This is a genomic window from uncultured Alistipes sp. (assembly GCF_963931675.1).
Lineage (GTDB): Bacteria > Bacteroidota > Bacteroidia > Bacteroidales > Rikenellaceae > Alistipes.
Window position 1 is genome coordinate 1 of record NZ_OZ007039.1, and the last position, 57,671, is coordinate 57,671.

At 50.0% G+C, this 57,671-nt stretch carries 47 protein-coding genes and 2 pseudogenes (1 of these 49 running past the window's edge); 23 read left to right on the forward strand and 26 right to left on the reverse strand.

The annotated features are described in order from the left end of the window. The first annotated feature begins 113 nt into the window (after positions 1 to 113). Positions 114 to 896 (forward strand): ParA family protein, encoded by a 783-nt coding sequence (locus ABGT65_RS00005; protein WP_346699144.1) that lies wholly within the window; start codon positions 114 to 116, stop codon positions 894 to 896. 2 nt (positions 897 to 898) lie between these two features. Beyond that, complete coding sequence (locus ABGT65_RS00010) at positions 899 to 1,261, forward strand: hypothetical protein (RefSeq protein ID WP_346699146.1); 363 nt, start codon at positions 899 to 901, stop codon at positions 1,259 to 1,261. A gap of 225 nt (positions 1,262 to 1,486) precedes the next feature. Here the strand turns inward: ABGT65_RS00010 and ABGT65_RS00015 are convergent, their stop codons facing one another. From ABGT65_RS00015 to ABGT65_RS00050, 8 genes are all read right to left on the reverse strand, one after another. Next, positions 1,487 to 2,446, reverse strand: a complete 960-nt coding sequence (locus ABGT65_RS00015) for a hypothetical protein (RefSeq protein WP_302726957.1) — start codon at positions 2,444 to 2,446, stop codon at positions 1,487 to 1,489. A 158-nt stretch (positions 2,447 to 2,604) separates the two neighbouring features. Then, positions 2,605 to 4,008, reverse strand: a complete 1,404-nt coding sequence (locus tag ABGT65_RS00020; protein ID WP_346694575.1) for a mobilization protein — start codon at positions 4,006 to 4,008, stop codon at positions 2,605 to 2,607. A 224-nt stretch (positions 4,009 to 4,232) separates the two neighbouring features. Beyond that, entirely contained in the window at positions 4,233 to 5,192 is a 960-nt protein-coding gene (locus ABGT65_RS00025) for a toprim domain-containing protein (protein ID WP_346694573.1), read from the reverse strand. A 216-nt stretch (positions 5,193 to 5,408) separates the two neighbouring features. Further along, on the reverse strand, positions 5,409 to 6,485 hold the full coding sequence (locus tag ABGT65_RS00030; RefSeq protein WP_122330702.1) for an AAA family ATPase: 1,077 nt from the start codon (positions 6,483 to 6,485) through the stop codon (positions 5,409 to 5,411). A gap of 14 nt (positions 6,486 to 6,499) precedes the next feature. Continuing rightward, the gene (locus tag ABGT65_RS00035) at positions 6,500 to 6,808 is read right to left on the reverse strand and encodes a DUF3853 family protein (RefSeq protein ID WP_007842330.1); all 309 of its coding nucleotides are present in this window, start codon (positions 6,806 to 6,808) and stop codon (positions 6,500 to 6,502) included. Positions 6,809 to 7,031: 223 nt separating this feature from the next. Beyond that, entirely contained in the window at positions 7,032 to 8,051 is a 1,020-nt protein-coding gene (locus ABGT65_RS00040) for a hypothetical protein (RefSeq protein ID WP_072545214.1), read from the reverse strand. Positions 8,052 to 8,058: 7 nt separating this feature from the next. Further along, the gene (locus ABGT65_RS00045) at positions 8,059 to 9,357 is read right to left on the reverse strand and encodes a PDDEXK nuclease domain-containing protein (RefSeq protein ID WP_346696565.1); all 1,299 of its coding nucleotides are present in this window, start codon (positions 9,355 to 9,357) and stop codon (positions 8,059 to 8,061) included. 69 nt (positions 9,358 to 9,426) lie between these two features. Next, positions 9,427 to 10,707 (reverse strand): phage integrase SAM-like domain-containing protein, encoded by a 1,281-nt coding sequence (locus ABGT65_RS00050; RefSeq protein ID WP_346696567.1) that lies wholly within the window; start codon positions 10,705 to 10,707, stop codon positions 9,427 to 9,429. A 128-nt stretch (positions 10,708 to 10,835) separates the two neighbouring features. On the opposite strand from ABGT65_RS00050, the gene ABGT65_RS00055 reads away from it, so the two are divergent. The 19 genes and pseudogenes from ABGT65_RS00055 (at position 10,836) to ABGT65_RS00145 (ending at position 28,634) form a co-directional block, all read left to right on the forward strand. After that, on the forward strand, positions 10,836 to 11,045 hold the full coding sequence (locus ABGT65_RS00055) for a DUF3408 domain-containing protein (RefSeq protein WP_346699150.1): 210 nt from the start codon (positions 10,836 to 10,838) through the stop codon (positions 11,043 to 11,045). Positions 11,046 to 11,063: 18 nt separating this feature from the next. Beyond that, a complete protein-coding gene (locus ABGT65_RS00060) occupies positions 11,064 to 11,438 on the forward strand; it encodes a DUF3408 domain-containing protein (protein ID WP_346699152.1) in 375 nt (124 codons plus the stop codon). Positions 11,439 to 11,728: 290 nt separating this feature from the next. Further along, positions 11,729 to 11,971, forward strand: a complete 243-nt coding sequence (locus ABGT65_RS00065; RefSeq protein WP_346699153.1) for a hypothetical protein — start codon at positions 11,729 to 11,731, stop codon at positions 11,969 to 11,971. Positions 11,972 to 12,131: 160 nt separating this feature from the next. Further along, the gene (locus ABGT65_RS00070) at positions 12,132 to 12,428 is read left to right on the forward strand and encodes a DUF4134 domain-containing protein (protein WP_087309038.1); all 297 of its coding nucleotides are present in this window, start codon (positions 12,132 to 12,134) and stop codon (positions 12,426 to 12,428) included. Between the two features lies 1 nt (position 12,429). Continuing rightward, a complete protein-coding gene (locus ABGT65_RS00075; RefSeq protein ID WP_346699155.1) occupies positions 12,430 to 12,759 on the forward strand; it encodes a DUF4133 domain-containing protein in 330 nt (109 codons plus the stop codon). A gap of 4 nt (positions 12,760 to 12,763) precedes the next feature. Beyond that, a complete protein-coding gene (locus ABGT65_RS00080) occupies positions 12,764 to 15,163 on the forward strand; it encodes a TraG family conjugative transposon ATPase (RefSeq protein WP_346699157.1) in 2,400 nt (799 codons plus the stop codon). Positions 15,164 to 15,710: 547 nt separating this feature from the next. Beyond that, positions 15,711 to 17,534, forward strand: a complete 1,824-nt coding sequence (locus ABGT65_RS00085) for a reverse transcriptase domain-containing protein (protein WP_346699159.1) — start codon at positions 15,711 to 15,713, stop codon at positions 17,532 to 17,534. 225 nt (positions 17,535 to 17,759) lie between these two features. Further along, positions 17,760 to 18,140, forward strand: coding sequence for a hypothetical protein (locus ABGT65_RS00090; protein ID WP_346699161.1), 381 nt, complete (start codon positions 17,760 to 17,762; stop codon positions 18,138 to 18,140). Next, positions 18,137 to 18,589, forward strand: coding sequence for a hypothetical protein (locus ABGT65_RS00095; protein ID WP_346699162.1), 453 nt, complete (start codon positions 18,137 to 18,139; stop codon positions 18,587 to 18,589). The genes ABGT65_RS00090 and ABGT65_RS00095 overlap by 4 nt, the downstream gene beginning before the upstream one ends. A gap of 125 nt (positions 18,590 to 18,714) precedes the next feature. Continuing rightward, positions 18,715 to 18,912 (forward strand): annotated as a pseudogene (locus ABGT65_RS00100) (DUF4141 domain-containing protein); the annotation flags it as partial. A 631-nt stretch (positions 18,913 to 19,543) separates the two neighbouring features. Further along, positions 19,544 to 21,223, forward strand: coding sequence for a group II intron reverse transcriptase/maturase (gene ltrA, locus ABGT65_RS00105; protein ID WP_346699164.1), 1,680 nt, complete (start codon positions 19,544 to 19,546; stop codon positions 21,221 to 21,223). Continuing rightward, positions 21,207 to 21,749, forward strand: coding sequence for a conjugal transfer protein TraI (locus ABGT65_RS00110; RefSeq protein WP_346699166.1), 543 nt, complete (start codon positions 21,207 to 21,209; stop codon positions 21,747 to 21,749). Before ltrA ends, ABGT65_RS00110 begins: the two co-directional genes overlap by 17 nt. 2 nt (positions 21,750 to 21,751) lie before the next feature. Continuing rightward, positions 21,752 to 22,807, forward strand: coding sequence for a conjugative transposon protein TraJ (gene traJ / locus ABGT65_RS00115; RefSeq protein WP_346699167.1), 1,056 nt, complete (start codon positions 21,752 to 21,754; stop codon positions 22,805 to 22,807). Positions 22,808 to 22,922: 115 nt separating this feature from the next. Then, entirely contained in the window at positions 22,923 to 24,002 is a 1,080-nt protein-coding gene (locus ABGT65_RS00120) for an IS110 family transposase (protein ID WP_087309029.1), read from the forward strand. A gap of 380 nt (positions 24,003 to 24,382) precedes the next feature. Beyond that, entirely contained in the window at positions 24,383 to 25,006 is a 624-nt protein-coding gene (gene traK, locus ABGT65_RS00125) for a conjugative transposon protein TraK (RefSeq protein WP_346699169.1), read from the forward strand. Further along, positions 24,996 to 25,214, forward strand: a complete 219-nt coding sequence (locus ABGT65_RS00130; RefSeq protein ID WP_346699171.1) for a hypothetical protein — start codon at positions 24,996 to 24,998, stop codon at positions 25,212 to 25,214. Before traK ends, ABGT65_RS00130 begins: the two co-directional genes overlap by 11 nt. Positions 25,215 to 25,216: 2 nt before the next feature. After that, complete coding sequence (gene traM / locus ABGT65_RS00135; RefSeq protein WP_346699173.1) at positions 25,217 to 26,419, forward strand: conjugative transposon protein TraM; 1,203 nt, start codon at positions 25,217 to 25,219, stop codon at positions 26,417 to 26,419. 8 nt (positions 26,420 to 26,427) lie between these two features. Next, positions 26,428 to 27,318 carry a conjugative transposon protein TraN gene (gene traN, locus ABGT65_RS00140; RefSeq protein ID WP_346699175.1) on the forward strand — a complete coding sequence of 297 codons (891 nt, stop codon included), beginning with the start codon at positions 26,428 to 26,430 and terminating at the stop codon, positions 27,316 to 27,318. 248 nt (positions 27,319 to 27,566) lie between these two features. Further along, positions 27,567 to 28,634, forward strand: coding sequence for a Fic family protein (locus ABGT65_RS00145; protein WP_346699176.1), 1,068 nt, complete (start codon positions 27,567 to 27,569; stop codon positions 28,632 to 28,634). Positions 28,635 to 28,714: 80 nt separating this feature from the next. Here the strand turns inward: ABGT65_RS00145 and ABGT65_RS00150 are convergent, their stop codons facing one another. The 5 genes and pseudogenes from ABGT65_RS00150 to ABGT65_RS00170 form a co-directional block, all read right to left on the reverse strand. After that, positions 28,715 to 29,854: an IS481 family transposase gene (locus ABGT65_RS00150; protein ID WP_346699178.1), complete on the reverse strand. Its 1,140-nt coding sequence runs from the start codon at positions 29,852 to 29,854 to the stop codon at positions 28,715 to 28,717. Positions 29,855 to 30,007: 153 nt separating this feature from the next. After that, a pseudogene (locus ABGT65_RS00155) lies at positions 30,008 to 30,907 on the reverse strand (IS5 family transposase). Between the two features lie 90 nt (positions 30,908 to 30,997). Then, positions 30,998 to 31,606, reverse strand: a complete 609-nt coding sequence (locus tag ABGT65_RS00160; protein ID WP_346699179.1) for a hypothetical protein — start codon at positions 31,604 to 31,606, stop codon at positions 30,998 to 31,000. A 64-nt stretch (positions 31,607 to 31,670) separates the two neighbouring features. Continuing rightward, on the reverse strand, positions 31,671 to 32,663 hold the full coding sequence (locus ABGT65_RS00165) for a zincin-like metallopeptidase domain-containing protein (RefSeq protein ID WP_346699181.1): 993 nt from the start codon (positions 32,661 to 32,663) through the stop codon (positions 31,671 to 31,673). Between the two features lie 76 nt (positions 32,664 to 32,739). Next, positions 32,740 to 34,665, reverse strand: coding sequence for a ParB/RepB/Spo0J family partition protein (locus ABGT65_RS00170; protein ID WP_346699183.1), 1,926 nt, complete (start codon positions 34,663 to 34,665; stop codon positions 32,740 to 32,742). Between the two features lie 577 nt (positions 34,666 to 35,242). Between ABGT65_RS00170 and ABGT65_RS00175 the strand changes: the two genes are divergently transcribed. Beyond that, positions 35,243 to 38,308 (forward strand): P-loop NTPase fold protein, encoded by a 3,066-nt coding sequence (locus ABGT65_RS00175; protein ID WP_346699185.1) that lies wholly within the window; start codon positions 35,243 to 35,245, stop codon positions 38,306 to 38,308. Here ABGT65_RS00175 and ABGT65_RS00180 read toward each other — a convergent pair. The 5 genes from ABGT65_RS00180 to ABGT65_RS00200 form a co-directional block, all read right to left on the reverse strand. Next, a complete protein-coding gene (locus tag ABGT65_RS00180; RefSeq protein WP_032528339.1) occupies positions 38,297 to 39,400 on the reverse strand; it encodes an IS4-like element ISBf13 family transposase in 1,104 nt (367 codons plus the stop codon). The two genes, ABGT65_RS00175 and ABGT65_RS00180, sit on opposite strands and share 12 nt — an antisense overlap. Positions 39,401 to 39,849: 449 nt before the next feature. Further along, positions 39,850 to 41,013: an IS256 family transposase gene (locus ABGT65_RS00185; RefSeq protein WP_346699187.1), complete on the reverse strand. Its 1,164-nt coding sequence runs from the start codon at positions 41,011 to 41,013 to the stop codon at positions 39,850 to 39,852. Between the two features lie 462 nt (positions 41,014 to 41,475). Further along, a complete protein-coding gene (locus ABGT65_RS00190) occupies positions 41,476 to 41,697 on the reverse strand; it encodes a hypothetical protein (RefSeq protein ID WP_346699189.1) in 222 nt (73 codons plus the stop codon). Between the two features lie 223 nt (positions 41,698 to 41,920). Beyond that, a complete protein-coding gene (locus ABGT65_RS00195; protein WP_346699190.1) occupies positions 41,921 to 42,283 on the reverse strand; it encodes a hypothetical protein in 363 nt (120 codons plus the stop codon). Positions 42,284 to 42,295: 12 nt separating this feature from the next. Then, entirely contained in the window at positions 42,296 to 42,592 is a 297-nt protein-coding gene (locus ABGT65_RS00200; RefSeq protein ID WP_278817728.1) for a helix-turn-helix domain-containing protein, read from the reverse strand. Between the two features lie 286 nt (positions 42,593 to 42,878). Here ABGT65_RS00200 and ABGT65_RS00205 point away from each other — a divergent pair, with 286 nt between their 5' ends. Then, complete coding sequence (locus ABGT65_RS00205; protein ID WP_346699192.1) at positions 42,879 to 43,526, forward strand: HigA family addiction module antitoxin; 648 nt, start codon at positions 42,879 to 42,881, stop codon at positions 43,524 to 43,526. Between the two features lie 541 nt (positions 43,527 to 44,067). Here the strand turns inward: ABGT65_RS00205 and ABGT65_RS00210 are convergent. The 8 genes from ABGT65_RS00210 to ABGT65_RS00245 all read right to left on the reverse strand — a co-directional run. Next, a complete protein-coding gene (locus ABGT65_RS00210) occupies positions 44,068 to 45,063 on the reverse strand; it encodes a transposase (RefSeq protein WP_149873922.1) in 996 nt (331 codons plus the stop codon). A gap of 607 nt (positions 45,064 to 45,670) precedes the next feature. Then, positions 45,671 to 47,353, reverse strand: a complete 1,683-nt coding sequence (locus ABGT65_RS00215) for a sialidase family protein (RefSeq protein WP_346699194.1) — start codon at positions 47,351 to 47,353, stop codon at positions 45,671 to 45,673. 2 nt (positions 47,354 to 47,355) lie between these two features. Next, positions 47,356 to 50,679, reverse strand: a complete 3,324-nt coding sequence (locus tag ABGT65_RS00220) for a DUF5107 domain-containing protein (RefSeq protein ID WP_346699196.1) — start codon at positions 50,677 to 50,679, stop codon at positions 47,356 to 47,358. A gap of 30 nt (positions 50,680 to 50,709) precedes the next feature. Beyond that, on the reverse strand, positions 50,710 to 52,590 hold the full coding sequence (locus tag ABGT65_RS00225) for a hypothetical protein (RefSeq protein ID WP_346699198.1): 1,881 nt from the start codon (positions 52,588 to 52,590) through the stop codon (positions 50,710 to 50,712). Positions 52,591 to 52,611: 21 nt separating this feature from the next. Then, entirely contained in the window at positions 52,612 to 54,384 is a 1,773-nt protein-coding gene (locus ABGT65_RS00230; protein WP_346699200.1) for a hypothetical protein, read from the reverse strand. A gap of 139 nt (positions 54,385 to 54,523) precedes the next feature. Beyond that, positions 54,524 to 55,624 carry a cellulase family glycosylhydrolase gene (locus tag ABGT65_RS00235; protein ID WP_346699201.1) on the reverse strand — a complete coding sequence of 367 codons (1,101 nt, stop codon included), beginning with the start codon at positions 55,622 to 55,624 and terminating at the stop codon, positions 54,524 to 54,526. A gap of 15 nt (positions 55,625 to 55,639) precedes the next feature. Next, a complete protein-coding gene (locus tag ABGT65_RS00240) occupies positions 55,640 to 57,226 on the reverse strand; it encodes a RagB/SusD family nutrient uptake outer membrane protein (RefSeq protein WP_346699202.1) in 1,587 nt (528 codons plus the stop codon). Then, a protein-coding gene (locus ABGT65_RS00245; RefSeq protein WP_346699204.1) for a TonB-dependent receptor crosses the window boundary here: on the reverse strand, positions 57,135 to 57,671 show its 3' portion. The gene runs 2,481 nt beyond the window's last position; 537 of the gene's 3,018 nt are visible here — the last part of the coding sequence; its start codon lies off the right edge, out of view; the stop codon is at positions 57,135 to 57,137. Before ABGT65_RS00245 ends, ABGT65_RS00240 begins: the two co-directional genes overlap by 92 nt.

A 57,671-nucleotide genomic window follows, 5' to 3' on the forward strand; every position in this document is an offset into this window, starting at 1 on the left:
ACAGATTTCCGGAATTCTGGAAATATCCATTCAAAAGGAGATTCATGCACATTCATGGATATAGAGATGAAAATCCAACACGACAAATCATCAACCACTCAAATCTTCAAACGATGAAAACTTCCAATCAACAAACATCCGGTTCCTGGAACATCTCCATCTGCAATCAGAAGGGAGGTGTCGGCAAGTCGGCTCTTACGACGCTTCTTGCCAGCTATCTGCACTACATCTGCAAACGCAAGGTGCTGGTCGTCGACTGCGACTATCCCCAATGGTCGATCTACACGCAACGCACCCGCGAGTTGGAGATCCTCGATTCGAATGATTATTACAAGCTGCTGATGACGCGGCAGTTCAAAGTCTCGGGACAAAAGCTCTGGCCTGTTGTCCGTACCACCCCGGACAAAGCAGTCGATGAGGCTGAGCGTTTCAAATCGGAGAAGGAATATGCGCCGCAGATCGCACTCTACGATCTGCCCGGGACGGTCAACACCGAAGGTGTCATTGAGACATTCTCGAAGATGGACTGCCTGTTCCTTCCGATGAAGGCCGACAAGATTGTCATGGAGAGCGCACTCTCCTTTGCCCGTATCCTCTCGCGGCAACTTGTCGAAGATCCGGCAATCCGGCTCAAGCGCATCTTCCTTTTCTGGACGATGGTCGACCGTCGTGAAAAGACGTCGCTCTACGACTTGTATGATGACATTATCCGCCAACTTGGACTGCCACTGATGGAGACCCGTCTTCCATACCGATCAAAATTCAACAAAGAACTGTTGCCCGACAGCACGGGCGTAGGACGCTCGACCCTGCTGGCCCCGGAAAAGGCATTTACCGCCGATTCCCGGATTGGAGATCTGGCCCATGAAATACTCACCCTGCTTCAATCCCTGTAGATATGGCCAAGCGACAGAAAATGGAGATCGACGAGGGTCTGATCCGAAAGATGATTGCAGGCGAGGCCTCTCCCCGCGAAAAGAGTACCCAGGAAGATGCCTCTACAAAAGAGCCCCCGGAGCTTCCCGACCCTGCGGAGCCGGTTCCCGAACCGGAGACAGCGACGGCAGATGCTCCAGCCGCGGATGAATTGCCGCAGAGTTTCGCAGCTGAGAATCGCCGTCGGCGCACCATGCCCCTTCCCGACTACGAGCAGACATTCCTGCAACCCGTGAACTACGACCTCAGAGCCTCCCTCTCCGCAACAAAGGGTGTAAATCAAGTAATTACAAGATTTACACCCTTTTTTACACCCAAAAATTGAAGCAGAGTGCTTTTGCAATGCAATTCTACCTTAAGGTATTGTTGTTTTGAAAAATGTTTCTCTGATGATGCTAAAATTTTCCTTTCTATTACGCTCTATCTCCAAAGTAAGGCTCTCTGCTTGTCAGATATATGTTTCTAATTTGCCGCTTAATACGGACATGATGCATGAATCGATAACCCCTCTATCTACAGCGATTACCTTATCTACTAATATTAATCTTGCTTATTTTCTTACTTTCAGGTAGAGGTCTTTGTTTGGCTTGCCATGCTCATCAAGAGAATAATGTAATACAAAATTGCATTGGTGCATAAATTTAGCTCCAATATAGTTGGCATTCACCACGCGGCTATTAACTACCTCACAAGAATCAACCCGTGTTCCGGCAACCGTAACGGGAATCTTGAAAACGGTGAGCGTATCGGTCAATTTCCCTCCGTGCTGTTTGATTTTTTCTTCGTAAGGAAAGTGCGTTTTCAGCCGGTCTGCAAGTGCGTTGTTTATCTCCAATACTCCTGTATAACCCAAATCGAGCGTAAAGCGTACTTCTTCATTCAATCCATTCATATAAACCGGAATGGAATCCTCGCGCAATCCTTGAGGGAGATAGGTCATTCCTGCGGTCTCCTTCGCCAGCAGATCTTTGTTATTGGAATGGAAAAGCGTCATCGTGCCCGCTTCCGTGTCGAATTTCCACGTGCCAATAGCCAACATTTCCGTTCCGAACACGCCTTCATCTATCACATCATATATCACGTTATCTTTGCGAATGCCGTTGAACATCGGTTCTTGGATGCTTGCCTCACCAAAAGCAATAGAAGTGAATGTGTACAATTCCGGAGAATTTTTCTCTTGATACGCATTGGTGCTTTTAATCGGCAGATTCCCCCAGTATTCGCCACCGTAGGCTTGGATGGAATCTTCGCGCATAAGGCTTGTCGCTTGCGTGTCGATACGGAGCGGAACTTTGTGCGTGCCGTTGAGGGTACAATCAATCAGAAACCAACCCTCTTTGCTGTACTGAATCGGATATTGATAGCACGCGTTTCCCGGCAGGGCTGAACGGTATGCAAGCGTATGCGAACTATAACGGATGAAAGGATAAATAAACCAAGCGGCTCCGGCAGCAATCAAGACTATCACTATCGCTGCGATAATCAAATTACGTTTTGTCTTTTTCTTCATTGTATTATTTATATATGTTCATTAAAAATAAGTAACTATAAGTTTAGTGAATATAGTAATTTGTTACATTATATATTACAAAATATTGTTATTCATAACCTCAAACAAATACGGCAACAAAAATACTACTTTTTCATATGATACAATATAAGCAACTATTAAAACTTCAATCCTCTGCTTTTTCTTGCCTCTTCATCGGATTGTCGCAAACCTCGTCTTAACTTTTCCCATTGTTCCTTGAACCATTCGCTTATTGGCTGCCTGTTTATTGTCAGCACCAATTTATTATCATCAATTGAACTTTTCTCAACTCTGAAAATATTGTTTTTGATGTCAAACCTCCGCCTGTGTTCATCAGAATAAATTTTGCCACTACATTGTATGGCTTCTTTCTTTGTCAAAAGTCTGTCAATCATATCTTTAGTAAATCCGATGGCAGCGCACAATTTTTCCATTCTCAGCATCTCTTTAAGCATCGGAAACCACTTGAAAGCCTTTTCAAGCAGGATATTCAGCCGTGATATTTCCTTGTCTCTGGCTTCAAGCTCCCGATTATGTATTCCTTGAAGATTGCGTATCTGCTTGCCATGCTGCTCTTGCATGAGTTGCATTTGAACTTTCAAGTCATCAATTCCTTTGTCCCTCTTGGCAATTTCCCGATGCAGTTCTTCATTGGACTGTTCCAGTTTCTTCATTTTCCCGCTGCCGAAAAGAGAACCCACTCCGCTTACTATGACCGTAGCGGCATCGGTGGCTGCACCTTTGAGCTTGTCCGTGCGTATCTCCGATTTCACTTGACGGAGTTCCTGTTCGGCAAGATTTATCTGTTCTTCTTTGTGCCGCTTTGCAGCATCCATGCGTTGCAGTTCGGCTTTCTGCTTCTCAATGATAAAATCGTTCCGTTCCAGATGTTCCTTGCCTGTTACAGCCTTTGACTGTCCACGCTCCATCAGCAGAATGTTGGATGCCAAACTCTGCATCTCAGTCATATCCTCATCATTGAGTTTACGGCTCTTGCCTGTATCGTGGTTCATCCAGTCGAATACGATATGGGCATGGTAATTCGGTTTGAACCACCTTTCGCCTACTTGGAAACTCTCCCTGTCCTCCGGGTCAGGCTGTCCGTTCAGCCAATGCCCTTCGTCCTTGTGCAGGAAGATTTGCAGCGGTGTGATACCCCAACGTCTTTGACACTCTTTACCGAATTTACACACGTCTGCCAATGTCGTATCCGCTCTGATGAGCAATACTCCCTCACGGATTGGTGAGCATCCAGCTACTTTTATAATCTTCCCATTCTTTCCCTTGCGTTCACGCTCCTTTTCTTGCATCGCTCGTCCGGTCTTTTCTTTGACCATCCGTTTGATGTTTTCATAGTGCACCTGCAGATCAGGACTGCCAAAGTTCGGGTTTATCCACTGCTCGTTATCGGCAGTAAGTTCGGGCACGATGTAGATTTGAGATTTGCCGATATTGCGCATATACTCGGCAGTTCTCCGGTTATGAGCCCCGCTTGATGTAACTCTGCAGGGCTTGATATGTATGCTTGACTTTGTTGCCATATTCTTAAATTTTGATTCGGATTGTTGATAAAATATTCTGTTGTCTGCTCATTGCCGCACAGGGTTCTTAGGGGTGTAACCCATAAGCGGAGATTGCAAAGAGAGGGTCACTCTTTGCTCGGGGTTCTCAGGGGAGAAACGCCCTGAGTGGGTCATTAGGGCAAAGCCCTAATCCCCTCGGGAGAGCCCACAACTACGTAAGCGAAGCGTGTAGTTATAGTGGGCTATAACCGGAAGCCTTTCGGTTTCTTGGATAGCGTATCATTCCTCTTTTTGACAGATTGCGATTGCTCTTTCCTATCGGCTATTCGTTTCTGTAAATATTCGTTCAGATCTTTACATCCACTGTAGATTTGCGAGGCGTCACGTATATACCGAGTAGCATCATACTCCTTTCGGATTTGCTGTACTGCTTCCATTCCTGCACGGTCATTGTCAAAGAAACAGTGGATGCGCTCATAGCTTCCCAACGTATAGAGTGCCTTGGGAACATTGGCTACGGAATTAAGAACCATGTAATCCTGTCTGTCGAAGTCGGGTGATTGCGGACAGCTTTCCAGCTTTAAGGAAAGAAAGGAAAGGTAATCCATAAATCCCTCAAAAACGTAACATCTACTCCTTGGCTTTCCTGACTGTCTGATATGGGATATTTCTTTCGGTGCGATACATCCCTTGAAATATCGGTTGCGAATTTCATATCCGCCCGATATGTTCGGAAAGGCAATGGCGAAATACCGTTTGCCGTTGTGGGTGAAACGGGCTTCCTTACATTCTCTTTTCGCCAGTGCCGTGTTTATCCCTCTTTCCTGTAGGTAGGCAAGCAGGGCAGGAGAAGCCAGCTGTACAATGTCCAATTGCTGAAAACTCGGTTCGGAAAATGATTGCTTGCCAAAAGAGAAAGATATGGGACGTATGTGTGGTGTCTGCTCCTCAATTTTCTGTAGAAGATAAGGCACATAATCGGAACAGTAGAGTTCCTCTGCCAGTGCGATGATATTTCCACCTTTACCGATTGCAAAATCATACCATTGGTTGCGTTCGGTATTTACTTTGAACGAGGGTTTTGTCTCTTCCCGTAACGGGGATTTATACCACAAGTTGATACCTTGCTGTTTGACGGGAGAATGTCCCAAGCTGTACAGAAAATCCGCTATCCTGATTTGTTTTGCTGTCTGTATATCCATAATAAGATGAGTATTTGAATAATGGTTGGAATATTTATTTCTCTTTTCGCCCGTACCTTTTTATGAAGTACGGTCTGTATAATCACTTCACTTTATTTTCGTATATATAGGATACGGTAATAAAGTGAAGCGGTTTTACATTTTCTGCAATCGCTTCGCTTTATCCTTAATATATAGACCAGCCGAATAAAGTGAAGTGGTTACAGGTTAGACGGTCTAATAGTGAAAGTCCGGCTTGAACGTGTATTTCCTGCCGTTCTCCTGTACTATCATCCGTTTGTTCCGGAGCATGGTAATAAGTGATACCGCCTTTTGATGGTTCAGTTTTACACCTACCGACATATATGCCTTGACTAAGGCGGTTTCCAGATCCTTGTAGCCGTATTCCTCTTTCAGCCCGAAAGCCGCTTCCAATGCTATACGGTGCTGCTGTTCGGTAATATGCCTGTAAGGGTCGAACTTTTCCTCTTCCGGTCTTCCGGGTTTCTTCGCTTCTGGTCTGTACCCCTCTATGAGTTCAGGCAATGCATTGTCGTTGATACGGAATGCGAAAGGCTCAAAATCCATTGCACGGATGTGCATGGCTGAAACATTGCTTATGTCTCCGTTGCCCTTATCCTTTTCCACAAGAAGCACGGTTTCCGCCTTGTTGTTCAGCTCCGTACCGATATGACCTCTTGCGTTTTCATCGCCTTTGTTCTGGTGGAGTATCGTATGGATATGTATCTGCCTGTCATCCGTCCACTGCATCAGCTTGGATATGATGCGTGTCGATTCTCCCGGACTGTTGATGTCATATACCATATCACGGATGCCGTCTATGACTACAAGCCCTATGTCCGGTGTATTATAGATAGCCTGTTCGACAATCCTGATACGCTGTTCGGGTGTGTATTTCCTCAAAGCGAGAAACTCCAAATGTTCATAGTCCCTGTCATCAGAAAGACCAGCCAGTCGTAAAATACGTTTCATAACTTTCAGACAGTGATAAGGGCTTTGTTCCGTGTCCACATAAAGAATCTTTCTTTTTTCTTCCGGTAGTTCCGCAACATACCGCAGTACCGTACCGTTTTTCAATGCGGCGGCTACGATAGCCGATACATTGAAAGTCTTTTTACTCTTGGCTTTGCCGATGGATGCACTGAAATTGCCCAGTGTACCAATGACCGAACCTTGCACTTTTAGAATCTCAGGTGCTTTCTCGTAGATTTTCGACAGGCTCAGGCGTGAAGCTTGCCAAAGGATTATTGCCTGTTCTGCCGAAATCTCCTTTATTTCTTTCATATAGTCCATAAGCATACCTCCCATTATTTCCGTCCTCCTGTTTTCTTCCCGGCAAGTTCAAGAGCCAATTCTGCATCTACGATAATCTTGCGCCCTATCTGGGTAATAGCCTTGTCTATCTTACCGCTTTTCTTTATGCGGTTGGCAGTGGGCAGACTGCACCCGAACAGTTTGGCTATACCGAGTATTCCGTACACATACTTCTTTTCCGTGTCTGTAACGGGTTGCGGCAATGCTTCGGCCTGACCTGAAGCGTGCTTACTCAGGAATATGAATTCTTCTCCTGTCATCTGCCAGACGGGTTTTGATAATAATTCTTGGATATTTGTCATCGTCCAATCTATTTAGTCGTTAAACAATCAGCCCTGCGCACTGGCTGCTATTTCTGTTCTCGAACGATGCAAAATTAGGTAGGGTTATGAGTGGTAAGGATGGGGATGATATAAACCGAATATCATTGTATCTTATTGAATGTCAGAAAATAAAAATACCACTCAAAAATTATTTTGAGTGGTAAAAGTGGAACTTTCGTAAAGTATCAGGATATATCACGGATTATCTGAATATATGTTCCATTTCCTTGGCGAATTTCTGGTTGCTGTCACTTGGAAAATCAGAAACCGGCTCCTTGTATTTGGATTTGTAGTAGCTGTCGTCAATATCCAGCAATTCCAGTATTCCGGCCTTCCATTTGTCCTTGTCCTGCTTGGAGAGTTTCTCGCCCATCAGGAATATCAGATAGCATACACGGATTTTCTCTCTCGGTTTGATTCTCAACTTGCAGTTGCAGGGTTGCAGGTTCATATTGGCATAGAAATCCAGTGCGGAAATTTCCTCGAACTGTTCTCCAACACATACCTCATGAATGAGCGAAAGCAATTTCATGCTGAAATATTCTTGTTGTCCGTCCGTCGTTTCCTGCTGGCTGATGGGGTTGCCCGGCTCGTCCTGTCGTTTCCCGTCAGGAATGTATTTTTTCAATATGTCCAGAAAAAGGCGGCTTTGGCGGTATATGTCCGTACAACGGTTCTTCATATATTGGAACGCCTCTTTCCTTGCAGCCTTTTGCTGGTCATAGAGTTCGTTCAGTATGGCTCTTTCCTTGTCATATTCAGCCTTGCAGCGTTCATATTCTTTCTCCGCCTGCTTTTCCTCTTCGGCGGTATGTTCCCTATAGCCAATGGAATCATACTTGTTGTTGGCTTCATTCAGCGGCTTGCTCAGACTTCTTGTAACATCCAGTTGGGCTTTAATTTCAGGGGAATACCTTTCCATGTGCTGATAGCAAACACGTTCTATCACACTGTCACTTATGGGGTGCGTTTCATAAGACTGTATGCTCTTTTCTATTTCGGTTCTCAGGCTGCTGAGTATCAAGGTGTATTGTTCTTTTTGCCTGTCAAGCACCAGTTCAAGGATAGCGGCTTCAAAAGACTTTGTGTCACTATACTGCCGATAGAAATCCGAAATGAATTTCTGCCTGTCAAAAGAGAAAACGTGATTGTCTATATAGTCCCTGTATATTCTGTTGAGTTCTCCGTACCGGGGGATTATCGTCTGTATCTTGTCTGCCATAGGTGTCTTACTTTTGTTTGTTCTTTTCATTGTCAAGAAGCATCGTCAGTTCTTCTTCCACCTGTTCTATGCTCGGCAATGCCGATTTCAGGTTCTCTGGTACGGCCTTGCTGAGTTGGTAGTCACTGATGCCGATAGGCTGGTCATAGCCTGTCAGTGCATACTGCGCAACAATCTCATCCTTGCCCTTGCACAGCAGCAGCCCGATGGTCTTGTTGTCATTTTCTCCCCTCAGTTTGTCGTCCACCACATTGATGTAGAAATTCAACTGTCCGGCGTATTCCGGTTTGAACGGGGTGGCTTTCAGTTCCACAACCACGTATGCATGGAGCTTGATATTGTACAGAATCAGGTCGGCATAGAAATCGCTGTCGCCAATCTGGAAATGCTTCTGCCTTGCGACAAAGGCGAATCCGTTGCCCATTTCCAAAAGATAACGGGTAACGTGCTTCACCAGTTGTTCCTCTATGTCCCTTTCGTCCGCACGTTCTTTGGCTCCCGCCAAGTCAAAGATATACGGGTCTTTCAACAGGTAGTTGGCAAGGTCGCTTTGGGGCGCAGGAAGCGTGGCGGTAAAATTATTGACCTTGTGGCTGTTGACTTGCCGTTCAAACAATTTGCTTTCAATCTGCATTTTAAGAGTATTGCTGCTCCAGCCCATTTCCACGGATTGCTTCATATACCAGTAATCGACACCCAACGGAAGGGAACTGTTCAGCAGAATCACATGGCTTGCCCAATTGATTTTTGCAACAGGTGATGCCAGGAACAGTTTTTCTATGTCCTCAATCGCTATTTGGTAAGCGGCAGCGACTGTTTGGGCTACATCCTGAATTTGTGCAAGAGGTTCTTGCACAATTGCAACTTCCTTGTTGTCTGAGGATTGAATTTGCGCAAGAGGCTCTTGCGTAAATGACACATTGTTCAGGCTTTGAAGTTCATCCGTGATTTTCTGCACACTTGGAGCAAGTAATTTCACATCGGTTTCTATGAAACTCCGTAATGCGCCCAATGGATAGGAGCGTGCGAACTGGCACATATAAGCCAAGTTCCTGACCGAATACCCTTTCTTTTCGGGATAATTGAACCGTATCGCCTGCGCCAGTCTCTTGATGACCTTGCCGCCCCAACCTTGCAGTTTCTGGTGGTATAAAATGTAATTACCCATCTTCCAGTAATGGAACAGCATCTGCGCATTGGCGGCACTGATGAGCCGGACTTGCGCCTGCTCTATTTCCGAGCCGATGGCATTGACGAAAGCCTCGAAACTTCTTTTTTCTATATTGTTGTTATCGTTGTTGCTCATTGTTGTATGTATTGAAAGTTACAAAGATAAGCCCAATAACAGGCATACCGTGAAACTTGCTGATTGTTTTTATAGTTGGTTGAATTTATTCATTGCATTTGCCTTAATGTCATCTGCGATGTCAATGTAAGGTTTCATGGCTTTATAATCGCTGTGTCCTGTCCATTTCATTACGACCTGTGCCGGAATACCGAGAGCCAGTGCATTACAGATGAATGTCCTTCTTCCTGCGTGTGTGCTAAGCAATGCATATTTCGGTGTAACTTCATCTATACGTTCATTCCCTTTATAGTAGGTTTCTCGTATAGGTTCGTTGATCTCTGCAAGTTCACCCAGTTCCTTCAGGTAATCGTTCATTTTCTGATTACTGATAACGGGCAGTGCCATGTGGTTTTCAAAATGGATGTCCTTGTATTTTTCAAGTATGGCTTTACTGTACTTGTTCAGTTCAATACTCAGACTGTCTGCCGTTTTAACGGTGGTAACTTCTATGTGGTCGGACTTGACATCACTTCGTTTTAGGTTACGAACATCTGAATAACGCAGACTGGTAAAGCAACAGAACAGAAAAACATCCCGGACACGTTCCAGATATTGTTTGTCTTTGGGTATCTGATAGTCTTTCAGTCTATTCAATTCGTCCCATGTCAGAAAGATTACTTTCTTTGAGGTGGTCTTCAATTTCGGTTTAAATGTATCGTATGCAATGTTTTGATTATATCCCTTTTTGAAGCTCCATCGCAGGAACCATTTGAGAAATCCTATCTGTTTGCCGATGGTACTGTTTCTCATGTCTTTTTTGTCACGCAGGAAGTTTACATACTCGTTTAGTCCGAACTCATCGAAATACTCAAAAGTCACATTTTCTTTGAACTCTTTCAGGTGATTTTTTACGGCTGCAAATTTTTCGTATGTGGATTCAGTCCAGTTATTCTGATTGCCACATTCCTTAACGAACTCATCGAATACCTCCCAAAAACTTATCTTTACGTCTTCCTGGTCTTCACTTGTATCTTTCATCCGCAGGTTGAATGCGTCCTTTAATTGTTGAGTAGTGGGCATAGTTTCCTGTACCTCAAATTCTTTGAATACGTTTTGAATTTCGGTATAGTATTTCAGGAGATCGGCATTGATTTCGGATGCACTTTGCTTTAATTTGTTGGTACATCCGTTCTTTACTCGCTGCTTGTCAGCATCCCACTTGGCTACATCAATGCGGTAACCCGTTGTAAATTCAATACGCTGGCTTGCGTATATGACGCGCATACGGATGGGAACATTCTCCACGATTGGCACACCGTTCTTTTTCCGGCTTTCCAATGCAAAAATGATGTTTCGTTTGATATTCATAATTGGGTGCGTTTGAAATTCTACACCCAAATATACACCCAATATTTGGAATGGCAAAAGATATTCAGAAAGATTTAGATTTACTACACACTCCAAATAGTGAGTGATTATCAATAGTTTGCAATTTTATGATATTTCTTGAACATGTAGGTTCGAGAGCCTCCCTCTATGTGAGTCGTGCCACCAAACTCAAGATTCTGGAGATTGTCAAAAAGATCGGCAACGAACGTCTTACGGCCACCTCTTTCGTGGACAACATCCTGCGCCACCATATCACCACCTTCCGGGACGAAATCAACCGGATCTACAAAACCCGCAATAAGGAAACCATTGTTTAACCTAAAAATTTTACAGTTATGTTTTACAACCCATCTTATCTTGTACTTGCGATCATTTTCCTCGGAATTGCTCTTGCTATCCAAATGGGGTATTTCTGGCGAACGAAGCGAAAAGCCCGGATTCCCGATTCCAATCAGGAAGACTCCGACCAGCCAAAGGCCGCAACCGAGTTTGAGCGGATTTTCATGACGCCGCTCACCATTCGGGCACGGAGCGCCATTTACGTCAGTGGAGCCACCAAGCAGAAGATTCTGGAGATTGTCCGGAAGGTCGGTGGCGAACGAATGACCGTCACCTCCTATGCGGAACACATCCTGCGGCAACACCTTGCCCAGTACAAGGAGGAGATCAACCGCATCTACGAGGAACGCGGCAAGAAAGATCTGTTTTGAAAATGGACTTCCCGAGTTCCCTTCTCAAGAGAATTGCACGATGGCATTGGCGGTGGCTTCCGCAGCGGTGGAGAAAGTCCGCAGAATCCCGGGCTGACGGGCCGGACAGCAAGGTCGATTCGGAGCAGGCCGCCGAGCCCCGCCGGGGAGAACCGCCCTCACTGATAATCCCGAAACATTACGCGGTTACCGGCCATCTGCGGCCTCGGAAGGCCATTCCGTCACCTGCGGAATCAAAACCCGAAGATGCTGCTACATTTGTTCCGCCCCCGGCCGAAAAGCCGGCCTCGATGCAGGGCTGGGGCGAGCTGGTCCTCCAGGGTCCGATCCGCGAGAACGGCGAGACCGTAGAGCCGCGGGAGCCCCGGCCGCCCTTGCGGCTTCCGTCCCTGCAGGACAACGGCGAGCTGCACGATCCGGAGGTCCAGGCGCTGCTCCGGAGCGCCGAAGCGGGCGAGCGTGTCCTTGCGCCGGATGTTACGGAGGAGGAGCGCCGCGAGATTGAGAATTTTGACCTGCGAAACTATGTCTGACCCTCAAAAAAACGAATGCACGATGAACTGGAATCGGGATTACGGCTGACGCCCGAATGATTTGCTGCAGGAAGCAACGGTTTGCTTCCGTCCCGGTCGCAGACTGCCTCAAAAGGCGGGCTGCGGCCTTTTTCACACCCATTACCAAACTGCAAAACCGATGAAAAAAAGCGCAATCTTCTTGATTCTGATGCTCCCCGCATCGCTTGCCTCCTTCGCACAGGGCAACGGCATGGCCGGAATCAGCGAGGCGACCAACATGGTCACCTCCTATTTCGATCCGCTCACCAAACTGATCTTCGCCGTGGCTGCCGTGCTTGGACTGGTGGGCGGCGTCCGCGTCTACTCGAAGTTCAACAGCGGCGATCCCGACGCCTCGAAGTCCGCCACGGCACTCTTCCTCTCATGCGTCTTTCTGGTTATCGTCGGCACCGTCTTACGCTCCTTCTTCCTCTGATATGGCACAGTACACCATCCACAAGGGCGTCGACCGACAGGTCGAATTCCAGGGGCTGACCTCGCACTATCTGATTCTCTTTGTTGCCGGGCTGCTGGGCATCTTCCTGCTCTTTGTCATCCTCTACGCCGGAGGGGTTCCGCAGGGCATCTGCATCCTCTTCGCCGTCACGGGCGGCAGCGGCCTCACCTGGGCGACCTTCTATCTGAACCGCCGCTTCGGGCCCCACGGTCTGATGAAGCTCCTCGCCCAGCGGCAGCATCCGCGCCGCATCATCCACCGCCGGAGTGTGCGCCGCCTGCTCGAACGTCGAACCTTACCCAAACGATGATGCCATGCGAGGAACCCTAAAAACTTCGACCCTCGAGTCGAAATTCCCGCTGCTGGCCGTCGAGGGGAACTGCATTCTCTCAAAGTTCGCCGACGTGACGGCCGCCTTCCGCGTGACGCTCCCGGAGCTCTTCACCCTGACGGCCGAAGAGTACGAAGCGCTGCACACCACCTGGGTCAAGGCACTGAAGGTCCTCCCGGACCACACCATCGTCCACAAGCAGGACCTCTTCATCGAGGAGCGTTACGAAACACCCGATCCCGAGGCCGAGCGCACGTTTCTCTCCCGGGCCTATGAACGCCACTTCAACGAGCGACCCTTTCTGCGCCACACCTGCCACCTCTTCATCACGAAGAGCACCCCCGAACGGCTGCGGCAGACAAGTGCTTCGTCCGTGCTGTGCCGGGGCTTCATCATCCCGCAGGAGATCCGCGACGGGGAGGCTGTGACCCGTTTTCTGGAGAGTGTCGCCCAGATGGAGCGCATCCTGAACGATTCGGGGCTGCTGCGGGTCGACCGCCTCACGGAGGCGGAGATCGTCGGCACGGATTCCGATGCGGGGCTGCTGGCCCGTTACTTCGCGCTCTCGGACGAGCGGCAGGCTATAGTCAACGAGGATATACGTCTTGATCCGGGCATGATGCGCATCGGCGACAAGCTGCTCTCGATGCACACGCTCTCCGATCTGGATCTCCTGCCGCAGAGCGTTGCGACGGACTTCCGCTACGAGCGTCTCTCGACCGACCGCTCGGAGTGCCGGCTCTCGTTCGCGGCCCCCGCGGGGCTGCTGCTCGGATGCTCGCACATCTACAACCAGTATCTCTTTCTGGACAACCACGACGAGACCCTCAAGCGGCTCGAAGCCCGGGCCCGCAACATGAACTCGCTGGCGAACTATTCGCGCGGCAACACCCTGAACAAGGAGTGGATTGACCTCTACCTGAACGAAGCCCATTCGCAGGGGCTGCGCTCCGTGCGGTGCCACTGCAACGTCGTGGTCTGGGCCGAGAGCGAGGCGGAGCTCAAACGGCTGCGCAACGACGTGGGGTCGCAGCTCGCCACAATGGGCTGCACGCCCCACCACAATACGGTGGACGTGCCGGTGCTCTTCTGGGCCGCCATCCCCGGCAACGAGGCCGACTTCCCCGCCGAGGAGAGCTTTCTGACCTTCCTCGAGCAGGGGGTCTGCCTCTTCAACGGCGAGACGAACTACCGCTCGTCGCTCTCGCCCTTCGGCATCAAGATGGCCGACCGGCTCACGGGGGTTCCGCTCCATCTCGACATCTCGGATCTTCCGATGAAGCGCGGCATCACCACCAACCGCAACAAGTTCATCCTGGGTCCCTCGGGCAGCGGAAAGTCCTTCTTCACGAACCACATGGTCCGCCAGTATTACGAACAGGGGGCGCATATCCTGCTCGTCGATACAGGAAACTCCTACGAGGGGCTCTGCTCGCTGATTCACCGCACGACGCGGGGACGCGACGGCATCTACTTCACCTACACTGAACAGGAGCCCATCGCCTTCAACCCCTTCTACGTCGAGGACGGGGTCTACGACATCGAGAAGCGCGAGTCGATCAAGACTCTGCTGCTGACGCTCTGGAAGCGCGAATCCGAGGAGCCGACACGCGCGGAGGAGGTGGCTCTGTCGAACGCCGTGAACCTCTACCTCTCGAAGCTCAAGACGGACGATTCGATCCAGCCCTCGTTCAACACCTTCTACGAGTTTCTCACCTCGGACTACCGTCGGCTGCTGGAGCAGAAGCACGTCCGCGAGAAGGATTTCGACCTTGCGAACCTGCTCAACGTGCTGGAGCCCTACTACCGGGGCGGCGAGTACGACTACCTGCTCAACTCCGACCGGCAACTGGACCTGCTCTCGAAGCGATTCATCGTCTTCGAGCTGGACAACATCTCTTCGAATAAAACGCTGCTTCCCGTGGTGACGATCATCATCATGGAGGTCTTCATCAACAAGATGCGGCGGCTGAAGGGCATCCGCAAGATGATCCTGATCGAAGAGTGCTGGAAGGCCCTCACCTCGGCCAACATGTCGACCTACATCCGCTATCTCTACAAGACGGTGCGCAAGTATTTCGGCGAGGCAGTCGTCGTCACGCAGGAGGTCGACGACATCATCTCCTCGCCGATTGTCAAGGAGTCGATCATCAACAATGCCGACTGCAAGATCCTCCTCGACCAGCGCAAGTACATGAACAAGTTCGACCAGATCCAGACGCTGCTCGGCCTTTCGGAGAAGGAGCGGGCGCAGATCCTCTCGATCAACCAGGCGAACGATCCCCGCCGCACCTACAAGGAGGTTTGGATCGGACTCGGAGGCGTGCAGTCGGCGGTCTATGCCACGGAGGTCTCGTCCGAGGAGTATCTCGTGCGCCCGTAAGGGGATTTGACAAATGTCACTGTGGCAAGTGGCTGGGAGTGAGTTTATAAGCCCATTAACAACCGACTTATCTGAAAGGGAAACTGGACAGGGAGTGGAGCATGTCGGTAAAGCCATAAGTCAGCCAACTATCAGGCTGCGACTGAATGGCAAGTTAAAAAGATAGATATAAGGATAAAGCCTGCATTGGTTGAACGATAGTCCGAGCAGTCGTATCCTTGGGCGGTGACGGAAGATAGTTATATACGTCACACTGCGGTACTACACCGATGACAGATAGCGGATGTAGCATAAACTGACCGCAGGGCAACTGCCATAAGCAGTAAAGGACGAAAGTCGTATCCGACAATCTATCGCGCCAAACAGTTGTCAAGTTCCTAAACGGGGATTGCCTAAACCGGAACGCCGCAAGGCTATTAGGTGTAGACCTATGAATATCCGGCATGGCAACGGAGCTTCCATAGTAGTCTGAGCAGGGTAACGCCCTGTACATGGCGAAGGGAAGCAGCTAATTAAGTTTAACAATTTAACGGAAAATGTGTGAGACATGAGAAATCCAGAGAATGTGTTAAACAGTCTGTCTAAACACAGCAAGGACTCAAGCTACAAGTTTGAGCGGCTGTACAGAGTGCTGTTTAATGAAGAAATGTTCTATGCTGCTTACCAGCGTATTTACAGCAAGGCGGGCAACATGACGGCAGGAGCCGATGGGCAAACCATCGACGGAATGAGCATCGACCGCATTAAGCAACTGGTTGATAGCCTTAAAAATGAGACTTATCAGCCAGCTCCGTCCAAAAGGGCGTACATCCCGAAGAAAAACGGGAAAAAACGCCCGCTTGGCATCCCCTCATTCAACGACAAATTGGTGCAGGAAGTGGTTAGAATGATATTGGAAGCTATCTACGAGGGCAGTTTTGAGCATACCTCGCACGGGTTTCGGCCCGGGCGTAGTTGCCATACCGCACTTATCAGCATACAGAAGTCATTCTCGGCCGTGAAATGGTTCATTGAGGGCGACATCAAAGGGTTCTACGACAACATCGACCATGATGTGTTGATAAGCATCCTGCGGGAACGCATCGCCGACGAGAGATTTCTACGGCTTATCCGCAAAATCCTGAACGCCGGTTACGTCGAAGATTGGGTATTTCACAGAACGTACAGCGGCACGCCGCAGGGCGGTATTGTCAGTCCAATACTGGCGAATATCTACCTCGACAAACTCGACAAGTACATCCGTGAGTATATCAACCGGTTCAACAAGGGGGAGATACGGAAAGGCAACGCTCAGTACAAGCTCTACGAGCAGCGGAGATACCGGCTGGCTAAGAAGCTGAAAAATGAGAAAGATGAAAAGGTAAGAGAACAGATGACCGCTGAAATCAAGCGGCTACGGGAAGAAAGGAACAAGTTTCCCGCGCGTAATGAAATGGACAGCAGTATCAGACGCATAAAATACGTTCGGTACGCAGATGACTTTCTGATTGGAATAATCGGTAGTCTGGAAGACTGCAAAACGGTAAAAGAGGACATTAAAAACTATTTAAAAGAGGCTCTTAAACTGGAACTGTCAGATGAAAAGACACTGATAACCAGCGCACAGAAACCCGCCAAGTTCCTCGGATTCGACATTTTTATCCGTAGGAGCAATGATTTACGCAAGGATAAAAACGGCAGAACGGTCAGGGCGTTCGGACACGTCCCGGTCTTGTATCTGAATTTTGAAACAATGCGAAAGAAACTCTTTGACTACAAGGCCGCAAGAATAGCGGTCGTGAACGGCAAAGAGGTATGGAAATCCATCGTCAGAACGTACATGATCGATTTGGACGACCTGGAAATAGTCAGTCAGTTCAACGCCGAAATCCGGGGATTCTACAACTACTACTCGATAGCCAATAACAGCCCGGCCATCAACTCTTTCTATCACATCATGTCATACAGTATGTACAAGACTTTCGCAAGAAAGTACAAGTCGTCTGTTAAGAAAATCCTGACCAAGTATAAAAAGGGAGGGACGTTCAAAGTGGCATATGAGAACAAGAAGGGTAAAATGCTCTACCAATCATTCTATCACGAAGGCTTCAAACGCAAAAAAAATGCAGGGGCTACCTCATGCGACACTATCCCGCGGACAGTTACAATAACTGGTGGTCGTAATAGCCTGATGGAAAGGCTGAAACTCCAAGTCTGCGAATTATGCGGTGCTACGGATAAACTCGAAATGCACCACGTCCGCAAACTTAAAGACCTGACAGGTAAGTCCGATTGGGAGAAGAGAATGATCGCCCGGCGCCGGAAGACGCTGGCGGTCTGCTCAAAGTGTCATGCAAAGATAGACCCTGACCGACGGATCAGACTGAATTAGTTAGTGGAGAGCCGGATACAGGGAGACTTGTAAGTCCGGTTCGGGGGCGAGTGCCCGGAAACCTATCATAGAAATATGACAAGGCGCTGGGTACTTAGCCTACTGCTACACCACCGAGGAGCGGGAGAAGATGGAGGTGATGGCCCGGGCCGAGAAGCTCGGCGGTGACATCCAGGCAGCCATCCGCGCGCTGGCCCGCGAGCGGGAAAACCAAAAATCCCAGCCATGAAACAGATCCTTTGGAACTGCGTCGGGCTGCTGCTGGCGTTGCTGTTCCTGCTCGGCGGATTCCGGCTCTTCTACGATTTCGAATACCACAAGATCCGCCCGCTGTGCGGCGAGTGGCGTTCGACACGGAATGACACCCGGCTCGAAATCGACCATCGGGACGATGGATTCTGGATCCGCATCCATCGCCACGATTCGCGGACGGGTCGTGAATCCTTTGAAATGCACCCGCTGAAGTATGCCTCGTGTATCCATTACGAGACTTACGGCCGTGCGCGTGTCGACCTCTTCCACACCCCCGGCTCCAACCTGCTGCTGGTCATTCCGGGAGGTATTTTCAAACGCGATTTATCCAACCTTCAAAACAACTTACCATGAGTAGTACCCCAAACATCACCCCCGCGGAGGCGCTCACGGCGCTGCGGGCCGAAATCCGACAGCGCACCCGGCTTGTGCGGCTCATCACCTCATTGCAGGAGGAGATCGCCTGTGACCGCATCTGCGGATCGTGGCTCTCGACGGAGAACAACCTCTCGGCCTCGATCCGCCGCATCTGCACCCGAACCTACCGGATGCTGATCTTCGACAACACGCTCTGCTACCGGCGGCTGGTGCAGGATACCGTCATCACGACCGAGCGGCGCTCGCTGCTCTTCGACAGTCGCGACGACCCCCGCGACATGAACCCCATCGAGCTCGACCCCGAGAGCGACACGCTGCTGCTGGGCTGCTACGGACGCTTTGTCGCGGAGGAGCGGGCCTGCCGGCGTGCGGAGCAGGAGAGCATTTCCGAGGAGTGTTTCACAGATCATGAACCCGAGGCATGAAGTGGCGCGAAGTATTCGAGGGGCTCTTTCGCCCTGCAGCCGGGAGTACCCCGCAGTGATGCAGCCCTCCGAAGCTATGCCCCGCAAATTGAGACATTGAACCACCCTCAAAAAACGACCGAACCATGAAACCACGCATCATTCTGCTCTGCCTCGGGCTGCTCCTGACAGCCCGGGCTGCGCAGGCACAATGGGTCGTCACGGACCCTACGAACCTCGCACAGGGAATCATCAACTCCACCAAACAGATCGTCGAAGCGGCCCGCAACGGATCGACCCTTCTGCAAAGTTTTCAAGAGACCGTAAAGATCTACGAGCAAGGGGTGTGACACGAAAAGTTACATAAATGACTGTTTAACAGAGGATAGTCCATCGTGTATGGAAGCCGGAGTTTAAACCTGCTGTTCCGTCAGCAGTAGCCTACGGGCGCGTGCATTACAAGCAATTGTTTTGTACGAAGCCGCCCGGACAAAGTAGCCCGCCGCAAGGAAAGCGGAAGCCGTGAGGCAGACGCAATTATCGCCAGCATCAGGCGGTTAGGGAGCGAGGCTGAGTGATATGGCTAACGTAAGTGAACTGTCATTGACGCATCGTAAGGTATGAAACAAGCTAAAGATGCTATAAGGCTTGAACCAAAAGGTAAGCAGCCGGATAACCTCGAACCTTGTGGGGTTACACGGACACAAGCGCTGCCGGTGTATAGACAGAGCCTAAGTCATTCGATGTCATTTATGTAAAACGTGGTAAGCCCGTATCTCTCCTGTTTAAGGACAGGTAAGTGAGCCGCAAGGCAAACCGAATGGGGTGCGGGTATAGGATTGCGGAAAAAGCGAATGCCCTTCTGTAATGGAATGGATAGGAGTTTCAATGTTACTCCACGGGAAACCGGGCAGACTTCCGCATTAGGTAACTCTTTACAAGGAACTTGTTGAACTTTTTAAAGGAGGAAAGCAAATGAACGAGATGAAAAGATCGTGTGCACCTACTGACCGACAGCCGCACTGGGAGAATATCGACTGGGACAAATGCGACCGGGAGGTTAGAAAGCTGCAAGCACGTATTGTAAAGGCTCAAAAGGAAGGTCGCTACGGCAAGGTCAAATCCTTGCAGTGGCTGCTGACCCACTCGTTCACGGCCAAAGCTCTGGCTGTGAAACGGGTGACTTCCAACAAAGGGAAGAATACATCGGGAGTGGACAAGGTATTATGGTCTACTCCTGCTGCCAAGGCGAATGCCATTCGTGTGTTGAGAAGGCGGGATTACAGGCCTATGCCTTTGAAACGGGTAAACATTCGCAAGAGCAACGGGAAATTACGCCCGTTGGGAATACCCACGATGAAAGACAGAGCCATGCAGGCATTGTATCTCATGGCATTAGACCCCGTAGCAGAAACTACTGCGGACAACCATTCCTACGGATTCCGCAAAGAGAGGTGCACGGGTGATGCCATCCATCAATGCTACATCAATCTGTCCAAAGAATCATCGCCGCAGTGGGTTCTGGAGGGCGACATTAAAGGATGCTTCGACCACATCAGCCATGAATGGCTGCTCAACAATATCCCGATGGATAAAGTGATGCTCCGGAAATGGCTTAAAAGCGGTTTTGTATTCAACAAACAGCTCTTTCCCACCGAAGAGGGTACTCCCCAGGGAGGTATCATATCGCCGACTCTTGCGAACATGACGCTTGACGGCCTGCAAGCAATGCTCGAAACCAGATTTCAGAGAATTGATTTGTATGGGCCCCGAAGAACGTATTATCCGAAAGTGCATCTTATCCGCTACGCAGATGACTTCATCGTCACCGCTCAACGTAGGGATATGTTGGAACAGGAGGTCATGCCGATGATCAAAGAGTTTCTTCAAGCCCGGGGGCTTACCCTGTCAGAAGAGAAGACGAAGATAACTCACATTGAAGATGGCTTTGACTTTTTGGGCTTCAATATTCGGAAGTACAAGGGCAAGCTCCTCATTATGCCGTCTAAAGAGAGCCAAAAGAGATTCCAGCAGAAAGTAAATGAGATCGTCAATTCTCACAAAGCAATCCCGCAGGAATCACTCATCAGGCTTCTTAATCCGGTCATAACCGGGTGGGCGAACTATTACCAACACGTCGTGTCAGGCAGGATTTTCCAGAAGATGGACTTCCACGTCTACCAGAAACTTTTGCAATGGTCGCTCCGGCGACATCCGGCGAAAGGGAAATGGTGGGTAGTCGAAAAGTATTTCCACAGACACCGGGGCAGGACATGGGTTTTTGCCGCACCTTTCGACAAGGAGGGCAGAATGGAACTGTTCCCGATCAAGTGGCTGACGGATACTAAAATTACCCGTTATGCAAAGCTGAAATGCGATGCCAATCCCTATGATCCGGAATGGCGGGAGTATTTCGAGAGGCGGGAAACCCGCTTGATGCTCCAGTCTGCGAGAGGCAGAAACACGATTGTCCGAATCTGGAAACGCCAACAGCGCAGATGTCCCTGCTGCGGGGAACCCATAACCCGGAATACCCCTTGGAGGGTTGCCGAGAAAACGGTAAACGGACATGCCGAGCGAACGCTTGTGCATAACCACTGCGGCAGGTTTAATGTCAAACCCTTTAACAAAGAAGAATATGAGCCGGTTTCATAACAGAAACTTTGAGTTGCTTGAGCCGTATGATGCGAAAGTATCATGTACGGTTCTTAGAGGGGAAAGCATCCGCAAGGATGCCGACCTACTCGACAAGAAATATTACGACGCACTGAAGGCGGTCAACAACCTCGTCCGCTCGGCCCGCAAGGTCCAGCAGTGCATGTTGCTCGTCGGGGAGATCTCCGACATCTACGTCAACGGCTATCAGCGCATGGTGGTCGATGACAATTTTTCGGCCGCGGAACTGGCCGCCATCGCCACGGGATATGCCCGGATCATCGAGGAGTCGGCCGGGGAACTCAAGGAGCTGCAGGATATTGTCAACCCCACGGACATGTCGCTGACGGACAAGGACCGTATCGACGTGGTGGAACGGGTCTACGGCGTGCTGCGCCACCATCGGGATCTGGCCCGCTACTACACGCGCAAGAACATCTCCATCTCGCTGCTGCGCGGCACCCGGCGCAACGACCTCGACCGCGTGATGGCTCTTTACGGAACCGACGAACAACGATACTGGTAGCGATGGTACAGGCACTCTCCATTTCGGAGAACATCCACACGATTCTCCGCGTTCTCTACGACGACATGATGGTTCTCTGCTATCCGATGGCCAAAGTTGCCACGGCCATAGCCGGAATCGGGGCCCTGGTCTACATCGCCTGCCGCATCTGGCAGGCGATGGCCCGGGCCGAACCCATCGACCTCTTCCCGCTGCTGCGCCCTATGGCGATCGGCATCTGCATCATGTTCTTTCCGACCCTTGTGCTCGGGTCGCTCAACGGAATCCTCTCTCCTCTGGTGCAGGCCACCCACTCGCTGATGGTAGGCCAAACCTTTGACATGCAGGAGTGGCGGCAGGAGTGTGCACGCCTCGAACAGGAGAGCCGCGAGCGGCTTCCGGCAGAGAGCTACTACACCGAGGATGAAGAGAAGGAGCGCGAGTTGCAGGCCCTGGGCATCGACGAGCAGTCGCAGCAGTCCCTCGACCGGATGCAGAGCGAGCGGAAGTCGTGGAGCTTCAAGGGGATGATCCTGAAGGCCCTTACCACGATCATGGAGCTCTTCTTCGCCGCCGCGGGCGTGATTCTCGACGTGCTGCGGACCTTCTACCTGATCGTCCTCTCGCTGCTCGGGCCCATCGCCTTCGCCATCTCGATCTTCGACGGATTTCAGAATACCCTGGTGCAGTGGTTCTCCAAGTACATCTCCATCTACCTGTGGCTTCCCATCTCGGACCTCTTCTCGGCCATCATCGCCCGGCTGCAAACCCTCTCGCTGCAGCACGACGCCGAAATGATGGCGCAGGACTACAACTGGTATTTCGACATGTCGAACAGCATCAATCTGATCTTCATCCTCGTGGCCATCTGCGGCTATCTCTGCATACCCTCGATCGCCTCGTGGGTCGTGCAGGCCAACGGCTTCTCCTCCTACAACAAGACCACCTCGCGCGCTACGTCGCTCGTGAGCGGCGGTGCCGGATGGATCACCGGGAAGGTTTGGGCCGGGACCAAAAGTACGGTAGGTGGCGTCGGAAAGGGGCTGGCAACCGCAGCTCGCCTGATTATCAAAAAATAGTTCCTATGTTTACGATCCGAGTAGACCGCACCGATAGCGGATAGAAGAAAAAAGCTATCGAGATTTTGGTTAGATTAAAGCAGCCAAACCTTAACTAACTAAAATAGCGATAGCCATGAGAGGACAAAGAAACGAAATTAGTTTCAGAGGACAAAAGATTTATATAGGGATCGATGTCCATTTGAAGAGTTGGTCGGTTACGGTCTTGTCGGAGACCTCCGTGCTGAAGAAGTTTAGTCAGCATCCGAGTCCGGAAGCATTGCACGGATTTCTGGCGCGGAGTTATCCGGGAGCCGAATATCATTCGGTATACGAAGCCGGCTTCTGCGGGTTCTGGATACACGAACGGCTGACGGCATTAGGGATTGACAACATCGTGGTCAATCCGGGGGATGTTCCGACCAAGAGCAGTGAAAAGCTTCGTAAGAGTGACGCCGTGGATAGCAGCAAGCTGGCGCGGAGTTTACGAGCCAACGAACTGAAAGGCATTTACACGCCGGACAGCGCATCGTTGGAGATGCGTTCCTTGATAAGATTGAAGAACTCGATAACAAAAGACACGACGCGTCAGAAGAACCGGATCAAGTCCCAATTGCGGTATCTGGGCATTGGGATTCCACAAGAGTTCCTCGAACCGTTCTCCAACTGGTCAAAACGTTTTATTGCCTGGTTGAAGGAGGTTGAAACCCTCACACCGAGCGGGCGTCAGGCCCTCGACATTCAAATCCGGCATCTGGAGGAGCTACGCCGCCAGAAGTTGGAGATGACACGGGCTTTGCGGACATTGGCCAAGACGGACCGGTTTCGCGAACCGCTGCGGTTGATTATGACCGTTCCGGGGTTCGGACAGGCTACGGGAATGGCATTTCTTTCGGAGATATGCGACATTGCCCGTTTCCGCAATGCCGAACAACTGGCCGCCTATATCGGGATGATCCCGATGTGCCATTCCAGTGGAGAGAAAGATGGGACAGGAGACATTACCGTGCGAAGAAACGCCGTCATGCGCTGTAACCTGATAGAGGCCGCATGGGTGGCGGTACGTCAAGACCCTGCGATGAACCTGTTTTTTACTGAACAGTGCAAGCGAATGCCAAAGAGCAAGGCCATCGTAAAGGTCGCTCGCAAACTGGTCAACAGATTATACTTCGTACTCAAGCACCAGACTGATTATGTCAATAGTGTCATGTCATAGAGAAACCCTTCCGGTAAACGGATTTTCCCAGAGAGAATACTACATGATGTTTGCGGCGTTAACGTCCGCTTAAAATAGTTTGCTCCTCTGGCCTTTGTAAACTAATACAGGAACATGCGGCAGCGTGCTGACCGCTGTGGAAAGTCTGTTTACCGAAGGTTTTTTACGGGTTCTGAAATCTCGGCTTTCGAAAGGGCCAAAGGTGTTAAGCACGAAGTGTCTCCGCACCGGCTCGATCAGAGGCCGGCGGAGTCACTTGTGCCTTGACCTTTGGCCGGGAAGATCTTCAAGAAACGCAATATGTTGTTAATGAAATAAAAACAAATCTAACCAAAAACTTTGATCCAAATTTATTTGGATTGTAACTGGAAAATCGCATCATGGAATTCAAATCATTGCTGAACATCGAAACCTCCTTCCGGCAGTTGCGCCTCTATGCGCTCATCTTCGCCGGGATCTGCGCCGTGGTGACCATCACGGCCGTCTGCCTCTCGTATGCCTTTGCCGAGCGGCAGCGCGAGAAGATCTACGTCCTCGACAACGGGCGCTCGCTCATGGTCGCCCTCTCGCAGGACCTTGCCCAGAACCGTCCCGTCGAGGCCCGCGAGCATGTACGCCGCTTCCACGAACTCTTCTTCTCGCTCTCGCCCGACAAGGCGGCCATCGAGTCGAACATGGTGCGGGCCCTGCAGATGGCCGACAAGAGTGCCCTGTCCTACTACAAGCTCCTGCAGGAGAAGGGATTCTTCAACCGACTGATTGCCGCCAATGTCTCGCAAATGGTCCATGTGGACAGCATCCGCTGCAACTTCGACCGCTATCCCTACGAAGCCACGACCTACGCCCGGCAGCGCATCATGCGTGAGAACACGATCACCGAGCGGTCGCTCGTCACGACCTGCCGGCTGGTCAACGTCTCCCGCTCGGACAACAACCCGCAGGGGTTTCTGGTCGAGGATCTGATGATTGTTGAAAATAAGGATCTGCAGACCTATGACCGTTAAAGCACTTATCCAAAGCCGCGTGCGCTGGCTGCGCCGGCGCATCCGGCGCTGGCACGACCGGCTCTCGCCCCGAACCCGGCGGTGCATCCTCCTGGGGATGTTTCTGCTGCTGGTCGGGCTCTACGAGCTGCTGCTCTTCGGCCCGGCTCCGCGATTCGACTTCGGGAGGATGGCGCCTCCCTCTTTGGAAAATCTGAAATTCCGATAACCATGGAAGAGCGACAAAAAAACACACCGACGCCCGACTCCGCTACGGCATTCGAGCGTCAGCGAAAAAGAAAAGTCATCCTGGTGGCCGCAGTCGGGAGTTGTCTGGTCATCGCGTTCATCTGGCTCCTCTTCAAGCCCGCACCCACGATCGGCGAGGGGCAGGCAGGAATCAACACCACGCTGCCCGACGGCAAGACCCCGAAGATCGAGGGTGACAAGCGCAAGGCCGCGGAGCGCGTGGCCAGCGAGGAGCAGTCCCGCAACCGGATGATGACCCTCGGGGACAACTCCTTCTCGCTGCTCGATGAAGAGCTTCGCAACACGGAACCGCAGTCTCCGGCCGAGGATCCCGTGCGCCGGGCTGCCGAGGCGAACCGTGCCATGCAGCAGCAGGCCCGGCAATTCTACGCCGCGCCGCCGCGCAATGCCGAGGTCGAAGAGCTCCGCGAGCAGGTGGCCTCCCTGCAGCAGCAACTCGACATCGAACGGCAGCAGCCCGACCCGATGGAGGTGACCGAGGAGCAGTACCGCCTCGCACAGCGCTACCTCGGAGGTGGGACCGGGGTTTCAAGCGAGGCCGACGGTATGAAATCCCCGGGACGTTTCAGCGTCATGCGTCCCGTCCGCGAGGGCGATGTCCGGGCCTCGACCCTCAATCCGCGGATCGACTCCGCGCGGGAACGCAACATCGGGTTTCTGACGGCCGCGGGTGTTCTTCCGGTAGATACGGCTCCGACCATCCGGGCCTGCGTTGCGCAGACGCAGGTCGTGCGTGTAGGCTCGACAATCGCTCTCCGGCTGCTGGAACCGGTACGCATCGACGGCGAGGTGATCCCCCGCAATACGCCGCTCTACGGCGCCGTCTCCGTAACGAGCGACCGGCTGCGGGTGACGGTAACCTCCATCGAATACCGGGGGCGCATCTTCCAGGTGCAGGCCGAGGCGTATGATCTCGACGGCCAGCCGGGAATCAACGTCCCTAACTCCCGTGAGCGGACAGCCCTCAAGGAGGCGCTGGCATCCGTGGGACAGACGGCCGGGACGAGCGTGAACATCACCCATTCGGCCGGGCAACAGGTCCTCGCAGAGCTGGCACGGGGCGGAATTCAGGCATCCTCCCGATACCTCTCCGAGAAGCTCCGCGAGGTACGCATCACCCTCAAGGCCAACCACCAGATGCTGTTAATCTCCAAAGAAAACTAAACAACACCATGAAACGAGACCTCATTTATCTGACTCTTCTGTCCGCTCTTTTTGCCGCGGCCAAAGTCATGGCCCAAAATGAGGGGACCACGTCCCGACAGGAGCTCACGCCCCGCACCATCGAAGTGGGATTCACGAAGACCTTGCATATCCTCTTCCCGGCGCCCGTAACCTACATCGACATCGGCTCGATGGCCATCATCGCCGGGAAAGCCGACGGCGCGGAGAATGTCGTGCGGGTGAAGGCCGCCGTGCGCGACTTTGCGGAGGAGACCAACCTCACGGTAATTACCGAGGACGGCGGGTTCTACACCTTCGATGCCCGGTATGCCGAGAACCCCTTCCCGTCGACCATCGAGATTGCGGCCGCGGAGAGTCCGACGACACAGCCCGCGTCAGCCTCGGAACCTGCCCGTACGGACGAGGGGCGCGTGCTGCTCCGCGAGGTGGGGCGGGAACGCCCTGCCACGGTAAAACGCGTGTTGAGCGACATATACCGCCAGAACCGCGCGGATGTAAAGGGTATCCACACCCGAAAATACGGCGTAGAGGTCGAGGTGCGGGGTATCTACGTCCACAACGACGTGATCTACCTCCATGTGCAGATTGCCAACAACACGAACATCTCCTTCGAGGTGGACTATCGCCGCTTTGTCGTCGCGGACCGCAAGGCGGCCAAACGCACGGCTCAACAACAGCGCATCATCGAACCGCTGCGGGTCTGCAACGACCTCTCGATCGTGCGCGGACACCAGCGCCAACGCATCGTTTTCACCCTCCCGAAACTGACTCTCGAGGAGGACAAGATGCTCCTGTTGGAGATCGCCGAGAAGGACGGGGCTCGCCACCAATATCTCGAAATTTCGAGCAAGGAGCTGCTCGGAGCGAAGGCTCTGTAAGGATTGCAAGAAATAATAAACCTTGTAGCAAGTAAGCCGTTAAGGGAATTAGCGACTTACTTGCTATTTTTATATCCATTCAACAAATATGGAACAACTTATTCCTACTCGCGAACATCGTGTGAACCATATTTAGATGGACAAAATTTTCAAAATACATTCTAAAAACAAGCGAAAAGGTTATATACATACAACCTTTTCTAGAAATTATGTTATCTTTGTAATATTGATGGGAAATAGATGTCCGTATGAAATATCTTAACATAAAAAAGGCTCTTGCTGCATGGCAGAATTTGCAGCCACTTTCGGAAAAGGATAGAGAACGACTTAGCCGACGTTTTACAGTGGATTTCAATTACAACAGCAACCACATTGAAGGTAACACGTTAACTTATGGACAGACAGAAATTCTGCTGCTTTTCGGCAAAGTGATTGGGGAGGCAGACGTGCGTGACGTACAAGAAATGACCGCAAGTAACGTAGGCCTGCGAATGATGACGGAAGAAGCTGCGGTGAAGGGAGTGCCATTGACACAGAATTTTATCCGGACATTACATAAAACCATATTACGAGAAGATTATACTGTTTATCGTAATTTGCCTGGCGGCATGCAAACAAGTTATGTAATTCATGCCGGCCAGTATAAGACACGACCGAACAGTGTTATTACACGGTATGGGGACAGATTCGAATATGCTTCACCCGAGGAGACTCCTGGATTAATGGGAGATCTGGTGGATTGGTATAATGCCGCGGAGAAAGAGGGGAAATTATCTCCAGTAGAGTTGGCCGCGCTGTTTCACTATCGTTATATACGCATTCATCCATTCGAGGACGGCAACGGTCGTATTGCACGACTGATGGTGAACTACATTCTGACTCGCCATGACTATCCGATGATTGTAGTACGCAGTCGTAAAAAAAGTGAGTATTTAGACGCTTTACACCAAACTGATATGGAGGTTGGCCCTGTCCCCAGTGATGGAGCCCATGCAGACATCAAGGACATCCACCCTTTTTTGAAATATTTCAATGATCTGGTAGCTACGGAAATATATAATGATGTATTGTTTGTAAGCGAGCAAAATGAAAATGTATGGTGGTATGATGGGGAACGGATTGCCTTCCGAACACCCAATTATACGAAAATTCTGAACGCTATGCGAACACAGCCAACATTAACATTGGCAGACATGAAAGAGAAAACAGGTATTAGTGTGACGGCTATACAGAAACTGCTGGATCAGTTGATTTCCAAAAAATATGTGGAGCGTGGCGAGAAGGAAGGAAGCTGGAGAGTATTTGTAACACAATAATTCAGAATAAACGTTTTTGCAACGGATTAATTTCTAAAAGTTACTTGTAATAGTCAAGACTTGTTCTGACATTTTCTATACTATCGGGCAAAAAAAGTGTCCGATGCCATCTGCGAAGATACGCAACTATTCTCACTCTCACAACCTGGTGAGCCAATAACCTGCTCATCAGGTTGTATTTTCCCTGCATCCTGCAATTGATATCTCCTTGCCACCTCCATTCCTTCGAGGAAAGTCTGCATGGGTGTTTTCCCGAAACAGTATTTCCCGGAGTGCGTCCTTTGCGTGTTATAGGAGTTCATCCAAGTGTCAAGGTCTGCCTGCAGTTGTTCTATCGAGGTGTATATCTTCTTCCTGAAAGCGATGGCGTAGAATTCGTTCTGGACAGTCCTGTTGAAGCGTTCACAGATGCCGTTTGTCTGCGGGCTCTTGGCCTTGATCTTGGAATGGTCTATGTCCTCGATGGCCAGATACAGTTCGTATTCATGTGTTTCCCTGTTTCCGCAGTATTCGGTTCCCCTGTCCGTGAGCATCCTCATCAGTTTCAGGTCATGCTGCTCGAAGAACGGAACCACCCTGTCATTGAGCATGTCCGCCGCCACGAGCGCGTTCTTCCTGTCGTAAAGTTTGGCGAATCCGATTTTGGAATAGGTGTCGATGACCGTCTGCTGGTAAATGTGCCCCACGCCTTTGATATACCCTACATAATAGGTGTCCTGCGCCACAAGGAAGCCTGGATAATAAGTCTCTATTTCCCCGTGTGCCTGTTTCTCCGCCTTGGCTTTTTCCAGCGCGGCCACCTGGTTCTCGTCAAGCACGATGCCTTCCTGCTCCACCTTGGTCGAAAGTGCCTTCAGGCGTTTCTGGAAGGTCTCCATGTCATGCCTGAGCCAGATGGAGCGCACTCCTCCGGGAGATACGAGTATGCCTTTCTTGCGCAGCTCGTTGGATACGCGTACTTGTCCCAAAGCCGGGTTGGCTATGGCCATCTGCACTACAGCCTGCTCTATGCGCTCCTCCACGCGGTTCTTTATCACCGGCTTTTTACGGGAAATCTCCTGCAGGGCCAGTTCTCCGCCCTGCTCGTACAGTTCCTTGAAACGATAAAAACTGTCACGGCTGTATCCCATAATCTTGCAGGCTCGTGACACGTTTCCCAACTGTTGGGACAGCTCAAGCAGTCCCAGTTTGTTCTTGATGACTTTTTCTGATGTGGTCATAACTTAATCTGCTTTTATGTTACAAATCTACTCTTTTTATGCGTAACTGTCAGATTAAGTCTTGACTAATTCAAGTTACTAGTCTACAAATCTAAAAAATCTGTAGACTTTTTTATTTATCCCCCAGACACACTTTTGGAACAATGAAGTGATTTAAACTTTTTGTTTTCGTGAAATTTTCTTTAGTAACAAGACCGCGAATGCCAGGTAATTCCAAGATGTCCAGTTGGCAACAGTTGTATCAAACCGGTTCAATAGAGTCCTGAAACTGTCCATCCAAGCGTTGGTCCGTTCGATGGAATACCTTTCAGCATACAGTTCATCATCAACAAAGATGTCATCGGCATTTTCTCTCCGTTTATTGATGCAGATGTTTGCGATGATCTCTTTTTCACACAGGAAACCACGTAAGGCATCGCAATCGAATCCGGCATCGGCATTGAGGAAAAGGCCGTCAACCCGAATATGGGATTTCTCAAGGTCGTTGAACATGTCACCAATGACCTTTTCTATGTCATGTACGTCATGGTGTTCGCCGGATTTCGGAGAAGACATGGCAATCGGAAGTCCTTGCCTGTCTGTTAGGTAGAGTGCGTTGGTCGTCTTCCGTTTCTTCCGCCCTTGCTATCCGACTTCTTCACCGCCACGGAGTGCAGCCGTGTGGCTCCCGTCCAAATCCACGCCGGACATGTCCAACTCATTGCGGTGTTTGTCAAGCAACCTGACCCACATGGATTTCCACTCGCCCGACTTGCTCCATTTGTTGTAATGATGATATACGGCACCATGGCTCAGTACCTTGCCGCTAAACAGCGCTTCCACAGGAAGGAATGCCCATTGACAACCGGTCTTCAACTTGTACAAGATGGCGTTTACAACCTCTATTAGGCAACTTTGAGTGACATAACCACGTTTTGCCTTCGAAAGATGAGGCAATATCTCATTTTTTATCGTATCTTTGTCGAGCTCAGTGTACATAGGACTTTCACTATATATGAGTTTGGGCACCCATAATATAAGGAATAATTCTATTTGTATGCTGTGCTTTAACATTTTGATGCAATTTTAAGAGAATGAAATAAGTTTAAATCACTTCAATATCATCAAAATACTCCTCACACATAATTTTCATAGCGTGATTTATTATCTGGTTCGACAATAAGTCATGGTTCCATAAGGTTTCCGGCGCTGGATCTCGATCAGCAGGCCCCGTTGGACCAGCGAGGCGTAGGTCTCCCGGACGATGTGCACGCACGGCGAATCGAACGAACAGCCCAGCGGTGCGCGAACAGTGTGTACCATCAGTTGCCGCACTAGTTCCTCGAGAACCTCGTCCCGAAGGTGGTATTTCGAAGGATCCGAGGTACGGAAGGCTTCAAGAAAAAGTTGCTCGGAATAGTGTTGCCGGTAGTAGGCCAACTCCTCCTCAACGGTAAAGTCATAGAGTCGGTCGTAACGGTCCGTCGTCTGATATTGAAACGAGGTTCCTTGTCGCAGGACTCTTTCAACAAGGGCAATATGAGGCTCCTCGACCGGACCGGAGAGCTCCATTGGGTGGCAGTAGAGGCAAGTCGTTCCCAACTGGAAGGAGGGACAACCCGGCGGATTCTCCAAAATCATAAAACCTGCACGAGAGAAGAGCGCGCAGATCTCCGTGTAGAACCGGTTGTGCTGTTCGTGCGGCATACGGCCGTCATTATAGCCCGCTTCGATGCGGAAGTAGACATCATAGATTGGATGGATGGTTTTCATGACTTGAAAAAGTTAAGCCGCAGCCCGAAGACTGCGGCATGGTTCAACAAATGACAACAAGAATTTATGCAGCCGGAACTTCGGTCTCCTCGTCCGCGATCTCGTCAGATCCGGGTTCCAGATGGTCGAAGATCATCCGGGCGGCCCGGTTGACATCGACCAGAATATCGAACAGGTAGGCAGGCTCCCGGCGCAATTGCGTAAGCCACTCTTTGAGATAGGCGGCATTCTCCTCGCGGGGCGTCGTGGCAAAGCCTGCCATGGCACCGCACAACGCCGAGGTCAGCTCCGCAACCAACTCTTCGCGGGCATACTCTTCGTCGCCAAAGCTGCTCCCCATCGTGCGGTTCAGACGCTCGGCATGGCCCGTGCTGTGGGCGATCTCGTGCAGCAGCGTCCCGTAGAAGGCTTCTCCCTTCGGGAACTGCTCCTTGAGCGGACAAACGACCCGATCGTGCAAACGTGTGTAGTAGGCACGGTCGCCGTAACGAAGTTCAATCGGGCAGAGCCACGATTGTTGCTCAATCATCCGGTCAATCGGCTCGCAGACCATGCCGTCGGAGTAATCCTTCCGTTCGGCGCGGACCGTCAGCGCCGCATAGCGTTCCGGTTGCTTCTCTTGCATATCCGTTTGGTCGAGGTTGAAGACCGAATAGTAGCGTATGATGGGAATGACCTCGTACTGTTTGCGGGCCTCCTTCGGAAGCTGGCGATACTCCTCGAGGTCGATCTTGCGGCGGGTCTCCTTGTGGCGGATGCAGATCTTCCAGAAGTAGACCGGGAACGACAGGGAGCCCTTGAGGATATTCAGCCCCTCCTCCTTGGCCTGCCGGAAGGTCATAAAGATCGGCGTTTGGTAGCCCGCTATCCCCGAGAGAAAGAGCAGCATCAGGATGTTCCCGGCCCGGTAGGGCGTGCCGCGCAGGTTGCGGGGAAGACCGTGTGCGAGGTCCGTGATCCACGGTTTCTGCCAGTCGGTTTCGAGGTGTTCGATACGCTGGATCATCAGCTCCGTCAGTCGGGGTGCTATGGCATCTATCAGATTCTGGTTTTTCATGGCTGGATGGGATTGGAAACAGGTTGGAAATGAAAGACGGAGCAATCGTTTGATTGCTCCGTCGGTTTTACTTGGATTAAGCAGCCTGGGATTCTGCTGTCTCGTTCGGGCCGAACTCCGGATCGGCCGGGATAATCAGCGGCTCGGTCGGCGAGGTCGGAATCTCCGTGTCCGGTATTGGTTCCGGCTCCTCGGGAAGTTCCTCGGGAGTTGCCCCTGTGCTCGATTCCCGGGATTCGGCAAGGGCCCGGGCCTCTTCCTGCGCCTTCAGGTCGTCGATTTGCTCCTGCAGCTTCGTCCGGCGTCTTTCGTAGGTTGCCAGGTACTTCTCCTGCAGAGTCCGGCTTTGAGCCTCGAAATTCAGATCGGCGAACCGGCACATCAGGCGCGTATCCACCTCCTCGTCCGTACAATTGTAATCCCGGGCCGTCGTGCGGAAGAAGTCGAGCAGGAAGATGCGGATCATTGCCGCCCGCTGTTCGGGTGTCAGTTGTCCGGCGGCCGCGAAACGCTCCTCCTCGGTAACGCGCCACTGATTTTGAGGCTCGATGCCGCACTGCCGAAGTCGGTCGTCCGCCATGTGTCGGATCACGGCGTAGTAGAACATCTGGTGCTCCTCTTCGGTCAGCGGGTTGCCCGAGACCTTCGATTCGCGGAACAGCGTCTTCATGTCGGCGGTGATATGCTCGTAGCAAAGCTGCCGGTTTCGGTGGTCCTGCCGCAGCAGACTCTCCATCGGAGAGGCGGGGACCATCGTGACGTAAACCGTCCGTTCCCCTGCGGCATCCTCGACCGCGACCTCCCGCTCCTCCTCCGGGACATCCTCATAACGAATCTCCACATCAAACATGCCGATGACGGCATATTTGCGGACTCGTCCTTCCGTAACGTCGAATTCGAGTTGCCGGGTCTGCTCCGTAAACCGGGCCAACGCTGCTTCGTAGCGCTTCACGGCTTCCGCATAGTTTTCTTCCGACGAGTAGCACTCCGCCTGGGGAGCTTCGGGCATCTCGGGAGCCGTATCGTAGTAATCGAGGTAGTAATCCAACTCTTCGATCCGGTATCCCTCCTCTTCAAGATGCTCGATTACCGAATCGGGGGTATCCCCCACCGTGGCAAGGACCGTCCGCGGATCTGCCTTCAACAGTTGCAGGGCCTTCTGCACGAGGTATTCATCATTCTTGCGCATCATGCAACTCCGGTTCTGGCAGCCCGCGCAGCCCTCCGCACATTCATCCTTGAAGAGGATCTGGTTGGCCGTATTGTGGTGGCAGGTGTGGCATTCTGCCTTGTCGAAGCGGTAGGTGTCCAGGCGGGTCATGTAGCGGTCGTAGAGCCGCCGGGCAATCTCCTTGATCCGGGCATTCTTCCACGACAGGCGGCAGCCGTCCGAGAAATGCTCTTCGTAGACCTCCTGCTGAACCTCCGCATCGTATTTCGCAATCTCGGTGGCGACGCCAACCGAAATCTCCTCCCGGTCGAGCTGCTCGGCGAGGGCGTCGATCAGATCACAGAGTTTCAGTCGGGAGCGGATGTAGGCCTCGGATTTCCCGAACTTCCCGACCAGGCTCTCGATCGTATGACGGCCCGATTCCAGCGCCCGTTTGTAGGCCGCAGCCTCCTCGCGGGGTGTAACATCCTCGCGCTGAAGGTTCTCCGTAATGGCAGCATCCTCGGCTTCGGCATCCGACAACTCCCTAACAAGGGCCGGAATGAATTTCAGCCCCGCCATCGCTGCTGCCCAATAGCGTCGTTCGCCGTAGACAATTTCGAAACCTTCATCTTTGGGCCGGACGCAGATCGGTTGCAAAACCCCGACCTGGCGGATGCTGTCGGCGAGCTCTTGCAAGGTCTCCGAGCGGAAATCCTTGCGGGGATTGTAGGTGCTGCTGACAATCTTGTTCAAATCCAGTAACTGGACGGCCGGAGCGGATTGCTGTTCCGCGGTCCCGGAATTGGAGGCAGCCTGCGGCAATTCCTGCACGTCGGGATTCGGATTCAAAGTGGCGGCTTTCAATACTTTGACCCGGCTCTTCTTCGTTTTTGGTTCTTCCTTTGGAAGTCTGCATAACATCAAACAGTTTTTACCGTGTGTCTCACGTTTTAGGACCATACAATCTCAGAAGACTGCATAGTCAATGAATAATTATGTTATGAGGACTTATTCCCGACGCGGTCGGTTGCCTCGGGAAGAGACACAGTCATGCGGCGACGTCGGAGCGGCGAAAAATACCGCAGCCTCGGCGAGGATGATTTTTCGTCCGAGGACGGCGAGCCGCCCACGGCCTTCCGCATGACTATCTTCCCCGACGGCAACCGGGAAGAAAATAACCCACCTATGACATTTTATTTTGAGCTGGAACCATTTCCCCTATTAAAATAATTTATTATACATAATACGATAAAGTTTTAATGCATGTTTGCTACATTTGTATAGAAAATTCCGCCTCCGTGAGCCCTTAATTAGTAAACATAACAAATAAAATGTAAAATACCCGACATCTTAATCTGATTATTAGCCATTTTAAATAATAAAGATGTCTAAAATTTAAGACTAAACTTACTTAAATGACAATACCATGTATCCTAAATTTATACAAGACAAGCCTCAAGGCGTAGATAAATTTGATGGAGCTTCACAAGAAGCTTTATCAAAAGCAATAGCTAAGCATATTAAAGACAACGATTCTTTACCAAAAGATGATTGTTTACCTAGAATAATCGGCATAGAAGGTGTTTGGGGCGCTGGTAAATCAAATGTTGTAAAACTTATCGAAAAACATTTACAGGAGGATAATTCCGACTACTTCTTTTTCGAATACGATGCATGGGGTAATCAAGAAGATTTGCAACGCAGGTCATTATTAGAGCAACTTACTGATAAATTGGTTAACGACAAGATACTTATCGGCCATACTACAATCTCAACGAAAGAAGGAGGCACAAGATCCGTTACTTGGCCCCAAAAATTAAAACTGCTTTTAGCTCGAAAGACAGAATCTACAACTTTATCATATCCGCGTTTAAGCAATGGGGTAATTGCAGGTACTATTACAACCATACTCACCAGCATAGCCTCTCTTGCAGGTGCTTTGCTGGCAGATAAGTGTGGTTGGGCATTATCCATTATTATAGCATTAATACCCATAACAATTACTTTTATTGTATGGGGTATAGCAGCTTTGAATAATCCTAATTATAGGAATCTCAGCTACATACTTGCTGTATATAATGATAAAGAAAAAAAAGAGACAGAATACCAAGTCATTAGTGAAGAAGAACCATCAGTTGTTGAATTCAAGAAATGGATGCAAGATGTTTCAGACAATTTAAATCCTGAAAAATGCAGAAAACTTGTCATTATTTTTGACAATATGGATAGACTGCCTGCAGAAAAAGTAAAACAATTATGGTCCTCCATTCACACTTTCTTTGCGGAAACTGGGTTTGAAAACATTTGGGTAATAATACCATATGATATTACACATCTTTCATGTGCTTTTGGTGATGATGCAACTAAAGCACTTGAGTTAGTCCAATATTTTGTCAACAAAACCTTCCCTGTTACTTTTACTGTCCCCAAACCTGTAATAACTGATTACAAAGGAATTTTCAGAAAACTATTCGAAGAAGCATTTGGTAATACTCAGAATAAGGATGAAAATATAATTAATCGGTTATACAGATTACAACACAATGAGGCAAACATCCGAGATATAATAATCTTTATCAATCGACTTGTATCTCTCTATAAAGTCAGACATGACGATGTAAGCATTGTAAGCATGGCTATATATCAACTATATAAAGATGCTATACACAAAGAAAATAATGAAATAAAACAAATATTAAGTGGAGAGTATTTAGGTTTAGCATCAAACATTATACCAAATGATGAGAAGCTTAAAGCTGAGATCTCGGCTCTAGCCTATGGCGTCGACATAGCAAATGCAAAACAAATTCCATTAACTGGATATATAAACAATTGCATAGATAAGTTGGAAGGATATAATATCAATGAATATGCAGAAACTGATGAAAACTTTGATGCTATATTAACAGAGGTTTATGCCAATACTGATACTGCAAAACTAACAGCCATGATTGAAGTTCTGAATGGTCTAGTTAAAAATAATACAACTATTAACGAAATATGGGAGAACCTAGCTTCCTTACAGAAGAAGCTGCCAGTATCTACACTGGAATTTACGAATGTTTACAAAATCCTCTTAATACATGTAAGTGACAACACGAAGAAAGAAATAGTTGATAAACTTTGCTATTCTTGGAGAGTTTCTAAAGAATTCTCTGGGTCAAAATATGTGCACTGTATTAATCAACTCAAAGCAATAGATGGCATTGCTAAGTATGTTAAATTATCATCAAAAGAAGTATCCGCCGAAGTTTTCATTGACGCAGTAAAAGAGGCCAAAGAAACGTATCGAGATTATAACCTGCAAATTAAACCTGATTTATTAGACAAATATCTATCAGAGATTAAGACTAATGAATTTAAATACTTTGAGGTTGTAAATATTTTAAGCGAATCTTCATTTTGTGATTTTAGCTTACTTAAAGAAACAATAAAGTCTGCCATTATAAATGAATTAATTGATGTGAATAATGCAGGACAGATTTTCAACACTTATCGTTGTTTGTTTAACTCCAATCCCCCTCTTGAGAAATTACCTTCACTTAGTTTTATAAATACACTACGCACCAATCTTGAAAATGCAAATAAAACAACACTCAATGATGGTTACATTGATGCTGTATCTATTTGTTTAGCACAAAATGGAGGTATCGCAGTAAAAGAAGACCCAATGATTTCCGCCATCGCTGAGAATATTGTATATTACATAGACAATAGTGACCTAATATACAACAATATTTCGTGGAACAACAACACCTTAAATAAGGTGGTATCGTATATGATCAAACATCATATAGGAGATTCCTTAGATATATTTAAATTAATGCCTAAATATACTGATCTCAAATCTCGATACAAAGTATCAGATGAAGAACTTATTGGATTCTTTAATGATTGGAATTTTGAGGATGAAATACACAATAAAATCACCAATTTGTCCCAATTAACAAACTTTATTCCAGATGCCAATTTTTACAAGATAACAGCATCTATTAATAATAACTTAACCAAGTTGATTAACCAAACTACTATAAAGATTCTTATCCTTTCTAAAACGGAGTCTAATTTAATTGATACAATCGGGAATTATTCAGGAGATTACTGTCACTGTATTATTAATGCCCTCATTGAGAATGATTGTATGAAGCCTATACCTAATATTATTAACAATTTTGGGGGATTAGTGTGTGAACGGATAGCAAATGGCAATATTTCCGTAAATGATTATACAGCCAAAATTATAAGCAATATTGATGGATCCAAATTAACTCACAAGTTTTCTGAGATTCGTGATGTCTATTGTAATGGTAAAATAAAAATGGATATAAGCAGATTTAAAATTCTCGAACCCAATCTTAGAAAATACGGTAGGCTTAATGATAGAGTAGCAGATGTCATTGATAAAATAATAAAACCTATCATCCAGGATGAAAAAGCAAAAGATATAATTATGCAAAACGCGGATTTTTATAAAAAACTCCTAAGTACATGACAAAAATTTGAATACATCAAATTTCGGGACATAAATTGGTCGAAAAAGCACGTTGGAGATTTCCTCCAAGCCGTACTTTACTAAAGATTTGGCTTTACGTCCATGTTTCAATGTCTTTATAGGCTTTACGTTTTCATCTTTATGTTCCCCAACGAGATACGCCCATACAAGAGCAATACAAACCATTGCCAGAAGTCTTGCAATCCGCTCTGTGTCGCGCAAATGCGTGTCTTCGATATTGAATCCGGAGGATTTCATAGCCCGGAATGCGGTCTCGATCTCCCATCGCCTTTTATAAGTGTCGACACCCTTTTCCGGGCGTTTGAAGCAGATGAGGATCTGAAGTTCAGGCACACCGTCGGAGTTCTTGATTCGGCTTCCGGCAAGATAAACGTACTCACCTTTGTGCAGGAAAAGCTTGTAATAAAATCTTTCCTGCCCCACTTTCAGGGAATTGAAGAGCCACCATGCACGGATTCTTTCCCCTGTGGAAGGCTTGACAAGCCAGAAATTCTGCCGGATCCGGATATAATATCGTATATGATTGCGGTTGAGCCAACCGATCCAATCCTTGCCGACAAACTCCCGGTCGGCAACAAGAGAGTCGATGCATTCGGAGCCGAACAGCCGGACAAATCGTTCAACGATTGCCTTGCGTTCCTTCCAATTGGAGTTCCCTTTCTTAGGCAGAAGGCTGAACATCAATGGGAATGCAATCCCCTTGTATGCCACGCCGAGCATGAGGATGTTGATGTTGAAATCACCGAACTTCCAGTTTGTACGGTCCATGCTCAGCACCAGCCCTGTCTTGACGGGAAGCAGAGAGTATATCATCTGCGCCACAAGGTCAAAGTTGAGGGCGTACTTGGCTATGAATCTTTGAATGCGGCGAAGGTTGGAGTCCCTTTCAACAGAGGTTGGCATTGCCGCCGCGAGTTTATGGAGGCTTACGGTCTGTACTACACACAGGGCATGGAGCATGAAAGCCATAAACTTTATGCGGGCCAGATTCATCGATTTCCCAAAATGTTCTTGCATCATCGGAAGGATTTGGTTAACTTTGCCCAAGTCCTTAAAGTCAGTTGTCTTCATACGAAAAAGCGGGCAAACTTTTCTTTAAAGATACTGATTCTTAGGGACTTTTGCAAATATAAACAACTAATAATTAGGCATATAACAACATAATTTATATTTTGTCATCTACTAAAAAAAAACTCATAAATTCGACTGATAATATTGATGATTTCAAAATTCAGTTAAGAAAATCATGGTCTAAAGAAGATGTGGCAAAAATATTAGGGGACTAAATTAATATGAATCCACATCAATGTTTAACTAAAATGAATTCGATGACAAGCTATTTGTCATCGAATTCATTGTTTCTATTACTAGTAATACTGTTACAAAAAGCGTGTCTGGTAGTGTTTCAAAAAGTGTGTCTGAGAAGGAGCCTTCAGATTCTTCAGATATGCAAATATAACAATTCTTGTTTTTAGATCCACACGCCGCGGCGTGTGGATCTAATTTTTGTGTTATAGTCTTCACTCGGGGAATAATTCCCGGTCCAAGTCGATCCGCGGCACCGGTCTCAGGTAGGATTTCTTATCCATGGCCGTTTTACCCATCAGCAGCAGTACCGACTCCTCGCTGGGCATGGCTCCCCGCATGCGTGTAACCCGTCGAAAATCTTTCTGCAGACGCTCGATCCAGTTCGTCGTGTAGATCATCGACTGAATCCTTGCCTCGTAATTCAGATAGGTGAAGTAGGCTTTGTAGGTCGGATCCTCCGCCCGTCGTCGAAAACTGCGATAATCCTGACCCCATTTCTCACAGAGCGCCTGCCATTGTTCCCAAGCTCTCTCCACCGTATAGCTGCGGTCTCCCGTACGGAAGACCTGCCGCAGATCCTCGGCCAGCTCTCCCTTGTCGCCGTTGCGCACGCAGCTCAGCAGATTGCGTTTCAGATGCGTCGTGCAGCGTTGCAGCGGCGTCCCGGGAAAGACCGCACTGATGACATCCTCCAGACCCTTCAGCCCGTCGGCACACACCAGGCCGATCTTCCGAACGCCTCGTTCCTGCAGCTCTGTGAGCATCTCGCCCCAGCCCAGGGCACTCTCCGTGGGTTTGTTGAAGATCCCCAGCACTTCACGCCGTTTGTCTTCACGCACGGCAAGCACTACATAGAAAGCTTCGGTCTCCACGCTCCGCTTGCGGTGGATCTTCATGTGTACGCAATCGATGAAGACGATCGGGTAATACGTCTCCAAAGAGCGCGTGAGCCATTGCGAGACATCTTCTCGGAGGTAGTCCAGCATTCGCGAAATGCTCGCCTTGCTGTAGTGCTCGCCATAGATATCCTGGAATACCTCGCCGACCTGTTCCTGCGTAAGACCTTTCGTGTAAAGTGTTCCGGCAAGGCGTTCGCATTCATCTTCCTGATGGCGCAGGATCGCCAGAATCCGGGGATGAAAGTTCCCGTAGCGATCTCGGGGTATCCGGAACGTCAGCGTACGGCCATGACCGTAACTATGTCCCGGACGGAAGCCGTTGCATTTATTCCCCGATGCGGAGTTTTCCCGGAGATATTCCCGGCGCTCCGAGACCATCATACTCTCCAACAAGATCTCCAACAGATCTTGAAGGCCATTTTCCCGCTCCGAATGTTTGCATATTAATTCGGAAAGTTGTTCCTTTGTCAATACCATAAGTCTACTCCTTTTTTAGTTTTTGTTGGTTCGTCACTACAAATCTAAAAAATCTGTAGACTTTTTTATTTATTCCCCAGACACACTATTTGGAACAGTATCGCGTGTCTGGAAGGAGTAGGGCAGGATTAATAAACATCACAAGAGGAGGGACAGAATCTACTGATGGTGCCACTTTCCATAGACATAAATATTCCGCTCAAGATAGAGCGTGTGCAGGTCATATGAGATAACCCACAGACATAACGAGCGGTCACCTCGAAGGCTGAACGTCAAATCACGGAAAGCCGCTTTCGGGAAGCGGACGTTCTGCGTGTAGAATCGCCCCTTATAACCCGCAGGCGTCGCTTCACACAAGTAGACGCTAAAAGTACTGAATAAGCAGCGGAGAATCCTCCGCCGGTTCTCAGGATATAGGCTCTCAACATAAAAGCGATGGTAGTAAATCATCTCCTGCTGCTATCAATGTAAACGATACCTCCGGGCAAAATAGGCAACAACTCCCGGAATGTGTTTTTTGTAATAGGGCTGATTCTCCCGGCACCAGACGGCAAGTTCCTGCTTTGAGGTAAAGGGTCGGCGCCAGCTGCATCCCGACATAATACGATCCAACTCGGGAGCCAAACGTTCAACAAAATCGCCAACGGTCCAGCCTTCCCAAATGTGTTTCTGAAGGTCAATCATACCAAATTCATTTTGAGGTTTGACATACGGTTTTGGAACCGGCCTGTCCAAAAAAAGGAAGGGCCGGCCACGGGCAGATATTCAGCGGCGGGACAAACCGGAAGTCCTTTTCGGACGATACAACCCGAACGGGTGGAGATCGTGCGAAAAGGGCTTCAAGGTGCAGGCGTGCTGCTATCTTGGCCCGAGGCCGGCACTTGTGTATTCTTCTTCAGTTTCTCCGTCATCCGTTATGCTCGTTCCCACCAATCACAATCCTGGGTATACGTCGCAGTGCATTTTGCAGGTTGCGCTGGTTGATCCGATAAACGAGCATCAGCAGATCATAGGCATTGTAAAGGAACTGTCTTCGATAGATTGTGGGGCGGATCAGCCGTTTTTGACGGTAACGGGTCAGCGTCTCGGGATGAATACCGAGGACTTCGCAGGCTGCATCGGCCGTCAGGAAGAGCGGCTCGTCGCTTTGACTGCACAGGTATTCAAACAGCAGCAAACTTTTGCTCAAAAGAAAATTCGTCTTGATGAGACGTTCGAGCTGTTCGGAGGGTACAAGCCGATAGATGCGGGGATTTTGTTTGGTTTCCATGGGTAACAAGATTTATTGATTCAACGATTCGAGTTTTCCGCGGCGGCGCATCTTGCGGATGAACTCCTGCACTTCGGAGAGCAGGTACATGCGCCGGGCTCCGATGTTGAAGCCGACAAGCAGCCCCTGTTCGCGGAAGCGGCGCACCTGGCGTTCGCTCTGGCGGAGCAACTGACAGACCTCCGCAAAATCGAGGATCGGATCGCCTTCGAGCTGGCTCCGGTGATCCTTCATGAAGTGTACGATCTCGAGGATCTCTTCGACCATCCGCAGAATGCGGGACAGGTCATCCGTGTGTTGATTTTCCATCTTTGTCGGGTTTGGTTTCCACGGCAAAAATGGGATAATCCCGGAACTCGTTTATCAGTGCTTGAATCAATTATATGTTTTTTCCTTGTCCGGGGCTCAAACCACTCTTGCCTCCGGCAGTCCATCAGATAGCAGGACCAAAACTTCTATAATTTGCCGGTATCGGCAAAAATCATCATTCTGGGAATGGAAATCACCACTTAACTTGCCGATAAGACAATAGCTTTTCAGGTTCGGTTCTTACTGCAAGGACACCATCTGAAAGCTCATGCTATTCAAAGAAAGTATGGCGAGCGGCATTGCTTCCAACATCATCGACAACAACACGATGTCCTGTGACCAACTGTTCAGACAAAAAATGGTCTTCCAAAATCAGAAAAATACAACAAATTTGCAAACAAATCTGTTTGCATTTCGTATATTTGCAGATGAAGCCATGAAAAGCAGAATTGACATATTGAAAGGCATCCATCCGGGCAAGATAATTGGCAGGGATTTGAAGAAACGCAATCTCAGTCAGCGGTCGTTTGCTGCCTCCATCGGAGAACACAGTCAGACGCTCAATGCCGTCATTACGGGGCGACGCAATCTGACGGTCGAAATGGCGTTGAAGATTGAGCAGGCATTCGGATACGAAGAGGGATTCCTGCTGCTGCTTCAGACATACTACGAGATCGCCGAATACAAGAATGGTCAAAAGAGCCGTGCCATATCCGGGATACCGGCAATTCGTCGGTCCCTGTTCTGGGATACTGACTTCGACACACTTGACTGGGGCCGGTACCGCGAGTCGGTCATTGCCCGCGTCCTGGAGCGAGGTAATGACACAGAAAAAGCGGAGATTGCCCGATTCTACGGCACCACTCTCGCGGCCCTCGAAACCGATTCTCCGAAAAACTCATACCGTATAAACACGACATTGCAAAATGACTGACAATAGCTACCTGCATTATGAAACGGTAACGCCGCTGTTGAAAGAGACACTCGGAATACTGATGTCCGAAGAATCGTTTGCCCCTTCCGTCTGGTCGGAGGTACAAACCTGAGCCTTCGCTACGGACACCGAAAAGGTGGCAAGCAAGATGTTCTCATGTCAGAAAAGCGCAGGATCACTTGATTTGGAAATATCCGATTGGGATCCAGAACCGAACAAAAAGATAATCTATTGATTTATTTATATTTAAACTCATCATATCACCCTCGAAATTCGACAAGGAATCAATAGGTTCGTTTCCAATTCGGTTGCAAAATCAGAAATTTTTTTGTAACTTTGTAACAACCAAGTGAATACAAGGGAAAACAGCGAAAAAAGGTTGTGGCCTATTCGGTGTATCTAAAAATTTTTACAATCTTAACACGTTGACATATTGGCGATTACGATATGGGTTCAGTTATCGTATTCTCCACCAAGGGTAATGATGCCAAAAGTGGTTGGTGTCGTATTGGATCAAATGACCAGAATTGTACGATTCTGGTCATTTGCGTTTCTTAATAATTCCATCATTGCTGTTCAGGAAAAGATACCACTTTACAAAGTCCTTAAAATGTTGTTCCGAGAGTCCACGATGGATTCTTAAATTATCCTTCAAGTGACCGAAGAACGACTCAATAGAATTTGAAGATTTAGGTACATTAGGGTATCGCGTGTATGAAAACAGATCGGGTATGGCACGCTTGATATGCGAGACACTTCGATGCAGCATCTTATGCGTAAACCACCATCTTCCCGACAGCTCATCTACGGTTTTTTCATTGATAAATGGTTCGTGTCGCCGATACCAGTCAATAAAAGCCCGTATCCATAACTGTGCCTCATCATGTGTTTGTACTCCATTTAACAAGTGCACCAGTTCGAGGAGTTCCTGTGCCGCTACGGTCTGTGGTTTGCGTGTAATCCACGTCTCTATCTCTCGCGCTACATGTACCGTACAACGCTGCAAGATCGCCTCCGGACACACTTCCCGCACCGCTTTTATGATATTGGGAGATCCATCACAGGTGACACTCTCAATTTGAATGCCGACATCGCGTATAGCCGTTAGGTCTGCTTTCAAATCCCGCAGCGTTTCACTCCTGGTTATGCGATAGAGGAGGGTCATCTTGATGTTGTGATCCCGATATACAACCAGACAAATCTTATTTGAGAAGTAGGTGCCGTCGATCAGAAGATTTACCTTCTCGCGTCGCTGTATCTGCCATAAAGGGCACTGGGGCAAGAGCCGATAGAAGTATCTTTTTAGGGTGCGTTCGCTGTATCCGCTCTCACTCGCAAGGTCACAAATACGCTGTTTACCGCGAACCCAACGCGCGAACCATATAAACTTGTTTTTATCGGAAATCCAGTCTCGACGATCCGTAAAATAGCTGCCACAATTCTTACAATAATAGCGGCTGCAACCGCTACGAGTACCCCATTTTATTGTCTCTAAAAAGCCACAATGAGGACAGCGTATTTTTCGTTTTTTTGACATAAAAATAGAGATTAGTAGAAACCCGTTTCTACTAATCTCTATTTTATCCTTATAACTACCAAATATTATGTCGGTTACATTTTATACCACCAACCAATTTTGGCATCATTACCCCACCAAGAGGGGGGGGGTAGCGTGAAAAACCTCCCGAATCCCTGCAAACCGGTGTTTGCAGGGATTTTTATTTTGGCCGAAATGCAGAAAAAGGCATCGAAAAGCGGGTTACCTGTGGCCTATTCAGCCGGAACGAACCTGAAAACCAGAAAAAAATCCGGCCCGTTTGGCCCGTGCTGTTGCATCTGACGTTCCGGTCAAGCACTTCCTACTCGAAGTCCCTAAAAATCCCGATCCGGGCCATCCCGACAAGTACAGCTTCTATGAAGGGCCTCTCAACCGTGTTCCGACCATCAACAATATGCGGATCTGCGAAGCGGCGCCCCGCTGGACAATTCAAAGAAAGGCATCGAAAAGATCCGAAAAAGCCCAAAGTTCCAATCTTGAAGACATTGACCGCCGCAGAAGCAGATTTCTGCAGCGGTCGTTGTTCGCAAGTACAGAACAGAGGAGGGTCGGATCCATCTTCCCGAAAGGCCGAAACTACAACGGATTATCGCAATCGGATCCTCATCCATGTATCCGAATCGGACGGATCGGCAAAAGTAAAAGTATCCCGGACATTCTGATCCTGCAAAGTCGCATTGAACCGGAGTTCATCTCCTGAATGAATCCCCAGCAGCGATAAGGGAATCGCTATTTTCAAATGTCGGTTCTGGTCTTCAGGCCCCGAAAGCGGCTCCTCAACCCATTTGACGCCCTCTCTCGAACCGGTCAACCCCGACGCTTTGATCGTCAACGGAAGCGCATCCAGCTTCATATCGATCGAAAAATCATCCGAACACGCCTTGTAATCCACATACAGATAGAAAAACGAATCATCGTGGCTGGCCCGGAAGAAAGCACAGGACGGCGAATCCCCTCCGATAAACAGCGAGTGACGACTCTTCCAATCCAGCATATTCCCGTCAGACAAAGTATTTACGTGCGGCGCATCAATACGATGATTAAGGTAAAACACACCAAGTTGAATCCCGGCATCACAATGCATCGCACCAATGACCCGATGAGCGTCCAAAGGCTCCAGACTTCCCCAAAATCCCTTCCCGGCAAAGGGCTGGAACCAATCCCGATCCCAGGCCCGCCCGTTGAAACGACGGCCCTCGCAGTCTCCGATCTTCAAACTGAAAATCCGATCGATATTACAGGATACCAGCGTTTCGCCCGACGGGAAAACCGACACATAGCCGGCACATCCTTCAACGACATTCGTCTCACGATCCGCAGGTCCGGCACTCTCCTCGCCAAGCGGCTGCCAGTCAAAACCCCGATTCCGGACAACCGACATCCTATAAACGCTCTTCCCGGAAGGGCCTTCCGGTTCGAGCCGGGCCTCCAGAAATCCGAAAAGCGTCGTTCCGTCCTTCAAGAGCCGGAAGCAGGGCATCTGATCCGTAAAAATCGCCACGTCCCCGTCGTCGTATTTGTATTGGCGGCAAACACGCATATGATTCTCCCAGGTATGGCCATTATCCGCAGAGGTTATGACCGATGTCCCGGAGTTGCGGGTAGCCGGGTGGCAATCGGTAAAATAACATTGCACACGGCCATCCGGCAACTGCAGCAGATACGGTTCCCAGTTGGTACCTTCGAAGATCACCTGCTCGTCGGACCAGGTTCGGCCGTGATCCCGGCTGCGCTTCAGGACAATTCCGCATCCGATGCCGTATTTATATCCGGCCGAGGCCCGGAATGAACAGACGACCAACAAATCGCCGTTGGCAAGTACAACGGCATCGGCCGTCGAATAACAACGCATGTCGGGGCCTTTCGACGTCTCGATTTCCCGGGGTTCAAACAACAACCGGCCCTTGCTCCAGTTTTTCAGATCATCGCTCGTATAGCAATAGATCCGGGAAGCGATCTGACCTCCCTGACAAAAGAGGATGTAACGACCATCCGCCATCTTCTTGATCCGGGGATATATGGCGGTCCGATCGGTCTGAAGATGCGAGGCCGGAATCAGTTGCATGTATTCATAAACGGGTTCGAGCACACTGTGCCGTTCCTCCCCGGCATGTGAATCATGTGCAGGCATCACGTCGCCCTTTTCCGAAGCATCCATCGAAAAGGACAACAAAAGGGAAAAAGCCGCCAGCGGCAAAAACAAAGATCGGTTCATAAGCAAATGAGCAAGGGAATTCCGGAGAGGAGATTCCTCTCCGGAATTCGACAAATTTACTGAATTTTCCCAAGATAATAGTTGGCCCAAACATGGTCGTTACGCTGGTCCAATGCTTTCCGGAAACATTCCCGGGCTTTAGCATCCTTTCCAAGCGCCTTATACCCGATTCCCTGCATATAATAGGCCCGCGAATTCACATCCTGAGGATACTCGCCATAGCCGAAACTCTCGAAAAAGCGTTGTACATAATCCGTCACACCGGCTTCTCCGTTGCGGACAATCGCTCGGAACATCGCGTTCACATCGGCCTGCGGATCGAGTTTCTTCATGGCAAGGCCCTTTTCATAGTTGTAGATGCAATCGGCATCCTTGACTTCGACCCGGGCCGCCATTTCAAAGTATTTCCGGGCATTGTCCGGATCCCCGACCTTCTCATAGGCCATGCCGATATTGTAATAGACCTGGGCATCCCGCGCATAATATTCCAAATGCGCATAACCATGATTCGCGGGATATTCGTTGGCCATCAACATATATTCAAGCCCTTTCGGATAATCACCCGACCTCCAGGCGGCAAATCCGGAAAGCATACAGGCATCGACATAAATATCGTGCAGGTCTTCAATATGCTCCCGGCGACTGTAGAATCGCGTCAGCAGCGGTTCAAGCACCTCTTCGTACTCTCCGTGAAGAATCCGCTGCCGAATGGCCTTCGTCTCGGAATCATAACGTTTTTCATAGAGTCGCTCCCGTCCAGCAAAGAGTTCGTAGCGATCTTTCAAGGGGGCGTTGATGAGTTCCATGATTTCATCGCACTCCGCCAGGAAGATGGCATTTCCGTCCCGGTCGGCATCGATGGCTTTCCGATACCACTCAATTGCGGCGGGATAATCCTCCTTGAAGAATCGGCAACCCCAGCCGAGATTTCGCAGAGCCATGGCAAAATCGGGCTTGATCTCAACCGCTTTTTCCCAACATTCCATCGCCCGGGCCGGTTGTTTCTGGAAATAGAGATTGCCCAAATAATACCACGTATGGGCACTCGACGGCAAATACTCCAACGCCTTTTCATACACCGCAACGGTCTCCAGCCGGAACGGATAGACATAATCCACGGAGGCGGATTCCGCACTTTCGAACAGAGCCTTCGCCTTCGCCTTATCGCCCTTTTTGTCGGCCAAAAACGCCCGGTAATAGGCAACGGTCGGATAGGAGGAGACCGCCTCGTTGCCGGACAGGATGTCGGCCGCGTCCTCGTAAAAGCCATTGTTCAAATAATACAGTCCGAGTTCCAGATAGGACTCGCTTTCATCCCGAAGCAAGCGGACAAAGGCCTCTTTCGGCTTCTGCCCCAGTTTCATCAGCTCATGGGTGGCATAGTAGTTAAGCGGGTCCACCGAAAGCACCTCGGCGGCAAGTGCGGATGCCTCTTCACACCGGCCGCTGTATCGCAACAAGGTCGTCAGCAGATTTTTGGCATCCAGATTCATGCCGTTGTAGTTGACAGCCATCCGTGCCTCCTGCATCGCCCGGACCGGATCACCCGAAATGGACGAAATCTCCGCCAGTTGGAAATAGGACGCCGAGGCATACTCATAATCCCAGGCCGCTCGGTATAACGTATCGACGGCATCCTCGTAACGTCCTTCCGCCTTCAGGACCAACCCCAGATTGTACATCGATTCGCCGTCGCTGACCCGGGTCTGATTGGCGGTCTGCCTTTCGAGCGCTTTCCGAAGATATTTTTTGGCTTGGGCATAATCACCCTGCTTGCGGTAATATATGCCAAGCTGGGTATTGGCCCGTACGTCTCTCGGATCCCGGCGTATCACCTCGAAAAAGTAGTCGTTGGGATCGACATGGGCGTTGTGGAACTGAAGGTTCCGCATTCCGAGATAGTAGAGTTCTTCGGTATTGGCAACCCGCTTCGGGTCCGGATTCAGCGGGGTGACCGGATCCGGCAGCGGTTTCGTCCGGTCCAGTTTGTACGGATGATAGCTGATCAGTTCATTCCCGGCCGCATCGTACAGGTACATCGTCACCTCCGAAGGTTCCGAGACCTCCGTTCCCGGCACCTGGGTGTCGATGGCAAAGGGACGGTCCGGAGCAATATCGGCCTTCGTTTCATACAACGTCTTCCCGTTTCGCCGCACAACGATCCGGGCATTCCGTTGAATCTGAGTAACATTTGCAGCCAAATGCAGACGTCCGTCGGGATTGATCTCCATGTTGACCGTGGCCTTCTCATTGCCCCGATTCACATGCTGCAGGTCCCGAATGCCATACCAATAGGCCGTAAACTCCTTCATCTCATACGGGTTGATCCAACAGTAATCGGGCTGGTTGTCCGAATAAGCCGCCGTCATCAGCTCAACGTAGGGACCGTCCTCATCGGTCAAGGTCTCGCAATCCCAGGCATGACCGTAATTCATGTGCCCCCAGGTCCAGAATTTACCACCCTTGTTGATATGGCGGTTCCCGGCCAGCATCGTTCCGGCATTCCGGCCATAGTCGTAACCCGCGATGAAATCGTCCTGAAGGTCGTATACGAATACCGACCCGCCCATCAGCGCCGGAGGATTCTTCCAATAACTGACATCCTTGCCGACGTAGTCCGGATTGTCGCAATACGGAGCATCGGGAACAGGCCATCGCATGAAACTGTTTTTGTGATGGAAGGTCCCGAATTCGGTGTTTTCCGGGAAAACGATCTGATAATTCTCATTGGCGTGTGTCGCAACGTTGTTCCAATGGAGCATGGAGTTCCGATCGGGGCTGTTGTTGAAAAAACGGCCCTTCACTTCAATATAGGATCTGTCGGGATAGAGCGTCATGCCAATGGCCCACGACATGCGGTGGCGCTTTTCAATCTCCCCGACCCAGATCGTCTTGGAACCGTCACCGTTGTCTACCAGCCTGTAATCGATCGGAAACTGGCTGGTCGCCCGGTGATGATGGAAGACGTTCCACTCGACACCGCCCGAAATCCAGGCCCCGAGCATTCCGACATTCGCAGGTTTGATAACGTGCTGACGATAGAAGATCTCGTACCCGTTCGTCTTGTCCGTGGCGTAAAACAGCCGTCCGCCGATGTCGGGGAGCACGCAAACCTTCAGGTAGTCGTTTTCAAGATACAAGGCCCGATATACGGTATCGGTCTTGATATCGGTCGGATTGTCATTCATCGCATAGGGATAAACCCCACGTTTGGCACGTTGATAGGCAAAATCCCGTTCAAAAAGAGGCGCTTTCTCGGGAGGATTCACCCGATAAGCCGGAATGGCGAGGGTTCCCTCCCACAATTTCACAGGTCCGTTCTGAGCTGGAATCGTACCACAGACAAAAAGTGACAGCACCGCACATGCAATTCTTTTCATGTTGTTCATTTTCTCGTTCGTATTTCAGTCCTATTCGATCTTGATACAGCGGATCGAGCACCCGGCAGCCCGATCCATCCCGGTCCGGTTCAAATTGGCGTTGTTGTAATAGAAATAGTAGGAACCCGTTGCTCCGGGAACATTGGTCCACAAATAACCGCGATATTCCAGGTATTTAACGACATCCTTATTCTTATCCAGATAGCCAGTCGTCGGGAAATACGAAGTCGTTCCGCTTCCATCGACATCGAACATGTGTCCGTATTGATTGTTGCAGTTTCCCTTGTCCTTGTCGGTCAGACCGGCATAGGCCAACTCTTCCGGCACGCGGTATCCTGCAGGGCACGGGTCGAAAACGGTCTTGACACCCGTTCCCTCCTCGATCGTTCCGTCCGCATTTCCCCACAGGGCATTGATGCGGCCCGCAATCTGCCAGTCGTTGGCAGCAAGCAGGCGAGTATCCGGATGTTGCGTAGCATAAGCGATGGTCCCGGTTTCGGCGGTCGCTTCGAGAACCTGTTCCAGAGCGCTCGGTTCACTCTCATAAGGACTTCCGGAGGGACGCTGGGCCGTCAGATTCCGAGCCAACGGGTCTTTACGCCCCCACTGATAAAAGAGTCCGTAGGAGTTGGGATCTTTTTGTGCGGTAGAGGTTGCACCCAGATTCCGGTCGAGCATGTGGAAGTTGCCCAAAGCCTCGTTTTTCCAGGCGATGTCTTCGGCATCACTGACCCAAACGTGATACGACCAGAGAATCGTCCCCTCGGAATCGCATACGGCAACTACGGCATTGCCCTTTTTCCCGGTTGTCGGGACCCGGAGTGTCGTATTGTCAAGCGAAGGGGTCGAAATCACATCTCCGGATTCATCGGTCGCAGGCTGTTGCCAGATAATCCGAGACCGGGCCGGGAGTCCGACTGCAGCTCCGGAACTGTTGAGGCATTTCAGATTCTCATGCGTAAGTTTTTCATCGAACGTGTAATAGGGGGTCACGTCTATTTCGACTTCTCCGGCCCCTGTCGTCCGGTAACAGTTTGCTGAACCGTAATAGAGCGTTAAGAGCAGTGGTTTCAAAGGTGAAACGACTCCGGCGGTTACGGTTACGGCCTGCCGGGTTGCAATCTCATAACAGCGGCCCTCGGTATCGGTAATGACGAACTCGAAACCGTCGTAGGTCGCAGCCGGAAGGAAAATGACGAATCCCGTATTTTTCGTCAAGTCCCCGCCGGAAGAGATATTGGCACCGTCACCGCAATTCACCGTTACGGAGGCACGATCGCCGTCCGATCCCAATGTAACCGTCCCGGATTCGAGGTCTACCGAAGCCTGCCCCGTGATCTGTTCGCCTCCGGAGGCCGTCATGACCACGGTTTTGATCTTGATCCCAAGCGATTGATAATCGTTAATCTGCAATTGTACGCCGCCACAAAGATTCTGGAACGAGAAGGCATTGTCTTCCGATCTCGCAACCATCGGCAATGCCGAAATGCCGGTTCCTCCGCCAAGCGCCGAATAATAGGATTGCTCCGCCAAGGCCGAGAAATCGACCGTGAGCGAACTCGCTTCAAGGGTCCCGGACGCCGCATCAGCCGGATAAACGGCATAACGAAGCGCATCATTTACAACCTTCTGTTCGTCCTCCGGTAAAAAAATCCCGGTACGGGTATTGTCCGATGCCGTCGTGTAAACGGCCCCTGCAGGAACGGTCGCGCCGAAAATACGGATCCGGTCCCCGGAATTCCATACGACATTCCGCGAGAGATCCAACGAGGTCCGCGACCGCGGATTCAATATGCCGATGACAGACTCCGCTTGTAGAGATTCGGGAATCGCATCGGTCTCTTCGTAACTTGAGCATGAGCCAAAAACGAAGGACAGCGCGAAAATAGTCAGAATATGACGAGTTTTCATGAGCTTGAATTTTTGAGTCGTTTATTTCCACGGATTAATCTCTTCCCCATTGTTCCACTGGGGGCCCTGACCGTTGTCGTTATCGCCCGGTTCGGGCTCAGGTTGGGGTTCGGAAGGCTCTTTGAGCTCTACCGGCAGCCATTTTTCATAGTTGGAAGACGTCAGTCCCGAGAACGTATCGTCACCGGCGGCATCGTGCAATACGGCGTTGAAAAGGATGCGATCCATCGTCGTATTGAGTTTGCTGCGGGGGATGGCGACAACCAGGACATATCCACGGTCGTTTTCCGTTTCATCGAAGGTGCCGAGCACGGTTGCACCCATCTGAAGGTCCTGATTCCCGCATACCAGCGTACCGCTTGCAGCATCAGGAGTGATCTTGACGATCAAAGGATCTCCCGTGGCATTTCCGCTCTGAATCATGAGTTCCAGGCCGTCGGTCCCGGAGAGGTTCTTGTCCAGCCGCTCGGCAAGGCAATACAGATTCTCGGCGTCATACGCAAAACGGAATACGGCCTGGGCTTCCGAGACACTGCCGATGAAGAGCGCATCCTGTACATGGGTCCATCCCTTGCTGCTGCCGATGATTTCGGGGGTGAACTCCGAAGCATTGATGCGGTGATTCAATACGAATTTGGCCAGTTGGATCCGGGCGCAGTCCGTCTGCGTTCCATCAATCGTCTGAGTGAAAGCCTCAGGAAAGACACCGACGAGCGTATGGTCATCGATCAATTCGACGGATCCCCACGAGCCCCGGCCCGGAAAAGCCTGCATCGGCTGGCCGAATTCCCAGGCTTTGGAATCGCCGAGACGCATGTTGAACATATAGTTGATGTTGCAGGAGAGGAGGGTTTCTCCCGAACGGAACTGCCGCAGATAGGGTGCGGCTTCATCCAGGAACAGGTTGCTCTGACGTTCGGCGGGACCGTCCTCATCCCCGGCAGGAGGTCCTGCCGCCCAGTTGTCCGACGTGTATGCCAGGCCCAGATGGTATCGATCTTCCGAGGTTCCGGTACGCCCGAATCGGGACTCGAATGCGACGGCAATCCGTTCCGAACCGTTCAATTGAATGGCCACAGGCATCTGGTCGGTAAATATCGTTTGTCCGGAGCCGTCGGTGGCCACACCGGCCTTTTGCCGAATGATCTTACCCACGGCGGTCCAGGTTGCACCCCGATCCGTAGAACGGAGCAATGAGGTTCCCGAATTACCGATAAGCGGATCGGCATCCGTAAAATAGAGATGTACCTCCTTGCTCGACAATTGAAGGGCGGAGGGTTCCCAGGTCGTACCCCGGTAAATGACCTCCGTCGGAGACCAGGTCCGGCCGTTGTCGGTCGAGCGGCGCATCATGATCCCGTTGTTAAGCGGGTTGAGCAGGTACCCCTTGTTGAGCCGGAAGGAGGCAAAAGCCAGAATATCCCCGTTATCAAGCACAATGGCATCGGCCGACGAGAAGAGTACGCGGTCCGATACCGTGCTTTCATACTGGTTCATGTCGGTTTTTGCAAAAAGCTGCTCCTCGACATTCTGCCAGGAGGTCAGATTGTTGCTGCGGGCATAGTACACGTCGTGAGCCGTCATCCCTTGTTGGTAGATCAACAGATAGGATCCATCCTTCAACTTCTTGATACGGGGATAACGGGCATTTACGGCCGACAGGAGCGGACTCTCCAGGGTGATAAACGACCGGTAATTCATTTCGAGCAGGCTGTTTTGCCACTCGTTCGCATGGGAATTGAGGAATCCTTCATCCGCATTGAGCTCCTGAATCGAGGTGATTTCCGTATCCACAGGCTCCGGATCGGTATTTGTCCCCGGTTTAGGATTCGGATGTTCATCGGCGGACGGCTTGGCACATGCGGACAATGACAGCACCCATGCCCAAAAGATCGTTTTACTTATCAATCGACTGTATTTCATGACTGTAGAATTATTGGATATTCATATTTTTATCACGTGTCATGGATCGGATGAAATCAATTTCGTGTGGATCGTAAGGAGTCCCATCGGAACGATAAATGTCATGGAACCAAATCTCGGGTTCCGGATCCCCGGCCTTGCTGGACCATTGCAGATGGAAATTGCATTTCCCGGCTGTGAGGCCCCAACTGATAGCTCCGACATGCTCGCGTTTGAGAATAGGCATGATCTCTTCGAAGGTGGAACGCGGCCGTCCCATATATTCCTGACAAACAATCGGCCGGTCGAACTGTTTCATGTACGAAATGAATGTCTCCATCTCTTCCGGTTCATAATAGCAATGGAACGTCATGATATCGCAATTCTCGCCCAGGAAACTGATAATCGGGTAATTGCTTCGCCCCCCATGATATCCGGGGCAGAGCCAAACGGGAGACGAAAGCGGTTGCGAAGGGTTGACTTCACGTCCCCAGCGGAAAACTTCACGCAATAAAGGCAGACTCCGAGCCCCTTCCTTGAAATTTTCCGGCTCGTTGTAAAGGCACCAGAACAAAATACGGTCATCATCCCGGAATGTGTTCATAATGTCCGTCACATACTTTTTCAGCCGCGGCCAGGTCGCAGGATCGTTTACGGACTGCGCCCCGGGACTTTGAATCCATTGCGAATTATGCACGCCGGATATGGGTTCCGGCTGTTTGCCGAGTTTAGGATTGTTGAAACGGCCCCCATTGGTAAAAAAAGTCACAATAACCTTGATCCCGTGGCGGTCGCAGATCCCAAGGAACTGATCGATACGCTGTTTGAAACCGTCCGGATCAGCTTCCCAGACCATGTCATGCAGGAAAATGCGAACCGTATTGAATCCCAGGCCTTCGGCAAGGTTCATTTCTTGTTCTATGGTCTGAGGGTCGAAAGACTCCCGCTGCCACATTTCGAATTGATTGATTGCCGACGCAGCAACATAGTTGAACCCTACCGGCCATTCGTGCGAGGCATACCAGGCATTCGCCCGCTCTTCAGACCATCTTTCGGCGAGTTCTGCCGACGGAGCGGCACAGGATACGGCTGCCAATAACGAGGCTATCGAAAAAATCAATTTTTGTTTCATAATCATACGAAATATTTAATATCCAGGATTTTGATCCTTAGCCGGATCAAGAGCAGTATTGTAATTGAACTCGTCCGTTGGAATGGGCCACCAGTAGGCGGCGTCCCCGACTTCGGAGGTCGAAGTGATGCGACCGGCCTTTACGGCATATTCAGCCAGTTTCCCGCATCGTTTCAGGTCACAGTAGCGTTTCCCCTCGAAAACGGTTTCATATCCCCGTTCCTTGAGCAGCAGCTCCATAAAAGACTCTTGCGTCGAATAATCCGCCAGTTTGTAATCCGAAGCATGTGCCTGCATCGGGTTCAGGCCATAGGCTCGACGGTGTATCCGGTTGATCATTTCCAGGGCTGTACTATTGGGTTTCCCATCCCTGCGGCAGATTGCCTCGGCATAATAGAGCAGCGCATCGGCATAGCGATAGACGGGAAAGTCGTTGGCCATAGTGGACCCGTCGGTCTCCTGATCCCGATACTTCAGACAGATCATTCCGGTTTTGGTCAAACTGTTGAGCGTTCCATTCTCCGTTTGTTTGTAAAGGCTGTACTGATAGCGAAGATCCGCAGGATCCCAATCGACAATAAACCGATTGTTGACATAGTCGGTATAGATGCCCAAAGCACCTGTGGCAAAAACCGGATTGGGTTTGCACAAATACATCCAGGGGAAAGTGGCTCCTTCATCCCGATTGTATTTAAAATAAAATATCTCCTCCTGCGTGGCATTGGCCTTGTAGCCGTAGAGGTCATCGAAATCATCGGCCGCCGAAACCTCCACAAGCGCATAACGCCCGGAGGTCACGATCTCTTCGGCCGCCGAAGCTGCGCCACTCCAATCCTCCAGATACAGGCAGGCCTCTGTCCGCAACATCAAAGCCGCATAGCGAGTCGGATGTCCCGCCATAACCACCGTTTCCGGCAGCAAACCGGCAGCATCGGCAGCCTCTCGGGCGATAAATTCCCAGATCTCACGCTCCGGAGTTCTCGGTTTGTTGAAATCGGACATGTTGGTTTCGTCGAAAAAAGGCACGGCCCCGAAATATTTGACCAGGTACGAATAACTGAAGGCCCGCAGATACCGGGTCTCTCCCGTCAATTGGTCATATTGAAGCTGGGAAAGAGTGGCGCCGTCGATCTGAGAGAGGATTTCATTCGAAAAGCGAATGGCTCGGTACAGTACGGCCCACGTATCTTTGGAGAAACCGATTCCGCCGCTCGTCAGGCCACTGGCATAAGACGTCGCATAATTTCCCCGCCCATAACAGTAATCGGCAAGGCTTTCGCTCAACACCGAAAGGTACCGGCCGAATCCGGGATTGCGGCGCAACTGATAATAGATCGAATTGATAACGCTCTGCACCTCTTCGGCATTGGACATAAAGGTCGTGGCATCCACTTTTTTAGGGTGCTCCTCCAGAAAGGACCACTCTTCACAGGAAGTGACGAGCGTCGAGGCTCCGAACAATGCAAGTATAAATGAAAGGATCCGTTTCATAATTTTAACTGTTTGATCGTTAGAATACAAGCCGGCAACCCAGCGAGAAAGTCCGGGCACTGGGATAACAGTTGGAATCAATGCCTTGAATGAGGGAATTTCCTCCGCCATTTGCATTTACATCCGGATCCCAGAACGGATAGGACGTGATCGTGAACAGATTCTGAGCACTGACAAACACACGCGCCCGGCTGATAAACCGCCCTTTGCCGCAAGGGATGTCGTAGCTCAGTTCAAGATTCTTGAGACGCAGGTAGCTGCCGTCGTAAACGAAGCGGTCGGACATCTTCAACGAAATATTCTGTGACAGGTTCGGATATTTCGCATTCGGATTCTCCGGAGTCCAATGGTCATAGAGCACCTCGCGCAACGCATTGGCATTATATCCATAGTCGTAAGCGACGCTGACCATACTGAGCGAATAGATATCGTTTCCGAACGAACCCTGGAAAAACGCGCTTAACGTAAAGCCCTTGTAATTGACCGCCGTATTGAAATTGAGCAGAAAATCGGGATTGGGATTTCCGATAATGGTTTTATCGGCAGCCGAAATTCC

Bases quoted from the DNA above. Each gene is read 5' to 3' on its own strand.
- ABGT65_RS00005 (WP_346699144.1), top strand. From the start codon at position 114: ATGAAAACTTCCAATCAACAAACATCCGGTTCCTGGAACATCTCCATC.
- ABGT65_RS00010 (WP_346699146.1), top strand. From the start codon at position 899: ATGGCCAAGCGACAGAAAATGGAGATCGACGAGGGTCTGATCCGAAAG.
- ABGT65_RS00015 (WP_302726957.1), bottom strand. From the start codon at position 2,446: ATGAAGAAAAAGACAAAACGTAATTTGATTATCGCAGCGATAGTGATA.
- ABGT65_RS00020 (WP_346694575.1), bottom strand. From the start codon at position 4,008: ATGGCAACAAAGTCAAGCATACATATCAAGCCCTGCAGAGTTACATCA.
- ABGT65_RS00025 (WP_346694573.1), bottom strand. From the start codon at position 5,192: ATGGATATACAGACAGCAAAACAAATCAGGATAGCGGATTTTCTGTAC.
- ABGT65_RS00030 (WP_122330702.1), bottom strand. From the start codon at position 6,485: ATGGACTATATGAAAGAAATAAAGGAGATTTCGGCAGAACAGGCAATA.
- ABGT65_RS00035 (WP_007842330.1), bottom strand. From the start codon at position 6,808: ATGACAAATATCCAAGAATTATTATCAAAACCCGTCTGGCAGATGACA.
- ABGT65_RS00040 (WP_072545214.1), bottom strand. From the start codon at position 8,051: ATGGCAGACAAGATACAGACGATAATCCCCCGGTACGGAGAACTCAAC.
- ABGT65_RS00045 (WP_346696565.1), bottom strand. From the start codon at position 9,357: ATGAGCAACAACGATAACAACAATATAGAAAAAAGAAGTTTCGAGGCT.
- ABGT65_RS00050 (WP_346696567.1), bottom strand. From the start codon at position 10,707: ATGAATATCAAACGAAACATCATTTTTGCATTGGAAAGCCGGAAAAAG.
- ABGT65_RS00055 (WP_346699150.1), top strand. From the start codon at position 10,836: ATGATATTTCTTGAACATGTAGGTTCGAGAGCCTCCCTCTATGTGAGT.
- ABGT65_RS00060 (WP_346699152.1), top strand. From the start codon at position 11,064: ATGTTTTACAACCCATCTTATCTTGTACTTGCGATCATTTTCCTCGGA.
- ABGT65_RS00065 (WP_346699153.1), top strand. From the start codon at position 11,729: ATGCAGGGCTGGGGCGAGCTGGTCCTCCAGGGTCCGATCCGCGAGAAC.
- ABGT65_RS00070 (WP_087309038.1), top strand. From the start codon at position 12,132: ATGAAAAAAAGCGCAATCTTCTTGATTCTGATGCTCCCCGCATCGCTT.
- ABGT65_RS00075 (WP_346699155.1), top strand. From the start codon at position 12,430: ATGGCACAGTACACCATCCACAAGGGCGTCGACCGACAGGTCGAATTC.
- ABGT65_RS00080 (WP_346699157.1), top strand. From the start codon at position 12,764: ATGCGAGGAACCCTAAAAACTTCGACCCTCGAGTCGAAATTCCCGCTG.
- ABGT65_RS00085 (WP_346699159.1), top strand. From the start codon at position 15,711: ATGAGAAATCCAGAGAATGTGTTAAACAGTCTGTCTAAACACAGCAAG.
- ABGT65_RS00090 (WP_346699161.1), top strand. From the start codon at position 17,760: ATGAAACAGATCCTTTGGAACTGCGTCGGGCTGCTGCTGGCGTTGCTG.
- ABGT65_RS00095 (WP_346699162.1), top strand. From the start codon at position 18,137: ATGAGTAGTACCCCAAACATCACCCCCGCGGAGGCGCTCACGGCGCTG.
- ltrA (WP_346699164.1), top strand. From the start codon at position 19,544: ATGAACGAGATGAAAAGATCGTGTGCACCTACTGACCGACAGCCGCAC.
- ABGT65_RS00110 (WP_346699166.1), top strand. From the start codon at position 21,207: ATGAGCCGGTTTCATAACAGAAACTTTGAGTTGCTTGAGCCGTATGAT.
- traJ (WP_346699167.1), top strand. From the start codon at position 21,752: ATGGTACAGGCACTCTCCATTTCGGAGAACATCCACACGATTCTCCGC.
- ABGT65_RS00120 (WP_087309029.1), top strand. From the start codon at position 22,923: ATGAGAGGACAAAGAAACGAAATTAGTTTCAGAGGACAAAAGATTTAT.
- traK (WP_346699169.1), top strand. From the start codon at position 24,383: ATGGAATTCAAATCATTGCTGAACATCGAAACCTCCTTCCGGCAGTTG.
- ABGT65_RS00130 (WP_346699171.1), top strand. From the start codon at position 24,996: ATGACCGTTAAAGCACTTATCCAAAGCCGCGTGCGCTGGCTGCGCCGG.
- traM (WP_346699173.1), top strand. From the start codon at position 25,217: ATGGAAGAGCGACAAAAAAACACACCGACGCCCGACTCCGCTACGGCA.
- traN (WP_346699175.1), top strand. From the start codon at position 26,428: ATGAAACGAGACCTCATTTATCTGACTCTTCTGTCCGCTCTTTTTGCC.
- ABGT65_RS00145 (WP_346699176.1), top strand. From the start codon at position 27,567: ATGAAATATCTTAACATAAAAAAGGCTCTTGCTGCATGGCAGAATTTG.
- ABGT65_RS00150 (WP_346699178.1), bottom strand. From the start codon at position 29,854: ATGACCACATCAGAAAAAGTCATCAAGAACAAACTGGGACTGCTTGAG.
- ABGT65_RS00160 (WP_346699179.1), bottom strand. From the start codon at position 31,606: ATGAAAACCATCCATCCAATCTATGATGTCTACTTCCGCATCGAAGCG.
- ABGT65_RS00165 (WP_346699181.1), bottom strand. From the start codon at position 32,663: ATGAAAAACCAGAATCTGATAGATGCCATAGCACCCCGACTGACGGAG.
- ABGT65_RS00175 (WP_346699185.1), top strand. From the start codon at position 35,243: ATGTATCCTAAATTTATACAAGACAAGCCTCAAGGCGTAGATAAATTT.
- ABGT65_RS00180 (WP_032528339.1), bottom strand. From the start codon at position 39,400: ATGAAGACAACTGACTTTAAGGACTTGGGCAAAGTTAACCAAATCCTT.
- ABGT65_RS00185 (WP_346699187.1), bottom strand. From the start codon at position 41,013: ATGGTATTGACAAAGGAACAACTTTCCGAATTAATATGCAAACATTCG.
- ABGT65_RS00190 (WP_346699189.1), bottom strand. From the start codon at position 41,697: ATGATTGACCTTCAGAAACACATTTGGGAAGGCTGGACCGTTGGCGAT.
- ABGT65_RS00195 (WP_346699190.1), bottom strand. From the start codon at position 42,283: ATGGAAACCAAACAAAATCCCCGCATCTATCGGCTTGTACCCTCCGAA.
- ABGT65_RS00200 (WP_278817728.1), bottom strand. From the start codon at position 42,592: ATGGAAAATCAACACACGGATGACCTGTCCCGCATTCTGCGGATGGTC.
- ABGT65_RS00205 (WP_346699192.1), top strand. From the start codon at position 42,879: ATGGCGAGCGGCATTGCTTCCAACATCATCGACAACAACACGATGTCC.
- ABGT65_RS00210 (WP_149873922.1), bottom strand. From the start codon at position 45,063: ATGTCAAAAAAACGAAAAATACGCTGTCCTCATTGTGGCTTTTTAGAG.
- ABGT65_RS00220 (WP_346699196.1), bottom strand. From the start codon at position 50,679: ATGAAAAGAATTGCATGTGCGGTGCTGTCACTTTTTGTCTGTGGTACG.
- ABGT65_RS00225 (WP_346699198.1), bottom strand. From the start codon at position 52,590: ATGAAAACTCGTCATATTCTGACTATTTTCGCGCTGTCCTTCGTTTTT.
- ABGT65_RS00235 (WP_346699201.1), bottom strand. From the start codon at position 55,624: ATGAAACAAAAATTGATTTTTTCGATAGCCTCGTTATTGGCAGCCGTA.
- ABGT65_RS00240 (WP_346699202.1), bottom strand. From the start codon at position 57,226: ATGGCGGAGGAAATTCCCTCATTCAAGGCATTGATTCCAACTGTTATC.